The sequence below is a fragment of the Flavobacterium rhizosphaerae genome (genome assembly GCF_046000445.1).
In the GTDB taxonomy this organism is placed as follows: Bacteria; Bacteroidota; Bacteroidia; order Flavobacteriales; family Flavobacteriaceae; genus Flavobacterium; species Flavobacterium rhizosphaerae.
Genome location: NZ_JBELPZ010000010.1, coordinates 1 through 57,671, shown reverse-complemented (window position 1 = coordinate 57,671; position 57,671 = coordinate 1). Strand labels below are relative to the sequence as shown.

The following is a 57,671-nucleotide window of genomic DNA, read 5'->3' as shown; positions in this document are numbered from 1 at the left end:
GGAATGAAGAAAAAGAAAGCATTAAACATAAAGCCAGGCAGTTTTCGGGTCTTACCATGAAGCAAATGTTAAATGAATATTTTAAATAATTATGGATTCAAAATTATTTAAGGCGGCCAAAATTGGCAATATAAGTTTGTTTAGAAAGGGGCTGGAAGAGGAGGATATTAATGAAAAGAATGAGTTAGGAAATACACCACTAATGGAGGCCATAAAAAATGGGCATGTACAGCTTGTAAAGTTTATTTTGAGCCGAAATCCTGATACATCACCATCTTTAAAAAATGATGATGGCTATTCGGTTACAGATTTAGCTATGCAAACATCAGATCCGGATATGCTTGCCCTTTTCAATATAGATTATAAATCATCCGGAGGTAGCGGCACAAGTATATATAAAAAACTCCTTGAAGACTTAGTGCCAATAATACTAAACGTTCTGCCTGTTGCCAAAAAGCTTGAAGAGAATCATTTTCAATATATAATTGAAGACTTTACAAAAATAATGCTGCTGGCTACCAAGGGTGGAGAAATGAAAGAGATTTATAAATTCAGTTTCGGGCTTGTATGCACGATGATAGCACCATCTGATCTTAATTTTGAAAGCCTTAGTCAAATACCCGAAACAGAAGCAGTCAAAATTTTAATAGACATTTACAACAGTCAGGAAGAGTTTTTTAATAAACTTAAAACCTATAATTATGATTTTACACTAAACTCAATTGATGCTGTTGAAGATGATGATATAGCGCTATTAAAAAAGTCTTTTTATGAGTTTGCAGAGGTTGTAGTAAAAGCTGATGGTACTGTTACCCAAAGCGAAATTGAAAATCTTAAAAACATCAACGAAAAATATTTTAGCCTTAATAAACCGTACGACAATTTAAAGGAAGGTGTAAAAGCAATTTATACAACTGATAAAAACACCTTGCTTAGGGAAGCTCTGTCTGAGCTTAACGATTTGACGGGGCTTGATAATATTAAGCAAGACATTAAATCTCTGATAAATGTTATAAATGCAAATAAATTACGCCGTCAGGAAGGGTTACCAGAGTTTAAATCATCAATGCATGCTGTTTTTTTCGGTCCACCCGGCACCGGTAAAACTACAATAGCAAGGATACTTTCAAAAATTTATAGTGCACTTGGGGTATTAAGTGGTTCAGCTTTTGTTGAAACCGACAGGAGCGGCCTTGTAGCAGGGTATGTTGGACAAACTGCCATAAAAACAGACAAAGTAATTGATCAGGCAATTAACGGGCTGTTGTTTATTGACGAAGCATATACCCTCAGCAGGAGTTCATCTGGCAATGATTACGGACAGGAAGCTATTGATACGATTTTAAAACGGATGGAAGACAACCGGGATAAACTTATTGTTATTGTTGCCGGGTATGAAAATGAAATGGCTCAGTTTATTAATTCTAATCCGGGGCTAAAATCAAGGTTTAGCCGTTATTTTTATTTCAGGGATTATGATGCCACAGAATTGACGGTAATTTATAAAAATATGGCAAAAAAAGCTGGTTTTGTACTTACTGAAAGTGCAGTTCAAAAAGTAAGTGTATTATTTTCTGATTTGTATGATAACCGCGACAAACAATTTGGAAATGCAAGGCTTGCCAGAAATATTTTTGAAAAAAGTTTTGAACGGCATGCAAACCGCACTGCTGCGATAGCACCAATAACGCGCGAAATACTCACGACGCTCGAAGAGGAAGATATACCTTTTAAAGAATATGCGATAAACAGCGAAAATGTTTTATAAAGTTACACACACTTCAGCGCGCACTTTTCGCCATCTATGGCTGCTGAAATAATACCGCCGGCATAACCTGCGCCTTCACCACAGGGGTAAAGGCCTTTTATTTGTACATGCTCCAGGGTTTCAGGGTTGCGCGGTATGCGTACGGGGGAAGAAGTTCTTGACTCCGGCGCGTGTAATATAGCATCATTGGTTAAATAGCCTCGCATAGCTTTTCCAAATTCCGTAAAGCCCTCACGCATAACCTGTGTTAAAAATCCAGGAAAAACCTGTCCCAACTCTACAGGTGTTGTACCGGGAACATAAGATGTTTTTGGGATATCGGCAGATAATTTGTTTTGGGTAAAATCTACCATACGTTGGGCGGGTACCCGTTGCGTTTCTCCGGCCAGGTGCCAGGCTTTTTGCTCTATGGCTTTCTGAAATTCCATGCCTGCCAGTGCACCGTGTTTGGCAAAAGGTTTAAAATCTTCTAATTTCAGTTCTACCACAATACCTGAGTTTGCTGTTTCCTGGTCGCGCTTGCTGGGGCTCCAGCCATTGGTTACCACCTCTCCGGGGCTGGTGGCACAAGGTGCGATAACCCCGCCCGGACACATACAGAAGGAATACATACCCCGCCCGTTTACCTGCTTTACAATTGCATACGGTGCAGGTGGCAGAAACTCGCCCCTGCCTGAGTTAAAATCGCAACTGTATTGTATACTGTCAATTAATTTTTGCGGATGCTCGGCACGTACACCCAAAGCAAAGGGTTTTGCTTCAATATGTATTTTTTTACGGTCTAATAACTCAAAAATATCACGGGCAGAATGCCCTGTTGCTAAAATAACTTTATCAGCTTTTATGGTACTGCCGTTTTGAGTTGCCACACCTTCAACAGCATTGCTTTTAACCAAAATGTCGGTTACCCGCGTGTTAAAAAGCACTTCGCCCCCATGCTCAATAATTTTATCGCGCATGGCTTTAATTATTTTGGGGAGCTTGTTAGTGCCTATATGCGGATGAGCTTCTACCATTATTTCGGGTGACGCACCAAAACCTACAAATAGGCGTAAAATGCGGTCTACATCGCCACGCTTTTTAGAGCGGGTATACAGTTTGCCATCGCTATACGTTCCGGCACCGCCTTCGCCATAGCAATAATTGGAGTCTTCGTTTACAATATGGTCCCGGTTAATAGCTTTAAGGTCGCGACGGCGTTCCTGTACATCTTTTCCTCTTTCCAGTACTATGGGTTTAAGTCCAAGTTCTATAAGTTGTAATGCCGCAAAAAGCCCGGCAGGGCCCGCGCCTATTATAATAACTTCACGGCTGTTGCTTACTTCGCGGTATTCGGGAAGAAGAACAGCACTTTCATTATAAGCTTCATTCAGGTAAACCGCCACCTTAAGATTTATTTTTACAGCCTTCTGGCGTGCATCAACCGAGCGCTTTAGTATGGCAACATGCGTAATATCCGCGGGGCTTACGTGCATAAGCTTTGCAAGGTGCGGTATCAGCAAAGGCTGCTGCGCAGCTACTTCCGGCGGCACCTGTATTAGGAGTTCTCTTGGCATGGGGCAAAAATAGAGAATTTTTTATTGTTCTTTTTTAATGGGTCTTTCAGAAATTAAGTCATTCATTGAAAGATAACTCCTATTGCTTCTGCTTCTTTCATAAATTTTACAGCTAAATCGTTGTTATCAATTTCAACAACAATTTCTTTACCTTCTAAAAGTAAATCAACATTCTGCTTTGCCTCTCTTAGTGACATCCCAAGCATTTCGTGCTGCAATTTGGTAAGTGATACCTTTTGTAACCCTTCTTTCCAACCCACCATAATAACTTTGGCATATACTATTAATTTAAAACAATAAAATCATTTTTTCTCTTCAAACGCATGCAGCGCAAAAGTCGCAAGCCAGTGCTCGCCCTCATAATTGCCGTCCACAATAGCGGGCAGGGAATAATTAAGGTGTTTATCGGCTATGGCCTTCAGGTGGCCTAATTGTATCGGGTATTGTCTGGCCAGTTTATAAAAATTCCACGCACGGCTAAAGTTCAGCCCATCCAGGTGTACCAAATGCCCATCACTTCGGTCAGATACTTTGCCCGGCTCCCATGTGTACTTTTTATTAAAGAGGGCAGGGGCGAAATCCCTCAGCCAATTCATAAATTCTTTGGCGGGCATAACCCGTTCCATGATACCTATCTCCTCCAGGCAGGGCGAAAGGAAATCGGTGCCGCTGGGTTCCCAGGTAAAAGGGCAGTCGGCATCATTTTTAAAAAGTCGCATAGCATTAGTGCGTATGCTGTTTTGCAGGGACTGGTTTTTGGTATCTAAAGCATAATCCCAAGCGAAAGACATGCCGAAGGCTGTATTGGTATGGGTGCCCACACGTAGCGGGTAATTCAGTTTCGGTAAAAACTCAACATACCGCTCTGCAATAAGGCTGCTTAAAGGCCGCAGGTTTTGTGCCAACTGCTGGGCAAACGGCTCATTATACGTGTCGAGTTCCTGTTGTAGTTTTAGCAGCCATGCCCAACCGTAGGTACGCTCAAAAGATTTTTCGTGGTTTTTGCTCAGGTAGGCTACTTCACTGTCAATGTTTTCTTTGCTGAGGTTTATTGTAAGCTTGCTAATTATTTCTTCGCGGTTAGCAAGATTGGGGAAATGTTTTAGCAGGTACACCAGGCTCCAGTGCCCATGTACGGACGAATGCCAATCAAAACAGCCGTAAAAGGCAGGGTGCAGCGCTTTTGGGTTTTGCACCTCGGTAGAATCTATAAGCATCTGGCTTAGTTTATTGGGATATTCCTGCTGCATACATTTTAATGGCAGCGAAGCCAGGCCATTGGCACGCTCTATGGTGAGTTGCTGTGAAAAAGCGAGTGTAGAGGTTAAAACTAATGCGGCTACTATAAATTTCATGAAAATGATTTTTTCAAAAATAACAAAAAATACCAGAGGCTATTACTGATACTATTAGTTAAAACAAACTTTATAACTTTACAGTATTAAACTTTACAATAATGAGTCGACAAATAAAACTGATTTGGGATTTTCGTGGCCCGGCCGCTGAACATACGGCAAAACACCATGAAATACACCTGAAAGAATATATAGCTTTAGAAAAACTGCCACTAAACATAACAGGCTATGATGTGCTTAATGATATGCACACCATAGCCTGGATGGTGGTTACTGAAGATTATATGATACCTGTGCGCGATGCTTTAAAGCCGCACCGTGGTGAGGTGTATAGTTCTTAGTTGATGGTTGTTGTTGGTTCATGGTAGTTTCACCTGGCTTATTGAAGTTACTAATAACCGATAACCATCAACTGACAACTAATTGGCTACCTCGCTAATAAATTTAATGCGCATCAGGCGTAGTTCTTCAGTATCGTAATCGCCATCGAATTCTTTTAGTGCCTCTTTGATATTATCACTTTCAGATTCCATAAAGTAATCATGAATTTCTTCCTGCTGGTCATCGTCCAGTATTTCATCTATCCAGTAATTGATATTGAGCTTAGTGCCACTGTAAACAATCTGTTCCATTTCTTTCAGCAGGTCGTCCATTTCCAGCCCTTTTGCTTTGGCAATATCGTTTAAAGAAAGTTTGCGGTCTATATTTTGTATAATATATAATTTAAGCGCCGAGTTTGCGCCAGTAGTTTTTACCACCAGGTCGTCAGGCCTTATAATATCATTATCTTCAACATAACGGGCAATAAGGTCGGCAAATTCTTTTCCGTATTTTTTTGCCTTTCCTTCACCCACGCCATGTATGCTGCCAAGCTCCTGTGTAGTTACAGGGTACTTAAGTGCCATATCTTCTAAAGACGGATCCTGAAACACTACAAAAGGCGGAACACCAAGTTTTTTAGCCACTTTTTTACGCAGGTCTTTCAGCATGCTTATAAGTACCTCATCAGTTACCCCTGATGATTTTGCAGCAGTAACCGTAGCCTGATTGTCACTTTCATCATAATTATGGTCTTCCGTCATCATAAACGATTCAGGATTTTTTATAAAAGCCTCGCCTTTAGGTGTAAGTTTCAGTACGCCGTATGACTCGATGTCCTTAAGCAACATATCTTCAACAAGTACCTGGCGTATTAGCGCCATCCAGTGCTTTTCATCATACTCCTTACCGGCTCCAAAAAAGGGCTGTGTATCAGTTTTATGTGCCTTTATAGTAGAGTTAACCTTACCTGTAAGTGTAAAAATTATTTCTTTGGCTTTATATAGTTGGCGTGTATCGCGCACTGTTTTCAACAGGGTTACCACCTGGTCTTTTGCTTCGGTTTTCTTTTTCGGGTTGCGGATATTATCATCCATTTCGGCTCCTTCGCCATTTACCTCATCAAACTCCTCACCAAAATAATGCAGTAAAAACTTCCTTCGGCTCATAGAGGTCTCGGCATAGGCTACTACTTCCTGCAACAGGGCAAAACCTATTTCCTGTTCGGCAACCGGCTTGCCGCTCATAAATTTCTCTAATTTTTCTATATCTTTATAGGAGTAGTAAGCAAGGCAATGGCCTTCGCCACCGTCACGTCCGGCACGCCCGGTTTCCTGATAGTAGCTTTCAAGCGATTTGGGTATGTCATGGTGAATTACAAAACGCACATCGGGCTTATCTATACCCATACCAAAAGCAATAGTAGCCACTACCACATCTACATCTTCCATAAGGAACATATCCTGGTGTCTGGCACGTGTTTTGGCATCAAGGCCGGCATGGTATGGTACGGCACTAATGCCGTTTACCTGCAGTACCTGGGCAATTTCTTCTACTTTTTTACGGCTAAGGCAATATATTACACCGCTTTTGCCTTTGTATTGCCTTATAAATCGTATAATATCGCCCTCTACGGTTTTTTGCTTGGGTCGTACCTCATAAAACAGGTTAGGCCTGTTAAAAGATGCCTTAAATACATTAGCATTAGACATATCCAGGTTTTTAAGGATATCCTCCTGTACTTTTGGTGTGGCTGTAGCGGTAAGGCCAATTACAGGCACATCGCCCAAATTTCGTATTATATTGCGGAGGTTGCGGTATTCAGGACGGAAATCATGCCCCCATTCTGATATACAGTGTGCCTCATCAATTGCTACAAAAGAAATAGGTACCGATTTTAAAAATGCCGTATACTCTTCTTTAGTAAGCGATTCGGGGGCTACATACAATAATTTAGTAAGGCCCGAGGTAATATCTTTTTTAACCTGGTTTATTTCGGTCTTGGTAAGGGAAGAGTTAAGCACATGGGCTATTCCGTGTTCTGATGAGAGGCTGCGGATGGCATCTACCTGATTTTTCATCAGTGCTATCAGTGGCGACACTACTATGGCAGTGCCGTCAAGCACAAGGGCAGGTAACTGGTAACAAAGTGATTTACCCCCGCCTGTAGGCATTATTACAAATGTGTTGTTTCCTGATATTATACTTTTAACAACACCTTCCTGAAGACCTTTGAATTTATTAAAACCAAAATATTTTTTTAACTCTTTATGTAAGTCAATTTCGGTCGATTTCATTATATCTTTAATAGTAAATTACATAAATTTGCACAACCTAAATATACAAAAATCTTTAATACGCACAACTTTTTAAACTTTTCGCGAGATTGATTGATAACGAAGCAATACTGGCCTGCGCCAGGAAAACCATCCTTTCTGAAAGTGAGAGCGTTGCTGCCCTGGCGCAATATCTTGACCATGATTTTACCGAATCGGTACAAACAATATACAATACAAACGGGCGGGTAATAATTACAGGTATTGGCAAAAGTGCGCTTATTGCCGCTAAAATTGTTGCCACTTTAAACTCTACTGGTACGCCTTCGGCATTTTTACATGCTGCCGAAGCCATACATGGCGATTTGGGTATGATAAGGCCCGGCGATGTAGTAATTTGTATATCAAAAAGCGGCAACAGCCCGGAAATTAAAGCCCTTGCCCCGCTGCTTAAACGCGATGGCAATATACTTATTGGCATGACCGCAAATAAAGAATCTTACCTGGCAAAAGAATCCAATCTTATACTTCATGCGTATGTGGAGAAAGAAGCCTGCCCCAACAACCTTGCACCTACCAACAGTACCACGGTGCAACTGGTAATGGGAGATGCGCTGGCCATATGCCTTATGGAGATGCGTGGTTTTACACCTGAAGATTTTGCTAAATACCACCCCGGGGGCTCTTTAGGTAAAAAATTACTACTACGTGTGGGCGATATGCTGGATGAAAGCCATAAGCCTATGGTAAAACCGGATGACAGCGTAAAAGTGGCTATACACGAAATTTCTGAAAAAAGGCTTGGCGCCACTGCAGTTGTAACAGATAATACTGTAACAGGTATAATTACCGATGGCGATGTAAGGCGTATGCTGAATGACAGGGATAATATTTCAGGCGTAACGGCTGCTGATATTATGACACGCAACCCTAAAACAGTTGCCTCTTATGATATGGTAGTGGATGCCTTTAATACTATGGAAAATTATGCCATAACCCAGCTTGTGGTGGTTGATGGTAACGAATATAAAGGGATATTGCACCTGCACGACATTTTAAAAGAAGGAATAGTATAAATACATGGCGAAAACAAAAAATAAAACGGGCGAAATGTCTTTTCTTGACCACCTTGAAGAACTAAGGTGGCTGCTGGTAAGAAGTTGTATTGCTATTGTAATTGGCGCAAGTGTGGCTTTTGCTTTTAGCCGCTATATTTTTGATAATGTAATATTTGCGCCTTCTAAGCCCGATTTTGTTACCTACCGTTTTTTTTGTGACCTTGCTTTAAAGTATGACCTTGACAAAAGTTTTTGTGTAGATGAAATTCCGTTTAAAATACAGAGCCGTACTATGGACGGCCAGTTTAGTACCGATATCTGGATTTCTATACTTATAGGTTTTATAATAGCGTTTCCGGTTATATTAAGGGAATTCTGGAAGTTTATAAGCCCGGCTTTATATGACAATGAGCGTAAATATGCCGTATCGTTTATACTGGCATCTTCTTTACTGTTTTTTGCCGGGGTACTATTTGGGTATTATATAATAATGCCGCTTTCTATAAACTTTTTAAGTAATTACCGCATAAGTGATGTTATAGAGAATAACATTGACCTTGATTCTTACCTGAGCCTGGTTAAAACCACCGTTATTGCCTGTGGGCTGGTATTTGAGCTGCCTATTGTAATTTACTTTCTGGCCAAGGTAGGGTTGGTGTCGGCATCATTTTTGCGCAATTACAGGCGGTATGCCTACGTAATTATATTACTTTTGGCGGCTATTGTTACCCCACCGGATATTGTTAGCCAGATTATTGTTACCATACCGCTGGCAATATTATATGAGGCCAGTATACTTATAGCATCACGCATGAATAAATTACCCAGAAAGGCATAATTATGGCTGATATAGTAGAAGAGTTTAATGAGTACCGCCAGAAAATGAACGAAAAATTACTGGCAGACAATAATAAAGTTATAAAGCGTATATTTAACCTTGATACCAATGCCTATATGGAGGGCGCCCTTGATGTAAAAACCAAGGAGCTATTGGGGCTTGTAGCTTCGGCGGTATTGCGTTGCGATGATTGCGTAAAATACCATCTTGAAACTTCTTATAAGGAAGGTTTAAATAAAGTAGAAGTAATGGAGGCCTTAAGTATTGCAACCCTTGTAGGCGGTACCATTGTTATACCGCACCTGCGCCGCGCTTATGAATTTTGGGAAGCGCTGGAGGCGGGTTCCGATAAATAATACACTATGAAATTAAGGGCAGAAAATTTAGTTAAAACATATAAAGGACGTAGTGTTGTAAAAGGCATTTCGGTTGAGGTAAACCAAGGTGAAATTGTAGGGCTGCTTGGCCCTAATGGCGCCGGTAAAACCACATCTTTTTACATGATTGTAGGGCTGGTAAAGCCCAACACCGGTAAAATATACCTGGATAAAATGGAAATTACCAATTTCCCGATGTATAAACGTGCCCAGCATGGTATTGGTTACCTGGCGCAGGAGGCTTCGGTATTCCGTAAGCTGAGTATTGAAGATAACATTTTGAGCGTATTGCAGCTTACAAAGCTTTCTAAAAAAGAACAGGAAGCCAAAATGGAATCGCTTATTGATGAGTTTAGCCTGCAGCACATACGCACCAGCCGTGGTGATTTGCTTTCGGGTGGTGAGCGCCGCCGCACCGAAATTGCCCGTGCCCTGGCAACCGATCCTAAGTTTATATTGCTGGATGAGCCTTTTGCAGGGGTAGACCCCGTAGCAGTTGAAGATATACAGCGTATTGTAGCCCAGTTGAAAGACAAAAATATAGGCATACTTATAACCGACCACAATGTGCAGGAAACCCTTGCCATTACCGATAAAACCTACCTGATGTTTGAAGGAGGTATATTGAAGGCCGGCGTGCCTGAAGAACTGGCTAATGATGAGGTGGTACGTAAAGTTTACCTGGGGCAAAACTTTGAGTTACGTAAAAAGAAACTGGATTTCCAGATGCACCGCAATGCGCCTGAAGTGCCGGATCAGGAAAGTCTTTAATTTTTATCTCCTCTTTTTTAGATCTTTATAACTACCAATAGTACTTATAGCATTCATAAGCTTTTGCTTTTGCTTTTGATTGTTGCATGATAACACCATACAAAAAGCAAAGCCATTTTTTACAGTTGCATAGTATTGCTGGCTGATATTAATACCCTTATAATTATTATGTGCGTCCATAATATCAAAATCAAATCCGGCTATGGTTTCATGCCGATAGGTTGGGCTTATTTTTAAAGAGATATTTGACTGCGATAATATTTTTTTAGCATCATTAAGGTAATCGCTACCGCTTTTAATATGGTTAAAATTTTGCACGTTTTCTGCGAGAATCATTATACTGGGGTTGTACGTTTGTGTATTGGTTGCAGGGTCATACTCAAAAGCTGTTAAAAGATTAGCGGTGTTTATTTCAGATTTCTCTATAGACTCTTTTAATTTTTTGTTCTCTCCAGATACTATTTCTTTACCGCTTTCCATTAACACTGCTGTCTCATCTGCAGTTTGTATGTCCCATCCTTTGGGAATTTCGATACTAAAGTCAAAAAACTTATTTACATATATAGTACTGTCTTTTATGCTGCCGTAATCAAACTTTTCTGTATTAATTGCATTCTCTTTTTTGCACCCGGTGCAGCACGCACTCATTAAAACAACAGCTATTACTATCAACGATATTTTTTTCATAAAATGTAATTGGTTAGCCTGCAAAAATAAGAGTATTTTGGTTTCACTTAAAAAAATTAAAAGTATATCTTTCAAATTTTTTGAACGATAATTAACACATTTTCAAGATATGTTTATTGATTTGGTGGTTAAATTTGTTAAATAAATATGTAAAGTTATGGCAACAAAAAAAATACAGATATCTACAGCGCCATCAAAAAGCGATATAATAGACCTTTTTGCCGATTATTGCCTTATGCATGGCCATAAGCCTGCTTCGGTATATAAATTTGCTAAAGATAATGGTTTTGAAGAGGCAGAATTTTATAAGTATTTTAGTTCTTTTGAAACCCTTGAGCGTTTTTATTTTACAGAAATGTTTGCCCACACCATGGAAACCCTGGAAAAATCGCCAGCGTATGCCGATTTTAGTGGCCTTGAAAAACTTTCTGCTTTTTACTTCACCTTTTTTGAAATGGCTACTGCCAACAGGAGTTTTGTGGTATACAGCCTTACCAAAGGCAGCAGCAACATAAAAAATCTTTTGAAACTTAAAGAGTTGCGTAGAGAATTTACAGTATTTGCGCAATCGGTATTAGAAAAACCTTTTGAAACCAAACATCCACGGGCTGATAAATTGCAACAGGATACCCTGCGCGAAGGCGCCTGGATGCAGTTTTTAACGATATTAAAATTCTGGCTGAAAGATACTTCTCCCGGTTTTGAAAAAACCGATGTGTTTATAGAGAAATCAGTTAAAGCATCGGGCGACCTGGTGTATAACTCACCGCTGCAAAGCCTTTTTGACCTGGGTAAATTTGTCTGGAAAGAAAAGTTCACAGTATAGTCCACAAGTTACTGGTTATCGGTTAGTTGTTTGGAAATAGTAATAGCCATAACTAAGACCTGAAACCCAGTAACTAAATCTAAACAACATGAAACGATTAGACCATATACCCACCAATAAAATTGAACGGGTTACCAAACTTGTGCATACCGGTGTAAAAATAGGGGGCAATTACCTTAAATATTACGGGCAACGCATGGTGAACCCAGAAACCACCAAAGACCGCCTGCACGAAGATAATGCTGCCGATATTTATGATGGCCTTAAAGAACTTAAAGGCAGTGCGCTTAAAGTAGCACAAATGCTTAGCATGGAAAAAAACCTGCTGCCGCAAAGCTATGTAGAAAAGTTTTCATTAAGCCAGTTCTCGGTGCCGCCACTCTCTGCGCCATTGGTTATGAAAACATTTAAAAAATATTTTGGGGTAGAACCTAACGTACTCTTTGATGAGTTTAGCCCCGAAAGCATAAATGCTGCCAGTATTGGGCAGGTACACAAAGCCCGTAAAAACGGTAAAGACCTTGCGGTTAAAATTCAGTACCCCGGTGTGCGTGACAGTATTGGTACTGATATTGCACTGGTAAAGCCTATAGCCCTGAGAATGTTTAACCTGCAGGGCACAAGCGATGAGTACTTTCAGGAAGTGGAAGATAAACTGATGGAAGAAACCGATTATACGCTGGAGCTTGAACAAAGCGAGGCTGTACGCAAAGATTGTGCAGTGCTTGAAAATATACGCTTTCCACAATATTACCCTGAGTTATCCTGTGAAAAAATTATTACGATGGACTGGATGCAGGGCATGCATCTTAGCGAGTGGTGCAAACAGGAACATACACAGCAGGAACGTAATAAAGTGGGCCAGGCGCTATATGATTTTTATATGTACCAGATACACGGGCTACATAAATTTCATGCCGATCCGCACCCGGGCAATTTTTTAGTGGATGAAGAGGCCAACCTTATTGCTATTGATTTTGGTTGTATGAAGGCGCTTCCATTAGATTTTTATACCCCGTATTATGACCTGATACAGCCCGAAACATTAGATGATGACACCCTGTTTACTGAAAGGCTTATTACGCTTGATGTTTTAAAACCCGAAGATAAGCCTGAAGAGTTTGTATACTTTAAACAGCTATTTCATGAACTGCTTAATGTGTTTGTAGAGCCGTACCGCCATGAACGTTTTGATTTTTCGGGCGAAGCTTTTAATACGGCTATTGCCGGGCTTAGCGAGCGTTTTGCAAATGATAAAAACATACGTAAAATGAATACCAACCGGGGCAATAAGCATTTTATATATGTCAACCGCACCTTTTTTGGGTTGTTTAGCCTATTATATGATATAAAGGCAGAGATAGATATTTATGCCTTTAAAAAGTACCTTGACTAATTATTTCTGATAGATGTTATAAATATTATGTTAATGAGAAAGGGCTGAATTTTTTTAAATTCAGCCCTTTCTTAGTCGTAATTTCAAAATTATCCTTTTTGCTTTAAATGTATTAGCAGGTTCTTCCACACATGGTTAAAGCCGTAGTCCCTATTGATACTTGTATTTGTGCACAATCGCCAACAGCATTTAAATTTGTATTATAAAATGACTGTTGAGCATCACCCATACAGCTTGCAAAATCTGTTGCACTTAAGAAATTAGGGCAAACAGCAAGTGTTGACCAACCTGTTGGGCATTCTCCTAAATCACTATTGGGAGCAGTTTGATTGTAAACGGTATCATATCCATTTGTAGATGAATTATAAGTATAACTTTGTAAAATTACTCCAGCATTTTCATTTATAAAAGAAAATTTCTTAATTTGAACTTTACCGTTATAACTTTCAAATTGTGCTATAGCTCTTGTGCAACCAGAAATTGATTGCATATCTATACGAAGATCATCTACAAGTCTTTTTGTAAAAATACTACAAGAATCTCTTAATTCATTGAGCGTAGAATAATTGAAAATTACTGATTTATCACCAACTCTAGCAGAATTTTGAGGTCTAACTCCTTCCCACAACGATGGATAATCTAAGTTTTTTAAACCTTCTAAATTTTCCTGAACCTTTAAATCGGAAGTGCTTTCATCAGTACAAGCAATGAAAATAGTTACAGTACTTAATAAGAATAGAAACAAAAATTTTTTCATAATATTGATTGATTTGGTTATTTAGCAAAAATAAAAAAAAGAAACATAAACCTAGGAAAAACAGGTTTTTAACAGTTACAAAATATTTTATATTAAAAGCTTATTCAAAGTTGTATTTTTTGGTGCCTGGTTGCTTTACAATCTAAAAGCTTTAGATATATTTATGCCTTTAAAAAGTACCTGCAATACTGTTTTAATAGTTATATTGTTATTTAGAGGCAGCTTTCGGGCTGCCCTTTTGTGTTTGCAGGTAAAACTTTTTTTAATCTAAAGCGGAAAACAGTACTTTTATCAGCACAATAAAAATGCAGTTTTACAATGGATATAAAAAATGCCCAGCAAGAGGTTGATAATTGGATAAAAGAACACGGTGTGCGCTATTTTAATGAGCTTACAAATATGGCACAGCTTACTGAGGAGGTAGGCGAGGTAGCCCGTATAATTGCCCGCCGCTATGGTGAGCAAAGCGAGAAAGAAAGCGATAAGGCAAAAGACCTGGGCGAAGAGCTGGCTGATGTGGTTTTTGTAGTATTGTGCCTTGCTAACCAAACGGGGGTAGACCTGCAGGCTGCATTTGATAAAAAAATGGATATAAAAGCCAAGCGCGATCATGACCGCCACCATAATAACGAAAAGCTGAAATAATGAAACGTAAGTTAATTAACTTAGCTACTGCATTTGTTATTTATTTTGCTATAGCCTGGCTTATAGAGCTTACTTTCGGCTGGGGCAGCAGCAACCCTTGGTTTTTAATATGCTTTTGGTCAGTTGCTATGGCATTGGCAGAAGTATTTTTATTTCAGCCTATGCGAAACCGCGCGAAACTGAAAAGGGAAGAAAAAGAAAAGAATAAGTAATGGATGTAAAAATAGCTATTGATAAGCCCGTTGCATCAGCAGCAATAAAAATTACAGGAAGTAAAAGCGAAACCAATCGGCTTTTGCTGTTACAGGCATTATATCCGCAAATTCAGATAGAAAACCGTTCAGAATCAGACGATAGTGAAGCCATGCAAAAAGCACTGGCCAGCAATAGTGATGTGATTGATATTCACCATGCGGGTACGGCCATGCGCTTTTTAACGGCTTATTTTGCACAAAAAGAGGGTAGGAGCGTACTGCTAACCGGCAGCCAGCGTATGAAAGAGCGGCCCATTGGTGTGCTGGTAGAGGCCCTGCGCAGCCTGGGTGCCGATATATCCTATACAGAAAATGAGGGTTATCCCCCCCTGAAAATCAATGGCAAAAAATTGTCGGGCGGCAAAACAGCAATACAGGCTGATGTAAGTAGCCAATATATTACTGCCCTGCTGCTTATTGCGCCAAAACTCGAGAACGGCCTTGAGCTGATACTTGAAGGGGAGCTAACCTCGGTGCCGTATATTAAAATGACACTGGGGTTGCTGCAAGAAGCCGGCTTTGTAACAAGTTTTACAAATAATATAATAAAAATTCAGCCAACAGCCAATAACCAAAAACCAACCACTATTATAGTTGAGAGCGACTGGAGCTCAGCTTCATATTTCTATTCTATAGTAGCATTAAGCCCGGAAGGTACAGCCATTACGCTCTCATCTTATAAAAAAGATAGCCTGCAGGGCGACAGTGCATTAGCCGAGATTTATAAAGATTTTGGTGTGGTTAGCACTTATAAAGATGACACTATTACGCTGACAAAAATAAATACTGAATTGTCAACTGTCAATTGCCAGCTAAACAACACGCCTGATATTGCACAGACAATAGCTGTAACCTGTTTTGGACTTGGTATAGGCTGCCACCTGACCGGATTGCATACATTAAAAATTAAAGAGACTGACAGGCTGGAGGCTTTAAAAACAGAATTAAGTAAGTTTGGCGCAGAAATTGCCGTAACCGAAGACAGCTTATCACTCAAACCGCATAACCTGTTTTCTGAAGGATCTTATTGTGAAACAAAAATAGAAGTTGCCACGTATAACGACCATCGCATGGCAATGTCTTTCACACCACTGGCTATAAAAACGTGCCTAATTGTGAAAGATTCCGGTGTAGTCAGTAAGTCGTTTCCTACTTTTTGGAAAAATATGCATCAGCTTGGGTTTTCAGTAGATGAAGTTTAGGTTTTAAGTTGTAAAACATTGGTTTTCAATTTAAATTGTAAATAAATCCCAAAACACTTGACAACGCCTGTTTACAGGTAGTATATTTGCATCCAATTTAAAATAGAGAAATGAAATTATCTAACTTCAATTTCAACCTGCCTAAAGAACTTTTGGCAGAATTTCCTACAGAAAACAGGGATGAGTCAAGGTTAATGGTAGTAAACCGTAAAGAAAAAACCATTGAACACAAGCTGTTTAAGGATATTATTGATTATTTTGACGAGGGAGATGTAATGGTGCTTAACAACACTAAGGTATTTCCTGCACGCCTTTATGGCAATAAAGAAAAAACCGGCGCCCGTATTGAGGTATTCCTGCTTCGAGAACTTAATAGTGAGCAGCGCCTTTGGGATGTTTTGGTTGACCCCGCACGTAAAATACGTATAGGCAACAAGCTTTATTTTGGCGATGATGACAGCCTTGTGGCTGAGGTTATAGACAACACTACATCACGCGGGCGTACGCTGCGTTTTCTGTATGACGGTTCTTACGAAGAATTTCGTAAAAAGCTTACAGAGCTTGGCGAAACCCCAATACCAAAGTACATAAACCGTGAGGTAGTTCCTGAAGATGCAGAGCGTTACCAAACTATTTATGCTAAGGAAGAAGGTGCAGTGGCCGCGCCCACAGCAGGACTTCACTTTAGTAAGCATTTGCTAAAAAGGCTTGAAATTAAAGGTGTCGATTTTGCAGAAGTTACCCTGCATGTTGGCTTGGGTACATTTAACCCGGTTGAGGTAGAAGACCTTAGCAAACATAAAATGGATAGCGAAGAGCTTATTATTACCCAACAGGCTTGCGATGTTGTAAATAAAGCTAAGGTTGCCAAACACAAAGTATGTGCTATTGGTACTACCAGCATGCGCGCCATGGAAAGTTCGGTGTCTTCTAACAAAACACTTAACCCGTATGTGGGGTGGACCAATAAGTTCATTTTCCCTCCCTATGATTTTAGTGTGGCCGATTGTATGGTAACCAACTTCCATACCCCGAAAAGTACGCTTTTAATGATGATTTCTGCCTTTATGGGCCATGATTTAATGCGTAAAGCATATGATGAGGCTATTAAAGAAGGGTACCGTTTTTATACCTATGGTGATGCTATGCTTATTTTATAAAGATAGTTTGTATTATATATTATATTAGTAAAAGCAGCTTTAGGGCTGCTTTTTTTATATTTATTACAGAGCGTAAGCGGGTTATAAAAAATCAATTTTATTTTAGCATTTTTTTTGTAGCTTTCTGCACTTATTTAAGATTTAAAAAGTGTATTTCCTGTTAAAATCATTCTATGAGAAAAATTTTTACGCTTGGCTTATTTTTTCTGTTGCTTAAGGTCTTTGCTGTATCCGGCCCTCCTTCGGCATTTTCGGTAAACGCCTCAAACCCTAAATATACCACCCTGCCAGATAGCTGCTATAGTTTTCTGGACTTAGGTAAACGAAAATTTACACTTAAAGAAGTAATAGCTAGGGGCAATACTCCCTTCCCTGAATCGCAAGATGTATTTCATGTAAATATTTTTAATGAAAATTACTCCTGGACCTGGTACCGTTTAAAAAACACCTCTTCAGATGCCTATACTGTAGCCTTGCGTGCCAATAGCAGTAAATCTCATATATATGTTCTGGATAAAGGTAAATGGCATTCCTACAAAACAGGGGACAAAATTGCATGGAGCGAAAAAGACGGGGATAAAAACAAAGATTACATTCCGTATAAAATAGAGCCGGGAAAAGAAATACTGGTATATTCTTATGATAAAGGCTACTATTCTCCCCCGGCCATAGGCAACTTTTTAAAACTAACAGAAGAAAGCTACCTCAAGTCAAATGTTTTTAAAGAGGAGCATGTTATTGTATTTGGTTTTGCAGGCTTTATATTATTCGGTATGGTTTTTAACCTGCTGTTTTATTACGTTTCGAGGGAAAAGCTATACCTTGTCTATTCGCTTTTACTGTTTTTTTCGGCATTAACCATTGCCGATGATGCTATTGGGTTGCTGTTTTTTAAGGAAAATAAAACATGGTACGTATACTTTCAAATATTTGAGGCTATAGGTTTCATTATTATGTTTGTGTATACCGTGCGGTACTTTTTTAGTATGAAAGACTACTTTCCCCGTTGGGATAAGGTATTTATGTATGCTGCTCCCATATTTATAGTAGTAAGTTTTCTGTTTGCATTAATCTTATATCTTTTTAGAAATGACAGTGGCTCTATAGAATTAAAATTAATAGTATTGCTAATATGGGGCTTAACGGGAATAATTATGTTTCTGGTGGTAATAGCTTTTTTTATACTGCTTATCTGGATGCTTATTATTATTGCAAAACGTAAAGACAGGGAGGCTCGGTTGTTTACTATTGCCCTTATACCATTTTTTGCCAGCTTTATAGTAAATATATTTTTATCATGGCAATGGCTTACCCAAGCAGCCTGGATATGGACAATGATTGTGCTTTCGTGGGGGTTATTTGCGCGTTTTAAAAGGTTACAGGAAGAATATGCCAAACAAGCGCTTGAAAAAGAGCGTATAGCCCGTGAAAAAGAGGAAGAAAAAAATATAATTATTGCAGAGCAGAATGTACGCTTAGAAAAACTTGTTACAGAACGCACAGCCGACCTTGAAAAATCGCTTAATGAGCTTAAGCAAACCCAGGACCAGCTTATACAAAGTGAAAAGATGGCAAGCCTGGGCGAACTTACCGCCGGTATAGCCCACGAGATACAAAACCCGTTAAATTTTGTAAATAATTTTAGCGATGTTAGTATAGAGCTTCTTGATGAAATGGAAGAAGAACTTGATAAAGGCGATACCGAAGAGGTAAAAGCCCTGGCAGGTGATATAAAACAAAACCTTGAAAAAATAGCCCACCACGGGCGCCGTGCCGATGGTATAGTAAAAGGTATGCTCCAACACAGCCGTGCCTCTACCGGGCAAAAAGAGTTTACTGATATTAATGCATTGGCCGATGAATATTTTCGCCTGGCTTACCATGGCCTGCGTGCAAAAGATAAAAGCTTTAATGCCGACCTTGTAACGCATTTTGCAGAGAACCTGCCTAAAATAAGTGTTGTACCGCAGGATGTAGGCCGGGTATTGCTTAATTTATTTACCAATGCTTTTTATGCTACACAGCAAAAAGCAAAACAGGCAGATGCAGGCAGTTACAAACCGGTTGTAGAGGTTAGCACAAGCCAGCAGGGCAGTAGTATAGAAATAAAGGTTAAAGATAATGGTACAGGTATACCTGATGCGGTAAGGGACAAGATACTCCAGCCATTTTTTACTACTAAACCCACAGGTGAGGGCACCGGCCTGGGCTTATCATTAAGTTATGATATTATTGTAAAAGGGCATGGAGGTACCATTGAAATAAATTCGGAAGAAGGTGTTTTTTCTGAGTTTATAATAAAACTTAATGTAGGGTAATAAAAGATACTTAAACAGCATTTGCAGCCCTTTTAAAATAATTTTAAATTAGGCTGCTTTAAAGTATAGGTTTAAATAAAGTAAACAGCCAATAAATATAATATGAAGATACTGGTAGTAGATGATGAAGCTGATGTGCAGCCATTGTTCTTACAACGGTTCAGAAAAGAATTAAAGACCGGAGAGGTTGATTTTGATTTTGCCCTTTCGGGCGAAGATGCGCTAAAATACCTTGAAGAAAAACATAATGAAGTAGTACTGATACTTTCAGATATTAATATGCCGGGCATGAGCGGTATAGAGCTATTGGGTAGGATAAGACAGGATTATAACAGGCCACCCCCTGTTATTATGATGGTTACAGCGTATGGCGACCAGGAAAATTATAATCAGGCTATGCAAAACGGCGCAAATGATTTTTTAACCAAACCATTAGATTTTTCGGCATTAAAAGAAAAATTAAAAAATTTACCACACAATGACTAAGATACTTGTAGTAGATGATGAGGCAGATTTAGAGATTTTGGTAAAGCAAAAATTCCGTAAAAAAATTCGTGAAAATATCTATGAATTTGTTTTTGCACAAAATGGGGAAGAAGCACTCTTACGTGTAAATGAACACCCTGATCTTGCTGTAGTGTTAAGCGATATAAATATGCCCGTTATGGATGGGCTTACCTTATTGAGCCGCCTTGCAGAAGTTAGCCCGGTATTAAAGGCTGTAGTGGTTTCGGCCTACGGCGATATGCAAAATATACGCACAGCCATGAACCGCGGTGCGTTTGATTTTATAACCAAACCGGTAGATTTTGATGACCTGGAACTTACTATAGAAAAAACCGCACGCCATGTAAAACAAATACAGGATACTATTAAAGCCATAAAAGAAAACAATATCCTTAAAATGTATGTGGATGAAAATGTGCTCAATTTTATGACGCACAGGGAGGCAGAGCAAACATTACTTAAAAATGAAATAGTTGATGCCTCTGTAATGTTTATAGATGTATGTGGTTTTACATCAATTACAGAAAAAGCCCCTGCCAACCAGGTCATAGAGCTGCTTAACAGCCTTTTTGATAAAATTGTAAAAGAGATAATTGGGCAAAATGGGCATGTAGATAAATTTATGGGCGATGCTGTTATGGCTGTTTTTAGGGGAGAGTATCACCTGGACCGTGCTATTGATGCCGCCCTTGCTATACGTGAGCAGCTTAAGGATGTAGCAGAAATACAATTTGGAGACATATTGTACAAACCACAAATTTCTACAGGTATTAATAGTGGCGAGTTAGTATCAGGCAATATAGGGTCGGCATCATTAAAAAGGCTGGATTATACTGTAATTGGCGATGTAGTAAACCTGGCACAAAGGCTTCAGGGCGTTGCCAGGCCGGGACAGATATTAATAACCGCAGAGGTATATAACAAAGCGAAAGAATCGTTCAGCTGTACACAGGTGGGTGAGTTTACGCTTAAAAATAAAGCCAATCCGGTACTCATATATGAGGTTTTGGAATAGCATTACACAATTACGGTTATTATTTTGTGTGTGCTGTAAACTATAGGCATGAGTAGGTAATAACTATAAATAAATGAATATAAGGGCAGCCTTAGGGCTGTTTTTATTTCCGGTTATTTTGTAAATCCGTAATTTTACACCTTAGACAAACAAACAACACATGGAATTTAAAAATACACTTGAATTTGCCCGCTCTCTTGATGCTCAGGATAAACTGGCAAAATACAGGGATGAGTTTATTTTTCCGCATGTAAACGGAAAACAGGTTATTTATTTTACAGGTAATTCGCTTGGATTACAGCCAAAAAGCGCTCAGGCCTATGTAAATGAGGTAATGGGCGATTGGGGTAAACTGGCTGTAGAAGGCCATTTTTATGCCGATAAACCCTGGTGGGATTATCATGAACGTTTTGCAGTGCCACTTAGTAAGATAGTAGGCGCATTGCCTGCCGAAATTACTGTAATGAATACCCTTACGGTAAACCTGCACCTGCTAATGGTTAGTTTTTACCAGCCTACGGCAAAAAGGTTTAAAATAATTTGCGAGGAAAAAGCCTTTCCAAGCGACCAGTATATGATTCACAGCCAAGTGTGTTTTCACGGCTATGAGCCGGAAGATGCCATTGTAGAAATTAAGCGCAGGCCGGGTGAGCATAACATTCGCCTGGAAGATGTGCTGGCAAAAATAGAAGAAGTAGGAGATGAGCTGGCACTGGTGCTTATGGGAGGCGTAAACTACTATACAGGACAGGTTTTTGACATAAAAACCATTACCAAGGCCGGGCAGGATGCCGGGGCTTACGTTGGGTGGGACCTTGCCCACGCCGCGGGTAATATAGCCTTAGAGCTGCACGAATGGAATGTAGACTTTGCTGCATGGTGCAGCTATAAATATATGAACAGCGGCCCCGGTAATGCATCGGGTGCTTTTGTGCACGAAATGCACCATAATGACTTGGATTTGCCACGTTTTGCAGGGTGGTGGGGCCACAACAAAGAGCGCCGCTTTTTAATGGAACCTAAGTTTGACCCGGTACGCGGGGCAGATGGATGGCAGGTAAGCAACCTGCCGGTATTATCACTGGCACCCTATTTGGCATCTGTAGATATGTTTGATGAGGTTGGTATGCCCGCTCTAATTAAAAAGAGAGACTGCATTACGGCTTACCTTGAATTTATTTTGCATGAAATAGATAAAGAGGTAAAAAGTACGTTTGAAATTATTACACCATCAACGCCGGAAGAAAGAGCTTGCCAGCTATCGGTATTCCTGCATGGGGAGGGCAGGCAGTTGTTTGATTACCTTATGGAGCACGGTGTAATTACAGATTGGCGCGAACCTAATGTAATACGCCTTGCGCCCGTACCTTTATATTGCTCTTATGAAGATATGTATAATTTTGGGCAAATACTTAAAAGCGGGATTTTAAGCCACGGCTAATATAGTTACTGCGCTTTATAATAAATAAAAAACGGCTGCCTTATAATAAGAGCAGCCGTTTCTTTTGTATATCTAAATATATTCAGGGGCTTATTAAAATTTAAAACCTATACCCAATTGAAATACAGAGTTTTTAACGTCTGCATCATCAATAATATCAGTTAAACCCTGGGTATAACGTCCATAAGCAAATAGTCCCATAGAGGTTTGAAATGTTACCCCGGCGGCTACGCCAAAGTCAAAACTTTTCACCTCGTCACGGTTCCAGTCACCATCGTCGTCATTGGCATCAAAGTCAATTTCTTCATTTACTTTAAAGTTAAACTGTGGCCCGGCCTCAACGCTAAGTCCGTCGGTAAGGTAAAATTTACCTAAAACTGGTACATTAATATAATCAATCTGGTACTCTACCTTACGGTCTCCAAAAAAGCCGCCGCCGTCAACTTCAAACCCCTGTCCGGAGTAAAGTGCCTCAGCCTGGATAGATATAAAGCTGCCCACAGGCATTTCACCTACAACACCTACGTGAAAGCTGGTTCTTGAATCGGGGCTGTCAAAATCATCACCATTTACCGTGGCAAAATTTACACCACCTTTTACTCCAAAGCTTGGCGCCATAGAATCTCTGTTACTTGCATCCTCTTGTGCATTGATAGTTGCTACCGAGCCAAACATTAATGCGGCTGCTGGTAAAATTTTAAGTAATTTCATCATTTATTAGTTTTAGTTTTGCGATTCAAAAGTATCCCAATAAAAAGTGGTAAATCGTCAAAGAGTTCTTAATTCACATAACTTTAACCACAATGAATAAGTGGACAACATTTATTACAGATTATAAAAACTACCTTCGGATTGAGCGTGGGCTGGCAGCCAATTCTATAGAAAATTATGTTTATGATGTATATAAGTTGTCTGATTATTTGGAGGTTAACGGTATAGATGTGTCGCCATTAAAAGTTACAGAAGAAATAATACAGCAGTTTATTTACCAATCGGCGGCAGAATTAAATGCTTCTTCAAGGGCCAGGCTGATTTCGGGTCTTAAGAGTTTTTTTAACTTTTTATTATTTGAAGAATACCGCAATACTACCCCTATGGAACTGATTGAGGTGCCCAAAATTGGCCGTAAACTACCCGATATACTCTCTACTGAGGAAATTGACAGGCTTATTGGCGCTATAGATTTAAGTAAGCCGGAGGGTGAACGTAACCGTGCTATGTTGGAAACATTATACAGTTGTGGGCTTAGGGTAAGTGAACTTATTAATTTAAAAATTTCAGACCTTTTTTTTGAAGAAGGTTTTATAAAGGTAACAGGCAAGGGCAGTAAACAGCGTTTTGTACCTATAGGAGGTACTACACAAAAAATTATTAACGGCTATTGTAATACCATCCGTAACCATATTGCAGTACAAAAAGGACATGAAGACACGTTGTTTTTGAATAGGAGGGGCAAGGGGTTAACCAGGGCTATGGTATTTACAATTATAAAAAACCTTGCAAAGCATATAAACCTGAATAAAACCATAAGCCCCCATACATTAAGGCATTCTTTTGCTACCCACCTGCTAGAAAACGGCGCCGACCTCAGGTCTATCCAATTAATGATGGGACACGAATCTATAACCACAACCGAAATATATATGCATTTAGATCGTACATTTTTAAGCAATATTATAAGTGCTTATCACCCAAGGAAATAATTATATGTTAAAAGTAGATTTTTTTAAAAATAATCAATATATAAATTAATATATGTTATTTTTGTTTGTTTAACACACCCTCCTATCTATACAAATGCTGCAGGCAGACACAGAAAGTATTAGCGCTTTTTATAAAAAGCTTTTAGATGAAGTACCAGATATCATATTTAAAGCCGTTTTTAACGGTAATAAATTTTCTGTGGTTTTTTGTAGCGAGTCAGTAAAAGATATTTATGAACTTACACCCGAAGAATTCAAAAATAACCCCGACTTATTAATTTACGAGCGTATTATACCTGAAGACCGTTCCGGGTTTATAAAAAAAATGGAACTTTCTAAAAGAAGGTTAGTTAGGTATGACCATGAGTACCGTGTAATATTACCCCAGAAAGGTTTACGGTGGATGCGTATAACTGGCAAACCGGAACTACGGGCTGATAATACTATAGGGTTTTATACACGGGTAAGCGATATTACAGACCTAAAAGAAAAAGAACGGGAACTGAAGTTATCTGAAGAGCGTTTTCATTTTGCACTTAACGCCGCTTCAGAAGGTGTTTGGGACCTGGACCTGCAAACGCAAACCTGTTATTTTAGCGGCCAGGTAATGAAGATTTTAGGCCTTGAAGATAAAGAAGTTGTTGTGCCTATTAGCTTTTGGGAATCGCGCATACACCCTGAAGATATAGTAAACAGAGAAAAAGACCGAAAAAAAACATTTGATAATTTTAATGTGCCATACGAAAGCATTTTTCGTGTCCGTAAAGAAGATGAAAAATATAAATGGGTACTTAGCAGGGGGCAGATTGTAGATTTTAGTGGTAATAACCCAATACGCGCCATAGGTGTTGTAAAAGATATTACACAGTTAAAAGAAAAAGAAATTGAACTTGGCAATACTATAAATATAATTGGCAGCCAAAATAATAGGTTAAGCAACTTTGCACATATAGTATCACATAACCTGCGCTCTCATGCCAGTAACCTCAAAATGTTTCTTGACTTATTTAAAGATGCAGATGATAAAGAGCGCGAAGAAATGCTGCAACACCTTGAGGCTATTTCTAACGGGTTAAGCATTACTATTAGCCACCTTAAAGAACTGGTGGAAATACAAATGGAAGTTAAAACAATTAAAGAAAAACTTAATCTGAGGCATTATTTAAAAAATATTTTAAATATATTACATAGTGAAATTACAAAGCATGGCGTTACTATAGAGATAAATATACCGTTGGATGCCACAGTAGATTATAATCCTGCGTATCTTGAAAGTATTTTGCTTAATTTTACAACAAACGCAATAAAGTATTCAAGTTCGGAAAGAAAGCCTATGATTTCTTACGATTTCGAAATTGTAGAGGGTAGAAAGGCGCTTTTTATAACAGATAACGGATTAGGAATAGATCTCAGGAAACATAAAAATGCTTTATTCGGAATGTATAAAACATTTCATAAACATCGAAACTCCCGCGGTATTGGTTTATTTATAACCAAAAACCAGATAGAAGCCATGGGCGGTAAAGTTGAAGTGTTTAGCGAAGTGAATAAGGGCACTACATTTAAAATTTATTTTAATGAAGAAGTTTGAGAGCATGTATGTAATTGATGATGACAAAATCTATCATTTTTTACTTAAAAACTTAATGAAGCAAAACGGGATAGAAATTACTTCCAAATTTTTTTTAAATGGTTTAGATGCAATTGAATATATAAAAAATAACAATGCAGAGGAAGATATACCAGACGTGATATTATTGGACGTAAATATGCCTATAATGAACGGCTGGCAGTTTTTAGAAGAGTTTAAAAAATTAACTAACCTCACAAAAGTGCCAGTTGTATATATGATAAGCTCTTCTAACGATAACGTGGATATACAAAAATCTAAAGATTTTAATGAGGTTGTAAAAGACTATTTTTTGAAGCCTATTTGCAAAGAAGACCTATTTAAGATATTTGTAAAATAAAAAAAACTGCCCCAAAGTTAATAACCCGGGGCAGTTTTTTATTTAATTTGTTTTTTCTACTTTCACTTCTTTCTTAGAAACGGTAACATTACTGTTATCATCACCATTTTTACTTTTAAGGCTAAAACCATCTTCACCAATACTTACTGATGTGCCATCAGGATCTTCAGTTGTGGTTGTTGTAGTAGTGGTAGTGGTGCTGGTTTGTGGTGCCGGGGTGCTTGCCGGTGCCGGGTCTGATACAGGCGGTTGGGTAGGTGTGGGTTCATGCTTATCTTTACAGGAAGCCAACAGGCCCACAAACAGGGCAGACATTATTACCATCGTTCTCATATTTCTATACTTTATGGTTATTAATGTTGTAAAATTAAAATAATATAATTTTTTTAACCATATGCCTAACAAAAATTTAAGATATTAACCCAATCTGTTTAGAGTGTTCTATAGCTTCACTGCTGTTTTTAAAATAACATGTGGCCACCCCTATTTCTTCCATATTTTTTATGGCAGCCAGGGCCTTACTTTTTTTAGAACTTCCGGTTTGCCTTATATAAACGGCCTTTACCGTAAGTGGAAACATTTTACATATATTAAGGTAAAGAAATGGGTCATGTTGAGAGTCATCTCCCAAAAGTGTATACTGCAGGTGTGGGTAAAACTCCAGTATGTGTTTAATTTTTTCAAACTTATGCCCATGGCTACCGCGTCCGGTAACAAAAAAATCCAACAGGCTGGTTTTTATATCTTTTAATAAAAGCACCCCCCGCGGCAGTTCGTGTATACGTGTAAACTTTACAATAAAGCTGTAAAGGTTCCATTCACTGCTCGATACATAAAAAAAAGCATTTCGTTCGTCTTTATTATTACGCCCTGCGGTACTTAGTGCCCGGTAATGAGATACTACATCTTCAAATATCCTGCGGTCATTTATGTTCTTCCATAAAAGTATATAGAGCTTCTTGAAAAAATTACGTGTGTGCGATACCAGAAAAGTATCGTCAATATCCGATATAAACCCAAGGTTTCCCTCATAAGGGCGTATAAATGATCCATGTTCTTTTATTTCTTCCCCCTCATAAAAAGTGCTCACCTTATAATCGGTCCAGCCATGGCCAACTTCTTCCAGAAGCGGAATGCAAAATTTAAAATAACCGTCATCAAGAGATCTTGTATGTATGCGTTTGCCATTATGATCCAGATATACATCAGTATTTGCAATTGTTTTTGCCCGGTACATGCGTATTATTGACTTAGCGTTTTTAAAACGTTTTTTTTCAAACTCATAGTTGCTGGCGGGGTTGGGTTTAAAAACATGGCCAAATACTATAAGTTCATTTTCATTGGCATAACCACGGTACAATTTTAAAATTGGCTTCATTAAAATTTATCTTTATAATAAGAATTTCACATTCTAATTTAGTTATTTTTATTGAAAATTTAAAGCAAATGAGCCTTCAGGATAAATTTATATTGGTTGTTAATCCTATCTCAGGAGGGCATGACAAAACCGAACTACTCGAAAGCGTAAAGCAATATGCCCAGGATAAAGGAGTTACACTGATAGAATACGAAACTACAGGTGACAATGACGAGGAGGTAATAAAACAACTTTGCATAAAACACAACCCGCCCAGAATACTCGTGGCAGGGGGTGATGGGACCATAAAAATGGTGGCCGAAGCATTAGAGAAACGGGATATTATTATAGGGGTGTTGCCTGCCGGCAGCGCCAACGGGCTTTCGGTTGACCTTGAATTGCCTGAGGATGTTGATGAAATTATTGAAACAGCATTTAATGGCAAGCCTATGGCGATGGACATGGTGAGCATAAACAAAAAAATGAGTTTACACCTGAGTGACCTTGGCGCCAATGCCGAACTGATTAAAAATTATGAAGGAGGTAAGTTACGGGGTAAATTAGGTTATGCCTTACAGGCATTTAACACGTTGAAAGAACTGGGAGACCCTTTTGAGGCAGATATAAAAGCCAACGGGGAAACAATGCGCACCGAAGCCAGGATGATTGTTATAGCCAATACAAAGCGATATGGTACAGGTGTTACTATTAACCCGATAGGAAAAATGGATGATGGTAAATTTGAAATAGTAATTTTAAAAAGCCTGGATCCCATATTAATTGGTAAAATACTTACAGGCAATATGCCGGTTAAAGATGATGAAAATGTAGATATCATTTCAACACAGGAGGCTCTTATTGAAACCAACGCACCGGTGAGTTTTCAGATTGATGGTGAATATTGCGGACTTACCGATAAACTGGATATTAAAATACTGCACAAACAAATGAAGGTATCGGTGCCTAATTTTTAAAAGGGCTGCGCTCTTTCCATTCCACCACAGGGTCAAAATAAATAAAAAAACGTGCCATAAAGAGGTTTACTAGTGGATTGGTGTGTTTTATAAGGCCGTATACTTTTTCTGCCCGGGCACCTATAGAGCTTTTTATCTCCATTGCAGTACGGCCGTATATTATATGGCTAAATTGTTTCTTAATACCATATCCGGCCATATCATACAGCATATTCAGGTACAGCATTTTTTGTTTTTGTAAAGATGCATCATACCCTAAAAAATAAGTATCCATATCTTTGCCGTTTTTAATAAGAGTATTAAAACCGATTAGTTTCCCCTCAAGAAAATAGCCATAAAAGCGAAAGTTATCTTTAAGTTGTTGTTTAAAAATATAAAAATGGTTCTCCGGCAGGTGAAACGTATTGAAACCCGCATTGCCTGCAACAGTAAGGTACAGCCTTTGTATGCAAGGGTTGTTATCTTTTATTTCTTCGGCGTTTAGCTGGTATTTTTCTATGCCTTCTGCCTTTTTCCGGGCACGGTTATATTGGGTGCGGTATTTGGTAGTAAGGTCAGAAAGATAATTATCCATAGCCCGCCAGCTGCTGCGGATGTCAAATATCATATTTGGCTGGGTGCTAAAACGGTAATAGCCGTGGTACCCCGCAGCCTTAAAATCAGGGAACTCGTCTTCATTAAAATCTTTAACAGCTATCAGGTTTATTGTAATGCCTTTGCACCTGTATTGGCTTTTAATATCCAGTAAAGCGTTTTCAAAAGCCTTTAATACATCAGCTTCATTACTATTTCCATCAATTAAATAAGCATTTTGCCCGGTAAGCATATTATTGCCCAGGATAAGCACCCTTGAAGAAAATTTTTTAAAAAGGTATTCTTTTAAGCAAAAATCTTTTTGTTGTGGGGTAAACGTAGTTACATTATATAAATTAATGTATTGGGCCAGTGCAATAGCACAAAGGGTATCATTAGCAAATATTCCTATAAAATGGGCTTCAACATTATCAGGTGCTGACTGTTCTAATACAGAAAGGTATGCCCTTGAAAGAAAAATGTTTTTTAATGACAGGTTATCCCATTCAGGAGGTAGTGCCGCTGCCGAGTTAAAAATTTTGTAATGTAGCTGTTGTGCCAAGTTTTAATTATAAGCCAGCCCAAAGTGGGAGATAGGCAAAGTTACAAATTTATTGCCAGCTGCACAGTATACCTCCCATTAGTGTAAGGCATACCACCCAGTACCCGGAATTTATAAGTATGTATTTCCAGCTCTTTTTTTCAAAAAGTGCGCTGGTACCTGCTATAGGCAATCCCAAAAATATACCGGTAAGACAACCATGAAGCGCACCGTGTTTAAAAGTGCGGTATGCATCGGCATAATCGGCCATAAAGGCGGTATAGCTTGGTTTGGCGCTATCTGCTTTCATTGCCCCGCCAATAAGGCTCATGGCACCCATTTGGTGTACTACAATAGTTTGTAAAAGCATATTTGCCATAAAGGCAAAAAGCAGTGTGAGCGCAAATATTTTTAGCATGTTGCCTTTTTGGGCGGGATCTGGTATAATACCTGCCTCACGCATCCATATGGTGCCAAAAACTTTAGGGTTGTACCATATAAAGCCAATAGGCAACATAATAATGGTGGCTACAACAAAAGCCCAGGGATTTACTAACATATTTTAATTGTTTTGGTGTTATGTCAAACAAATATAATATTTTAATTTATTTGTAAATCAGTGTTTTATGTATTTTAAAAAACGCCATGGCTGTCGGTGTTTTAGGTATGCCGGGTTGCCTTCACAGGCGTATGCTTCCCGTTCAAAACAGATGTTTCTATAAGCCTTCTGTTTGTTTTTATAATAGATGAGGCGTATAAGATATTCTATACTGTACCAAATATAAAACGGTATAATTAAAAGCTCAGCCTGCTGTCGCAGGTGAATGCGTTCATGGTTCAGCAATTCAGGGTTATTAAATTGCTTATCCCTAAGCAAAATAAATGGGAAAAGCGTTATGGCGGTATAGCCTTTAGGTACTAAATATTTAGAGGTAACAACTATCATTCCCTGTAAAGTTCCTAAATTTGCGAATATGAGCAGCGAAATTTTTGGAAATAAATTAACAGAGGGTGAAGATTATTACCTGTCGCCCGAAGGTTATAAAGTATTTACCGAAGCTTATCATTTAAAACGGGGTTACTGCTGTAAAAGCGGCTGCCGCCACTGCCCATACGGGTATGATAAAAAAACGGGAGACTTTAAGAAATAGTTATTGGTTGCCGGTTGTCAGTTGCTGGTTACAGAGCTGAACTCTGAATACTAAACACTAAATACTATAATAAATGACATTTCAACAACAAATATTAGAAGGCATACCATCCGTTTTACCGCAACCAAAGCCGTATGATACTGCTATAAACCATGCACCAAAGCGAAAAGATATATTATCTGCCGAAGAAAAAAAACTGGCATTACGCAATGCCTTGAGATATTTTGAGCCACAACACCATGAGGTACTGGTAAAAGAGTTTGCAGAAGAGCTTGATAAATACGGCCGCATTTACATGTACCGCCTCAGGCCTGATTACAAAATGTATGCCCGCCCTATAGATGAATACCCGGGTAATTGCCAGCAGGCAAAGGCCATAATGCTGATGATACAAAATAACCTTGACTATGCCGTGGCACAACACCCGCATGAACTGATTACTTATGGCGGTAACGGGGCGGTGTTTCAAAACTGGGCGCAATACCGGCTTACCATGAAATATCTTGCCGAAATGACTGATGGGCAAACACTGGTAATGTATAGCGGACACCCTATGGGCCTGTTCCCGTCTCATAAAGAGGCGCCAAGGGTAGTAGTTACTAATGGCATGGTAATACCAAACTACAGTAAACCCGATGACTGGGAAAAATTTAATGCTCTTGGGGTATCTCAATACGGACAAATGACTGCTGGTAGTTATATGTACATAGGGCCTCAGGGTATTGTTCATGGCACTACTATTACAGTACTTAACGGCGGGCGTAAAATAGCGAAAAACGGTGAAGGGCTTGCTGGTAAATTATTTGTAACCTCAGGACTTGGTGGCATGAGTGGCGCACAGCCTAAAGCCGGTAATATTGCTGGTTGTATTACAGTTTGTGCCGAAGTAAACCCCAAAGCAGTATATACCCGCCACAGCCAGGGCTGGGTAGATGAAGTAATTTCTAATCTGGATGACCTTGTAACACGGGTAAGAAAAGCTAAAGAAAACAAAGAAGTAGTTTCTATAGCATATCAGGGTAATGTGGTGGAGGTATGGGAGAAGTTTGACAAAGAGAATATATATATAGACCTGGGTAGCGACCAAACCTCGTTGCATAATCCCTGGGCAGGGGGCTATTATCCTGTGGGGCTTTCTTTTGAAGATGCCAACGTGTATATGGCTAATGACCCTGTAACTTTTAAAGAAAAAGTACAGGAGTCATTACGCAGGCAGGCAGCGGCTATAAACAGGCATACTGCAAAGGGTACGTATTTCTTTGACTATGGTAATGCTTTCCTTTTAGAGGCCTCCCGTGCCGGAGCCGATATTATGGCAGATAATGGTATTGACTTTAAATATCCAAGTTATGTGCAGGATATTATGGGGCCTATGTGTTTTGACTATGGTTTTGGACCGTTCCGTTGGGTATGCGCTTCTGGTAAGCCGGAAGATTTGCAATTTACAGATGATTTGGCGGCTTCGGTACTGGAAGAAATGGCTATAACTGCCCCTGGTGAAATACGCCAGCAAATGGAAGATAACATTCGCTGGATAAAAGGCGCGCAGCAAAATAAACTGGTAGTAGGGTCTCAGGCGCGCATTTTATATGCCGATGCCGATGGGCGTATAAATATTGCAAGGGCTTTTAATAAAGCTATTGCCGAAGGTAAAATAGGCCCGGTGGTATTGGGGCGCGACCATCATGATGTAAGTGGTACTGATTCCCCTTACAGGGAAACGAGCAATATTTATGACGGATCACGCTTTACGGCCGATATGGCCATACAAAATGTAATAGGCGATAGCTTTCGCGGGGCTACATGGGTAAGCATACACAACGGTGGCGGTGTAGGTTGGGGAGAGGTTATAAATGGTGGCTTCGGCATGGTTCTTGATGGTTCTCAGGAAGCGTCAAGACGCTTGGAATCAATGCTTTTCTGGGATGTTAACAATGGTATTGCAAGGCGAGGCTGGGCACGTAATGAGGGGGCTGTTTTTGCTATAAAACGCGCTATGGAGCATGAGCCTCTTTTAAAAGTTACCCTGCCCAATAATGTTAGTGATACAGTATTTGATTTGTAATTCCTGTTAAAGAGTTGATTGCTGGTGTTGCGGTGTTTTTGTTGCTATGAAAAAACGATTAACTTTTATTACCAGAATTATGAGAACAATTAAATATCTCCCGTTATTATTTATCGCTGCCTTTGCAGTGGGCTGTGCCTCTATTAATGTACGTTCAGATTATGACGATACCGTTAATTTTACCGCTTATAAAACCTATGGGTTTTTGAAAGATGGTATTGATAAGGCCGAAATAAATGACCTTGACAAAAAGCGTATTATGAACGCGCTTGAAGCAGAGTTAGCATCAAAAGGTTTTACTAAAAGCGATAAGCCCGATCTGTATGTGAATTTTTTTACCAAAGCCACCCAAAATGTTAATGTAAATAACTGGGGAGGCTACGGTATGGGCTGGGGCTGGGGCCCTTACTGGGGTTGGGGAGGTCCTTGGGGATGGGGTGGTTACACCTCTGTTAATACCCAGACAGAAGGCACCCTGTATGTAGATATGATTGATGCCAGTAAAAAAGAACTGGTTTGGCAGGGTGTGGGAAATGGGGTATTAACCCAAAACCGCGATAAAAAAACAGAAAGAATTAAAGAGTTTGTACAAAAAATTATAGCTGAGTTCCCTCCGCAAAAAGATTAAGTAAATAGGACATATAAAAAAGGGTCGGCTTCATATGAAACCGACCCTTTTGTGTTAATACAAATGTGTATTTATATTATTTATTTCTTTTAGCAAGAACTTGTGCTTTAGCTTGTGCTATTTGTGCCTGAGTTGCATTTTTAACGGCTGCATTATTTGTTGTCCTTGCGGCAAACCTTCCGGTAGTAGTATCATAAAAGCCCCATTGGCCGTCATAATTTCCACTAACTACATCACCATTCGCTAAAGTGATAGTGTAGTCATAAGTCCATGTTTGTGATTCTACTGTATTACCAGCTTCAAAAGCGCTTATATTCATAGAAGCATCGGTAGCTACTTCAGTATCGTCAGCATAAGTATTAGAATCAAGATATACTTCAACATTAAAAATACTGTTTACTGTAGCATCATCACCAAAAGTATAAGAACCTGTAGTTGGTAAATCAAGAGATTCACTTAACTGTGCTGTTGTAAAGTAAATATAAACATCATTAGGATAAGAGGCATCATCACCTTCACCAACCTGATTGTATGGGTTTGCTACCCAGTAGCTTAATCCTGCTTCAAGATCACTTCCAAGATAGTAAAGAGTAGATTTATCAGTAGTGTACTCAGTACCATTTAGTAAGGCAATATTTGTACCTTCCAAAGTAGCGGTAAACATAACATCTTCACTCGTTAGTTCCTGATAAACAGCATGAACACTATAACTTCCTGATGCATCAGGAGTAAAAGCATTACCTTCTATAGCTACATCATTTACATAAAATACAGCATCTTCTGTAACATCAACAGATGTATTTGTAGTTGCAGTAAAAGTTACCTCATCGCCTACATTTACTTCGGTTGCAGAAACCGCAACACTTACAGATGTAGCAGGGTTAGCAGCTACAACAACAGTAATATCATTACTGGTCAGGTCATCTTTTGTTGCATGCACGGTAAAGCTACCCACTTGTGTTGCTTCAAAAGTATTTCCTGATTGTGCTACATTGTTCACATAGATTGTTGCGTCAGAAGTTACATTTTCATCAAGGTTATTTTTTACTGTAAAAGTAAAAGTTTCACCTACAGTTACTGTCTGTGCATCTGCAGTTAATACAATAGCAGTTTCCTTATTTGAACCAGAATCATCATCGTTACTACATGATGTAAATAAAGCTGTTCCGGCAACAGCTAAAAAGCAAAATAATTTTTTCATAACAATTAAGTAATGTTAGATTAGTGTAATATTTAAAAACCCGAAATTACGCATGTTATTTCAAGGTAAATAGTTAAATATTTGTTAAATAATGCTTATTTTCTAATATTCAGTTACTTATAGGGTTTTAAAATGCAAAAAAAAAGCTAAAATGTTCTTTTTGTTGAATTTTTTTCAAAATTTCCAAGTAAGTTAACTTTTGTAAAAACAATTAATTAGCTATAAAAGATAATGGTAAGCATTATTTTGCCTAATACAGATTATTAAAAGGCAGAAGTAAACATTACAACTGTTCTATGCTTATGTTATTTTTGTGAAAGGGGTATCCTGATATAATTTCCGGGTATTACCTCCAGTCAACATCAGATGAGTTGCTGCCAAAATAAAAGGTAAGTCCAACCGAAATATTCGCAAGAGATCCTGTAAAGCCTTTAATAGGGTCTTCCTGGTTATGCCAGTTCCCATCATAATCCCTGTTTTGCGAAAAATTCACGATGTAGGAAAAATCCGCATGCAGTGCAAGGTTTTTAATAATATGGTATTGTGGGGTAATACCAATAATAAAATTACCCATACTATCTGTTTTATCCTGCTTTCCGGTAACAATGTTAATAGTGGTCATATAAGAGTAGCCAAAGCCCGCATGCGCAAGCATATTAGTATTGGCAATACTCTCCCGCAAATTTAAGGTACGTCCCAGGTTATGTACTGCCTGTACCGATATCCTTTTGTAATCTGTTCCTGTTTCTTTATCAGCGCCTTCTGCGGTAGTTGTAAATTTATCAGCGCCAAAATCAAATTTCATCCCCCAAAATTCATCTACCATATACCTAAAGCCTACCTCAAAGTGATTAAGCTGCGTAATGCCCGGCTTACCCGAAATACCTAAACCATAACCTGCTTCAATAGAATACTGGTCATTCTTGTTTTGTGAAAAAACACTGGCTGAAAATAATAATACGAGTAAAAAAAGGTTTCTTTTTAGGTTCATGTTGAAGAATTTTTAAAAAAGTACCGCAAATATATCCCGTAAAAATTTAACATTCAAAACAAAAACCTATTATGTATTATGTGCGTATGTATAATTAGGAGAAATTGCTATGAGGGCTTTTTTTCATGTAAGTGTGTTTTATTTATTGGTTAGTGAAATAAGGGTATGCTTTAAACTAAGCATACCCTTATTATTTTATAACATTTAGCATATTTTTGCATCAAACATTTTATACATGCTCCAGATTAAAAACCTCACTTTTGGCTATAGCGATATCCCTGTCCTGCGCAATATATCTTTTTCAGTAAAAAAAGGGCGTCATATTGCAGTAATAGGAGAGAGTGGTTGTGGCAAAAGTACACTGCTAAAACTTATATACGGTTTGCATGATGCTAACGAAGGTGAAATAAGTTATAAAGGCAAGCCCGTTACAGGGCCAAAATTTAATCTGGTTCCCGGTATGCCTTATATGAAATACCTTGCACAGGATTTTGACCTTATGCCTTACACTACTGTGGCAGAAAATGTAGGTACATTTTTATCTAATATTTATCCGGAAGAAAAGCAAAACCGCATATTGGAGCTACTACAGATTGTAGAAATGGAAGGTTTTGCAAATACAAAGGCACAAAACCTTAGCGGGGGGCAGCAGCAGCGTATTGCTTTGGCAAAAGTACTGGCGCTGGAGCCGGAAGTACTCCTGCTGGATGAACCATTTAGCCATATTGATAACTTCAGGAAAAATGCACTCCGCAGAAATTTATTTGCCTATTTAAAGCAAAAAGGTATTACGGTTATTGTCGCCACGCACGATAGTACCGATGCTCTTTCTTTTGCAGATGAAACAGTGGTAATACGCCAGGGGGTGCTTGTTGATATAGCCCCTTCTAAAGAAATATACTATAATCCTAAAGATAAGTATACGGCGTCGTTATTTGGTGAGGTAAATGAAATTAAGCTGGAATTGCTTACACTTACCCAAAATGCTGATGACACTGTATTTATATATCCGCACCAGCTTAAAATAGCGCCCGAAGGCCCGCTAAAGGTTGTGGTAAAACAATCTTTTTTTAAAGGCAGCCGCTATCTTGTTAAAGGGGCGCTGGGCAGGCAGGTTATTTTTTTTGAACATAATAAAGAGCTTGCTGCAAATACCGAAGTACAGCTTGCGGTAGACAGGGATGCTTTTGGTTAAATATTTGTGATAAATTAAAAAAATCACATCGTAAAGCCTTATATTTAATGATTGTATAATTTTGTAATCTTATTTTTAAAAATAAATAAATGTATCATTCAAAAATTTCCGGCTTGGGCTATTATGTTCCCGAAAATGTTGTTACTAATAGCGACCTTTCTAAAATAATGGAGACCAATGATGCCTGGATACAGGAACGTACCGGTATAAAAGAGCGCAGGCATGTAGTAAAGGGCGATGGAAACACTACCACTACCATGGGCGTTAAAGCCGCAAAAAAAGCCATAGAGCGTGCCAGCATCCATAAAGATGATATAGACTTTATAATATTTGCCACACTAAGCCCGGATTATTATTTTCCAGGGCCGGGGGTACTGGTGCAGAGGGATCTTGAACTTAGTAAAACTATTGGGGCGCTGGATGTGCGCAACCAGTGTTCCGGATTTATATATGCACTCTCGGTAGCCGACCAGTTTATAAAAACCGGTATGTATAAAAACATCCTGATAATAGGATCTGAATTGCACAGCACGGGTCTTGATATGACTACCCGGGGCAGGGGCGTATCGGTAATATTTGGTGATGGGGCAGGTGCAGCCGTATTAACAAGGGAAGAAGATACCGCAAAAGGTATTTTAAGTACCCACCTGCACAGCGAGGGGCAATATGCAGAAGAACTGAGTCTTATTGCACCAGGCATGGGTAAACGCTGGGTTACTGATATACTGGCAGATGATAATCCGGAAGATACTTCATATTATCCGCACATGAATGGGCAGTTTGTATTTAAAAATGCTGTGCAGCGCTTTAGTGAAGTTATTATGGAAGCATTAAAAGCCAACAACCTGCAGGTGAGTGATATTGACATGTTAATACCCCATCAGGCCAATTTAAGGATATCACAATTTATCCAGCATCAGTTTAAACTAAACGATGATCAGGTATATAACAACATTATGAAATACGGTAATACTACTGCAGCATCTGTGCCAATTGCTTTAACTGAGGCATGGGGAGAAGGTAAAATTAAAGAGGGAGACACAGTAGTGCTTGCCGCTTTTGGTAGTGGTTTTACCTGGGGGAGTGCTATTATTAAATGGTAATTTATTTTGCTGCACTACTATAGCCTGCAACAAGCAGGCTTTTTTTATATTTATAATTCAAATAGTAAGTAGTATGTGGAAATATATAGTGTATACTTTGCTGGTTTTGGTTGTTGTTTTGGCAGTATATTATTTTTATCCCTCCCATAAGCTTGCCCCGGGCACGGTGATAGATAAACTAGTTGTAAACAAATCTAAACGTGTCATGCAAGCCTATAATGGCAACACATTGGTTAAAACATATAAAATAGCATTAGGTAAAAACCCCGTAGGGCATAAACAATTTGAAGGTGATGGTAAAACGCCCGAGGGTACATATACCATAAATGAAAGAAACCCTAATAGCGGTTACCATAAAAATTTAGGCATTTCATATCCTAATGCGGAGGATATTGCCTATGCAAGAAGGTTGGGCAAGTTGCCCGGTGGACTGATTAAAATTCACGGATTGAGAAACGGCCGGGGATATATTGGTAAATTCCATAGATGGAAAAACTGGACAGCGGGCTGTATTGCAGTAACAGATGAAGAAATTGATGAACTGTATAAAACGGTTATTCCTAATGCCGTTATACAGATAGAGCCATAAAAAAACCCACCCCGGTACTAACTCAAACCGGAGCGGGCGGACCTAAATTAAAATATGAAAAACATAAAATCTGCTATTTATAATAAATAGGGCTAAAACATGCCTCCACTGTTCTGTTTGGTATTGTCATCACGTTGTTTGCGCTGCATTGCCCTGTTTTTACCCTGGCCAAACATATAATTTATCCCTACATATACTGTGCGGCTTTCCCAGCGGAATTCACCAGTTTGAGGGAAAGGATTTTGGCTGTCAAACGCATAACGCATAGTGTGGAACATATCATTAAAGCGTATGCTTGCCGTAAGCCTGTTATCTAACATGCTGTAGCGGGCGCCGCTGTCTACCTTATACATTTCGTGGCTGTTGTTTTGTACCCCGTTTACCCCGCCACGGTAAAACCCAAATAAAAGAAAACTTAGTTTTTTAGTTACCTTAAAGTTGCTGTTCATACGTGCATTAAAAGAGTTGGCTGTAATTTTTTTGTTTACATACTCAAATTCAGTATCACTGCCCTCGGTAAACTCAGCCACAAGACCCTGCTGGTTAATACTGTTAAAATCTATAGCCGGTTGTATATCCCACCATGTGTTTATTTTATAATTTGCCGATACCTCAAAACCATAGGCGTTATTATGGCTAAAGTTGGCAAAGCTCATTATCTGGTCCTGTGTATTTGGGGTAGTTTCATCAGGATAAAGCACCCGGTTAATTTCGTCGTTAATAAATCTGTAATACACACCTCCTGTAATGCTGGAGCGTTCTCCAAACATGCGGGTATAATTGGCCTCAATAGAGTTGGTAAACTGTGGCCTTAGTTCAGGGTTACCTAATGATGTAATAAGGGGTGTGCTAAACTCACGTATCGGTTTAGTCTGGTCAAGGCTTGGCCTGTCTACACGGCGGCCATAACTCATTTGTACCGTGTTTTTATCATTTATAGTATAAGAGATAAAAGTGGTAGGGTAAACAGTAATATAATCATTCTCAAAAGTACTGTCGCCATTGTTAAAGTTGGCATTGGCTTTATAGCTTTCGGCACGTAACCCTACTTGGTAACTAAACTTGCCCAGCTTTTGCCCAAAGGTTACATAGGCAGAATAAATATCGTTATCATAACTATATACAGAGTTTTGAAGCGCCGGGTTATCAAAAATACGGGTGGTATTATAGGTGTTGTCATTACGTATTATGCGTGCTTCGGCGCCAGCTTCAAAAGTAGTTTTTTCATTTAGCGGGTTAACATAATCCAGGTTCGCAACAACGGTCTGGCGTCTATCATCTGTATCATCATTATAAAATACAGGGTCTGCTGCGCCGGTAATGGTTTTATAATCGGCAGCCTGATTGCCCTTGGTGTCGTTGTAATTGGCTTCAAAATCAAGGGTATGGCCTTCTTTTTCAAATTTATGTTTATAGGCAATGTCATAGGTGTTATTATGGTTGTCAGCATCAATATCAGAATATTGAGCTATATTATCATACATACTGCCTTCAGGGTATTTAATGGTATTATCTATTGTAGCTGTACCAGAACCGTAATTTTGGTTGGTATACACCGAAAAAGTGTTGTAATCATCAATATAATAATCCATCCCAATTTTACCTAAAAAGCCTTTGTTACGGTTTACAATATCAAACGTGTTAAGCTGTTGGGTATCTAAACGCTCAATGCGTCCCTCATTATAGTAATTACCGCCATTGGTACCAATGTTTCCAAAAAAATTAACTTTTCCGGTACGGTAGTTTAAGTCTACAGAGCCATTATATTTTGGGGTTTGTCCAAAAGTTACCCCAGTATTTACACTACCGTTAAACCCGCGGTTTACATTTTTTTGAAGTATTATATTTATAATACCACTCATACCCTCTGGGTTATATTTAGCACTGGGGTTGGTAATCAGTTCAATCTTTTTTATAGAGGTACTGGGTATTTGTTTTAAAAGGGTAGCGGCATCCATAGTGGTAGGGCGTCCGTCTATCAGTATCCTTACATTCTGGTTACCTCTTAGCGAAATATTTCCATCCTGGTCTACATTTACTGATGGAATATTGCCCATAATATCACTTGCCGTTGCCCCGGCTGTGGTAAGGTCACGCCCAACGGTAATCACCTTACGGTCTATCTTCTGTTCAATAGTGCTTACTTCTTTAACTATTTCAAGTTCATCAAGCTGCGTGGCATCTTCAGCCAGTATTATGTTGCCCAGGTTAACAGCCTTGTTCTCTGCAGAGAGATTGGCCATAACAGTAGTAGTTTTATAACCTATAAATTGTATTTCTACAGTATAATTTTTTAAAGGAAGGTTTTTAACATCAAAGGCCCCGTTATCATCAGTTATGCCGCCATTAATTACCTGGTCACCGTCCTTAACCACAATGCTTACATAAGGTAGTGGTTGGGTGGTGGCTTTATCGGTAACTTTTCCGGAGATGCTGCCTTGTGTCTGGGCAGTAAGAGATACTATGCTCCCTATTAGGAGCACTATTAGCATTTTAAGCTTCATTGCGCGTTTTTTGATTAATGATTGATACCTGATAAGACAACCATGGCTCAAAAATGTTACACAAAATTCTAAAAAAAATATGCTTTTTAATAATGAGGCATTTCCCGTAAATAAAAAGCGTGAAATAACATTCTTGTAATCAAAGGGGTATAGCGCTTTTTGTTGGGTGGTTTTAACAAATTATTCCGTCCTCAGCATTTGAAAGTGTTGTTTAATATTACTTATCTTTGCACGCTAAAAATCAAATACACTATGGCATTATCAAACTTTATAACATCCCATATCCAACAGGCGGTAAAAGACCTTTTTGACATCACTTTAGATAAAGTGGAGTTACAGGCTACCCGCAAGGATTTTGAAGGTGATATAACCATGGTTATTTTTCCGTTGCTTAAAATTATCAAAGGCAACCCGGTAGCACTTGGTAACAAAATAGGGCAGTACCTACAGGATAATGTTGCCGTTGTATCAGGCTATAATGTAGTGTCCGGTTTCTTAAATATTGTTATAAGCGATAGCTACTATGTAGATTTTTTTAACCAGATAAAAGACGACGAAAATTTCGGTATAGTAACACCAGATGCCCAAGGCAAAGCCATAATGGTAGAGTATGCCTCGCCCAATACAAACAAGCCCCTGCACTTAGGCCATGTGCGTAATGTATTGCTGGGTTATTCGGTTGCAGAAATTTTAAAGGCATCAGGCACTAAAGTATATAAAACCCAGGTGATAAATGACAGGGGCATACACATTTGTAAAAGTATGCTGGCCTGGGAAAAATTTGGTAACGGCGAAACCCCCGAAACAAGCGGGCTGAAAGGCGATAAGCTTGTGGGCAAATATTATGTAGAGTTTGATAAAGCTTATAAAGAGCAGGTAAATACCCTTGTAGCCGAGGGGACTACTGAAGAGGAAGCAAAGAAGAAAGCGCCATTATTACAGGAAGCCCAGGATATGCTGCGCAAATGGGAAGCCGGCGATGCAGCCGTTGTAGCCCTTTGGGAGAAAATGAACGGCTGGGTGTATACCGGTTTTGACGAGAGCTTTAAAAATATAGGTGTTGATTTTGATAAAAATTATTACGAAAGCAATACCTACCTGTTAGGTAAAGATATTGTTGAAGACGGCCTGCAAAAAGGCGTTTTCTATAAAAAAGAAGACGGTAGTGTATGGATAGACCTTACCCCGGATGGCCTTGATGAAAAACTGGTACTGCGTAGTGATGGTACATCAGTATATATTACGCAGGATTTAGGTACAGCGGTACAGCGTGTTAAAGATTTTCCTGATGTGGGCGGTATGGTATATACTGTGGGCAATGAGCAGGACTATCATTTTAAGGTACTGTTTCTTATACTTAAAAAACTGGGTTATGACTGGGCAGAGCACCTGTTCCACCTGTCTTACGGTATGGTAGATTTGCCTTCGGGTAAAATGAAAAGCCGTGAGGGTACTGTTGTTGATGCGGATGACCTGATGACCGAAATGACTGATACTGCGCAAAAAATATCTGAAGAGTTAGGTAAGCTTGATGGCTATACAGACCAGGAGAAAGCAAACTTATACAGGATAATTGGCCTTGGCGCATTAAAATATTATATACTAAAGGTAGATCCTAAAAAGCGTATATTGTTTGACCCTAAAGAATCGGTAGATTTTGCGGGTAATACAGGGCCTTTTATACAATATACCTATGCCCGTATACAGAGCCTGTTACGCCGCGCAGACTTTGATTACACTGCCCCATTAAACGGTGTAAACCTGCATGAAAAAGAAAAAGAACTTTTAAAACAAGTAAACCAGTTTCCTGATGTAGTGCAAAACGCTGCTGCAACCCACAGCCCCGCGTTAGTGGCCAATTATGTGTATGACCTTGTAAAAGGATATAACTCGTTTTACCAGAGCGTGCCGGTGCTTGGCGCAGAAGCAGCAAACGATAAAATTTTCCGTATACAGCTTAGTAAAAAAGTGGGCGATACCATAAAAACTGCATTTGCGTTATTAGGCATAGAGGTGCCGGAGCGTATGTAAGCTTAGTTACAACAAAATTCAACTGCTAAACCTGTGAAGCCAACTAAAAACTACTTTTTTCAGTCGTTTGCTATTGTGGTAATATCCATTGCTGCCCTTATTGGCTTTAAGCAGGTTTTACCTTCAAAGATATTTACTGAAACGGCTACAGCAACCAAAAATGTTGTAGTGGATAGCCTTATGCTCGAAGCAGTTCAGGAAGAGGCTGTCAAGCAAAAGGATAGTGTTGCGCCTGAGGAAAAAATAGTTAAAGAAGATAAACAAAAGGTGTTTTTTCAGCCGGAAGAAGGTATTGCATTTCCACCGGAAACATATTCCAATTATAAGGGCTTTCAGTACCTGATGCCTTTTTACCAAAAATTGGTACAGCTTGAAAAATCTGGTGAGGGTAATGTGAGGATTGCCTATTTTGGCGACTCTATGACTGATGGTGACCTGATAGTGAAAGACCTGCGTGCTGCCCTGCAGGCACGTTTTGGCGGGCAGGGTGTAGGTTTTGTAAACATCACATCAGAGTCAGCTGCCTCCCGCAGTACGCTAACACACCAATTTTCTAATAACTGGAAAACCCAGTCTTACCTTAACGTAAAACATCCTGAAAAGCCTTTTGGAGTAAGTGGCTACGTGTTTTTTACAAAGCACGATACATTAAATCCAGTATGGGTTAAATATAAGTCGGTTAAATTTAATAATATATCACAACTTAATGACCCTGTACTGTTTTACGGCCATTCTGAAAATACAACGGCAAGTGTGCATTATATCACAGGTAACGATACGGTGATTAAAAAACTAAACCCGGTAAACCGCCTTAATACCCTTCGCCTTGGCAATAGTGCAACTTCTTTCAGGGCAGAGTTTTTTGCGGCTGATTCTATACCGCTTTACGGATTTAATTTTGACGATGGGCGCGGTGTGCATGTGGATAATTTTAGTAACAGGGGTAACTCCGGCCTGCCAATTTCTATATTAAACAAGCCTTTGATGAAGGCCTTTAATGAAAAGCTGGGATATGATCTTATAATACTGCACTATGGTACCAATGTGCTTAACTACGGTACGTATGATTATTATTGGTATGAAAAGAAGATGGGTGTTGTGGTAAACCATTTAAAGGAATGTTTTCCCGGGGTTTCTATACTTATTATTTCCACTGCCGATAAGTCTACCAAATACGGTACAGAAATGCAGACAGACTCTGCCGTGGTACCTTTAACCCGTGCACAAAAACGCTACGCCCTTAATAATAAAGCAGGTTATATAAATCTGTATATGCTTATGGGAGGTAATGGTTCCATGGTGAAATGGGCAGATACCATTCCTGCTCTTGCCAATAAAGACTATACGCACTTTAACTATCGCGGTGCAAAAAAGGTTGCCGGCATTATTTACAATGAACTGAATAAAGGCTATGAAGATTATAAAAAACTGGGTGGTGACAAAGTAGTTGTAAAATTACCAAAAGATACTATTAGGAAAAATGGTTTACCAAAAGATACCGTAAGAAAAAAGGGTGTGAATAAAGATACACTACATAAAAACATACCGTATAACCCGCCAAAAAAAGATTCCCTGCATGCAAATACTAATTAAAAGGCAATTTTTTACCTGTATTAGCCTTTTGTGTTTTGTATTGGGCTATTCACAAACAGACTCTACAGAAGTAAGTATTGATAGTGTGGCCATAAATGAAATTGTGGCAGATACTATTGTAACAGATACTATAACAGCGCATGAAGATATTATTACAAATACCTCTGTGCTTAGCCTGTTGTTTGAAAAGATGCTTTTAATGCAAGACCAAAAAGCAGGGCATATAAATATTGTGCATATAGGCGATTCTCACATTCAGGCAGATCTTATGACCAATAGCATACGTAAACGCCTGCAACAACGTTTTGGTAATGGCGGTGCGGGATTCAGCTTTCCACACCAGTTGGCAAAAACTAATGGCAGTTACAATACACGTTATAAAAGCAATATCAGCTGGGCCAGCCGGCGCAATATTTATCCGGTAGACACCATGGAGGTAGGGTTAAGTGGTATTGCACTTACCGCTTATGAAGATTTTGCTGTAGAACTTTCGGTTAAATACACCGCTTATAATTTTAATACTATAAAGATTATCACCCCGGGCAACATACCCGCATTTGACGTGGCTACTTCCATACGCGAGATAGTAATTGAAAGTGTGGAGCCTAAAAAAATATACCATACCATAAAAAGTGGTGAAGTTTTGGGTAGCATAGCCAGAAAATATGGTGTAACGGTAACTCAGATAAAAAAAGCGAACGGTATGAAATCGGATCATATCCGTGCCGGTAAAACATTGCTGATACCAACTAATGAAAAAGAGAAAAAGCAATTAAAGCGTTCAGAATTTATTCCACTGGAATTAGAAGCTGATTCGCTTTATCACTATTACCACAGCGATGCAGATTTAAATAAGATTTATTTATTACCTGCCCCTGGCAAAAATAAGTTTACCCTTAGTGGACTGGTGCTGGAAAATGATACCCCCGGGCTTATATATCACAGTATAGGTGTAAATGGAGCCAAAGCTTCAGATTATAATAAATATCCTTTGTTTTTTGAACAACTGCCAGCGCTTAAGCCTGATCTGGTTATTATTTCATTAGGTACTAATGAGTCTTTTGATAAACTTTCGGCAGAAGACTATACAATACAAATTAACCTTTTCATCCAAAATGTAAAATCCCTGAATCCGGATACGGCTATACTGGTTATTACACCCCCGCCATCATTGTTTAAACGTAAATATCCAAATACCATTGTAGCATCCTATGCAAGAGAAATACTGATGCACGAAACCGAAAAAGAGTATGCTTCATGGGATCTCTTTACCCAAATGGGCGGGTTATACAGTGTGCCCGATAACGCCAAAAAAGGGCTAATGAGTAAAGATAGGGTGCATTATAGCGTAGACGGATATGAAAAGCAGGGGGCAATGTTTGCCGAAGCCTTTATTAAAGCATATGATAACTTTAAAATCAACCGGGAGTAATGTATTTCTTTGATATTTTACAAAGCATAACCTGGGACGAAGTGGTGTCATGGTTTGTATATGACCCTAAAAAGCCATTACTTTTTAATACCCCTTTATTTTTGGGGCTTTTTCTTGTGTTTTATGGTATTTATATACTAACACGCAATACCTTTAGGTTACGTTTGGTATATGTAACCGCGTTTTCGGTATTCTTTTATTATAAATCCAGCGGTATCTATTTTTTACTGCTGCTCATGACAGTAAGTATAGATTATACCCTGAGTTACTTTTTATACCGCGAAACCGATACCCTGCGGCGGAAGATATACCTTTACTTTAGTGTAATTACAAATCTTACCTTTTTAGGCTATTTTAAATATACCAATTTTGTAATAGGTAATTATAATCAGTTTTTTAACGGGCATTATTCATTTTACGAAATCATACTCCCGGTAGGGATATCATTTTATACTTTTCAGTCAATAAGCTATACTATAGAGATTTACAGGAAAGAAATAACCCCTGCTAAAAGTTATATAGACTATCTGTTTTTTGTTTCGTTTTTTCCGCAGCTTGTAGCAGGGCCCATTGTGCGGGCAAAAGATTTTATACCACAAATATATGCCAAGCTAAAGCTTACCCGGGAAGATGTTAATAATGCATTGTTTCTTATTATAGGTGGACTTATTAAAAAAACGGTGATATCAGATTATATATCGGTAAATTTTGTTGACCGGGTTTTTGATGCGCCAAACAGTTATACTGCATTTGAAAACCTTATGGCAACGTATGGTTATACTATACAGATATATTGCGACTTTTCAGGGTATAGCGATATGGCCATTGGTATTGCATTGTTATTAGGTTTTACGTTGCCCGAAAACTTCCGTACGCCTTATAAATCAATTAATATTACTGAGTTTTGGCGCCGCTGGCATATATCCCTGTCTACCTGGCTTAAAGATTTTCTGTACATATCTGTAGGGGGTAACAGGCGTGGCACGGTTGCCGGGTTTCTTTTTCCGGGATTGTTTTTTCTGGGTGCCATATTATGGAGTATCAGTTATGCTGCGGTAAGTAGTGTGCCCCTTGTTATTAGTGTTAGTGCAGCGATGCTGTTTATGCTAACATTTTTGTTGTCTAAAAACAAAGAAAAATCTATGGTAACCAATGTAAACCTGCTTACCACTATGCTGCTTGGTGGGCTTTGGCACGGGCCAAGTTTAAGGTTTGTGGTTTGGGGGGCACTGCATGGCATGGCACTGGCAATACATAAATTATGGATAGAATACTTTCCTTATAAAAAAGATAAAAAACCATCTGCTCCGGGAGTTTTATGGAATGTTATATCGTTACTCATAACGTTTCATTTTGTAGTGTTCTGCTGGATTTTCTTCCGTGCGAAAGATTTTAGCCTGGCATTGGATCTTATAAATAACATAGGCCGTATTACTTTTGAGCCCCGGCAATGGCAGGCTATTATTTTAGGATATCAAAATGTATTCCTGCTGATGGCTATAGGATATTCATGGCATTTTTTACCTGGAAAAGTTATTGGTGTAATGAAAAAAGCTTTTGATATTACCCCTCTTTTTATAAAAGGTATAATAATGGGGCTTGTATTTTGGTTGGTATATGCAATGGCCTCTTCAGAAACCCAGCCGTTCATTTATTTTCAGTTTTAAATATAACATTCTGTAAAGAAATAGTGTTTTTAAGTAATAGCACCTTGTTATTGATAAATATTTCTTTGTTTTATTATATTTATTTGTAAATTTCCAGCTTCAAATATCTATTTTATGAAAAAAACAATACTTTTATTTTCTTTATTTGCTTCGGTTTTTGGGTTTCATGCCCAGGCACAGGATCCATACACAGTAGAACTTTTTGATGATGCTGTTTTTTACAGCATGTATGAAGGTGCTGTTGATCAGCCACTTCCGCCAAATGCTATACGAAACAATAATTCATCATACGGAATTAAACTTACCGACGAGGTAATAGCTAATTTTGGTAGCTCCTTAACCCTGAATGTTCAGGCGGCTTCTCTTTGTGATAATTATGACAGGATAGGTAACGTAAACCTTGCATTTGTTCCTAAAGGGGCTACATCGTATGAATATAATCAGGTAACACGTATAGAACTAGGCCGTTTTATTACGCCATTTATGATTCCTGATGGAGATGTTGAGGTTCCATATACTTATGACATTAGCCATGTAGTTGATATACTTCACCATCCTATACTAACAGATAATTATGATTTCTGGATTGAACTTGAAATTTATGGTTATCAGGGTTCGGCAACACAGGGTGGTGCTGCAGCTGAATATCCTTCTATATGCCCTTCAACCAGAAATGATGTATACAGAGGATCTTTACAATTAGTATCTGAAGGGACTTACACTGAGAAGTTTATCTATTTTCAGCCTCTGTGTTTTAAGTATGAACTTAAAGATTATACCCTAAATGGTACAGATGTACTTGGTGAAACTGTGAGGACACTTGGTTTTCATGCACCGGCTGAGGTAACTGATACTAAATATTATTTTATTAATTCAAACCATGGATCTAATTCCGGGGGGGAAGAATATGTAAGAAGATGGCATTATATTTATTATGATAACGAATTGAAGCTGCAATACAAACCAGGTGGTGTATCATGTATTCCATTTCTGCAGTACAATACACAGCCGAGTTGTATATTTTATGATTGCTCTCAAAATCCGTCTCCTCTTTTACCGGATAATGATGCATATTGGTACTGGAACAACTGGTGCCCTGGTGATAAAATACCTACACGTGTGGTTGAATTAGGCGTTGTGCCAGAAGGCGACCATGAATTTAAAGTAGATGTTCCAGATGCTACATTTAATGGAGATCAGGGATATTTCCCAATGTCAGTATATGTAATGGGTACTACAGCCACATTAAGTAATGACGAATTTGCTGTAAACTCATTTGCAGTATATCCTAATCCGGTTAATGATATAGCTACTATTAATACCGGAAATAATATTACAGCAAAAAGTTTTACAGTACTAAATACATTAGGCCAGTCTGTAATGAACGGAACGGGCAATAACATTAATATGGGCCAGCTGCAAAATGGTGTTTATATTATTAAAGCTGAGTTTGATAACGGCCAGGTGTTAACACAAAAGGTAGTTAAAAAATAATCTTTTTATATTTTTATCACTTATTAGGAAAAGGAATCCGCTACACTGTAGCGGATTCCTTTGTTTTTATTAGGTATTTAGAAAAGAAGTTTAATTAATGCATTTGGTGTGCGCTGCAGCCCATAGGTATTAACTTCTTCTATAACATTGTTGTCTTCGCTGGATATACGGTAGTAGCGATTTAATATATTAGAGCGGTTAAAAATATTAATTATAGACAGGCCTATTTGCAGGCGTGCATTTTGCGGCAGCTGCCAGGTATAAACGGTGGAAAAATTTACTTCAAAAAAATTGCCTACCGTATCAGTATTCGGGTAATTATATACTATGGTAGGCGTGCCTATATTACTATATGTTGGCACACTTATTAACGGATTTGTAGTGGGGCGCCCGCTATACCATTTTGAACCTAATGCCACTTTAAATTTTTGCCACTCATAGCTTGCTCCTGTGGTAACAGCGTGGCTAATATTAAAATTACTGGTAAAGGTGCGGGGTGTAAAGCCGTCAAAATGATATTTGTTATTATTCCACCCATAACTTAACCAGGCATTAAAGTCTTTAAATTGTTTTTGTAGTAATAGTTCGGTTCCCGTTACATCATAGCTACCCGTAGCTAACTCCAGTTCAAACTGGTTTTGAAAAGCTTGTCCATATGTGGTAATGCCATCTACACGTTTATAAAAACAATCTAATGATGCTAACCATCCCTTATCTTTATAGGTAACCCCGGCAGATATCTGGTTACTGCGCTGTATGGGTATGTCTTCTTCATTAGCAAGTATCCAACGCCTGTTTTCGATACCCAAAAAATCATTTTGGAGCGCTACAATCTGGCTAACAGACTGGCTTTTCTGTTCAGCAAGTATTTCCAGTTGCCACAATGCGTTAAATTCATAATTAAACTGTAGCCTCGGCTCAAAATAAAGCAACCCAAATTGCTCAATATAATTGGCGCGTAATCCTGCCCTTATATAAAGAGTCTGGTCATCAGGGTTATGCTCCAGCTCACCTATTACAGAGTGCGTTCGCAAAACCCTTTTTACATTGCGGTTATAACTTGGCTGGTTTACCCTGTCTCTGTTATCAATGCCTATTTCATTAAACTGGTAACCACTATGCAATATAAATACCGGTGTTAGTTTATTAGAGTTTTCCAGATGCACCCCTGTATCAACAATAGTATTTTCCTGTATTACCTGTTGGTCGGTTTCCAGTTGGGAGTTGGTTCCGTTTACATCATAGTAAGAGCCATAAATACCAATTTCACTGCTGTGGGTATCAGTCCACTGTGCTTTCCAGGTTGCCGTACCGCCGAGGGTATTTTGCGTAAGGCTGCTTTGTTTGGTTACTACGTTTGTAGATGTTATGGTTCCTTGGGTAAAATCTAGCCGGTTGTTTATGTTAATTACATCCACATACAGGTTGTGTTTGTTGTTTATTTTTTGGTGAAATTGTGCGGTTAGGTCATAAAAAAAGAACTCTTTATCACTTTTATAATTTACATCAGTACTGTTATCCAATTGGGTTACCACTGTATTTTGAAAAATACGTTTGGAATATTTAGTATATGTAGGAAAATCTAATATGTCTGTAAACGACCGCCTGCCTGAAAGTTCTATATTAGTATTTTCAGAAGTTTTTATTTTGGTATACATATCGGCGCTTATCATATTACTGCTAATGCTGGTAGTCTCTGTACCAATAGTTTTAGTGTGGCTGGAAATATCAATAGCGCTTGACACGCTTTCTCCATAAAAGGCCGATGTACCGTTTTTAAATATTTTAATTTCATGCGCAAGGTTAGGGTTAAGCGCAGAAATAAGGCCAAAGAAATGTCCGGTTTGAAAAAGCCGTATGCCATTCCACATAAAAAGGTTCTGGTCATGCGTGCCGCCCCTCACATTAATGTTAGATACTGTCTGGTCTATACTGTTAATGCCCGGTAGTTGCTGCATAGCCTGCAATACATCAGGCTCTGTAAGGCCGGGTAAAATGCCAAATTCATTAGGGGTAATAATAAAGCTTCCGTCTTTCTTTTTTGCAATACCAGTTGTAAGATAGCGCTCGGCAATAATTTCTTCTAATTCTGTTGATTTGAGAGGAAGTGTTATGGCAAGGCAGTCGCGTTTAAATGTATCTGTTTTAACGCTTACTGATACATACCCGGTCTGTGTAACATTAAGGCTCTCCCTCAAAATAGATTTTGGGAGTTCAAAATATCCATCTGGCCCGGTTACTATTGTATGTATATCATCATACTGCACTATAGCTTTATCTACAGGATAGCCGTACTCATCAATAACATAGGCACAAAAGTAGCTTACTGATAACACGTTATCGGTAAAAACTACTATATAATCTTTAACATTTTTAAAGCTGAGGCCCGTTCGGTTCTTTATATAAATGAGCTTGGCCTTTAGCGGTAGGTCAGGGTCAGGGGGTATTAGTGTAAAATGCCTTACATCTTCCTCAGCGTAGCTGAATTCTACACCGTGTTGTATAGTAATGTCTTCCAGAATTTTTTTTAATCTCGTATCTTGGTTTACGTCCTGTGCATATACAGGCCGGATTGCTATTATAAAAACCGAAATTGTAAAAAAAAACCGAAAATGTTTTATCATTCACCCGATAGTATAATTTTGCTGCCTTGCTTTTTAGCCCTTACATGATAGATAGGTTCAATAGTTTCAATAGCACTATCAAGGTCATCCATAGGTATTTGCCCTGTGTAAGATCTGTTAAGGTCAGCTTTACTTATATTATCCATAAGTACAATCTCAATATTATACTGGCGTTCCATCTCCTTAACTATATTCTTAATATTCTCGCTATTGAAATATGTTTTATAATTAATCCAGCCCGGTTGCTTTATTTCTTCCCTGGCAGGCAGGTCTGTTTTTTTACCGTTTTCAAATACAACGCTTTTACCGGGTGTAAGTAATACCTCCTGATTGTTGCTGGTTACTTTAACTTTACCTTCAAAGCAGGTAACTTCAAAACGCCCTTCACGCTCTTTTACATTAAATTGGGTACCCACTACAGTTACGGTTCCCTGTGGTGTTACCACATCAAAAGTTTTTCCTTTTGCTACCTTAAACCAGGCTTCTCCTTCAAGTTCAACCCGTCTGTTGTCATCCCAGTTCCAGGTTTTATAATCAGCTTCAGAAGCTGCATTTAGTACTACTTTAGAGTTGTCTGGCAACATAAATGTAGTACGTTTTCCTGCATTTGCTACTTGTGTAGTAGTGTGTGAAGTGTAAAAAAACCATGCCAGCCCAAATGCAATTATAAATAGTGCCGCAATACGGGGCAGCCAGGCGCTTAATTTTCTAACAGGTACTTGTTTAACTGGGCGTTGCCTTTGTTCTTTTATTTTTTGATAAATAGAATCAATATTCCCTTCGGGCGCGGTTAGTTGCGCCGAAAATTCTTTTATCCTGCTATAAGTGGCATATTCTGGTGACGACATGAATTCCTCCAATTCCTTCTCATCCATTTCGTCATTCAGCCACTTTGCTAACCTTACATCATCTTTCATTTTTTATCGCTCTTTTAAGCTATAACAGTTATAGGTATCAATACCCTACTATAACTAAGGTAAATTATCAATTTGTTTGCGTAACTGTAATAAAGCGCCATGCAGGCGTTTTTCTACAGCTTTAACGCTAATGTTTAATATTTCTGCTATTTCGTGGTATTTTTTTCCATCAATACGGTGCAATAAAAAGGCAGTACGCTGTGCTTCGCTAAGGCTGTTAATAGCATTTTGCAGCTTTATTTTAAACTGTTCCTCTTCCATCAGGTATTGCGGATCCTGAGAGTCGGTAACCCTGGCAGGGCTTTTTTTGTTATATTCCAGTACTACTTTTTGGTGTGCAATCTGGTTTAGGGTAGCATTATTGGCTACAGTATACAAAAATGATTTTGCCTTTTCGGGCGATACCTTTTCGCAATTTTCCCAAAGCTTTATAAATGCTTCCTGAGTAATGTCATCTGCCTGGTCTTCATTCCCGAATTTATAGTACAGGTAATTGCGCAAAGCGGCAGCATGCTTTTTAAAAAAGCCCGAGAAAATATTTTCTGCGCAAATGCCCTGTGTGGTTTCTTTTTTCATGGATAGTTATAAAAACGGTGTTAAATTATAAAAAAAACTATCGGGGCAATAATTTCTATGAGAAAAATAAAAAAAAACCTTTTAAGGTAGGGTATTTTATTTTATAACTGTTTTAATTCTTATAAGTGATATCAGGCTACTTAAAAACAAGACCCTTTTAGTACTGTTTTTATTATATATGAAAAAGAAAATGCTTTAAAATTGTTATGAAAAAAACCGGCTTTTTTAAAGGGCTGGTTTTTTTTATAAAAAAAATTAAAATAGAGGTAGGGTATTTATGCTTTTAGCTGTTAAACTTTATTAAGAGCCTAAATATAAAAGCTATGAAAAAGGCGTTTCTGTATATCATTTTCGTTTTTGGTATTGCCGCAGTCTGTGTATCCTGCCAGGGTGATACCATTAGCGAAAATGATTCTGAGGCGCTTGGTTCTCTTTCAGGCCTCACCGGTTTACTATCTTCAATAACAGTTGACAATACCTTTACCGGAACTACTATAGACAGTACCGATTGTTTTAATATAGTATTGCCCGTTGCTGTTATTGTAAACGGGCAACAACTTACTGTAAATACACCCTCTGATTACGAAACTGTTGCAGGTATTTTTAACCAAAGCAGTACAGATGAAGACACATTACAACTCACTTTTCCATTAACGGTTGTTTTTGCCGATTATACACAGCAGATGGTAACTTCTAAAAGTGAATATGACTCCCTGGTAGCAGCCTGCAATACACAGCAGGAAAATGTTGCACAATGCATTGCTATAAACTATCCGGTTAGCGTTTTTGGTTATAACAGCAATTTTCAGGTTGAAAATACCTATACGCTAAACAGTAACCAGGACATTTACCAGTTTTTACAAAACTTGGGCTCTAATGAATATTATTCAATAGATTATCCGGTTACCGTAAATTATGCGGGCAATACACAGGTTATTGTAAATAACAATGACGAGTTTATGCAGGTTATACAAACAGCAATTCAAAATTGCGTACTGGAGGATGCCGTCGCTGAATGCACAAATCCCGGTATACTAACTGATGATTTAGTATTGTATATGCCCTTTTCTAATAATGTAGCTGATTTAATGGGAAGTATAGTTGTAGGGCCAACCGATACTGCATTTGTGACAGACAGGAGTGGAAGTGGGCATTGCGCCATTGCCTTTAACGGAAACCAGCAATTGCAGATAACATCTTCTGCAGATAATGCCCTAATTGATGGAAATGAGATTAGTATAAGCCTTTGGTTTAAAATGCAAAACACCAATATAGGCAATTATGAAGTGCTTTTTGGTAAAGGCGCAGGCGATAGCACAGGTTTTGAACTTGCTTTATATGATTTGAATAAACCGGTTTTTGTAGCGGGGAATAATAATATCTGGGATGATTCTGCCGATTTTTTGGCTGAAGACACCCAAAACTGGCACCATCTGGTACTTACATTAAATAGCAATTATGAGGCCCAATTGTATCGGGACGGAGAGCTACAGCAAAGCCAGCCTTTTGTAAATGCTTCTGTTGGCGGTACAGCTGCAGATTATTTTGTAGGTTCGGGCTTTACAGGCTACCTTGATGACCTTAGGGTTTACAAAAAGGTGCTGACTGCTCAGGAGGTACAAACCCTTTATGAGTTAGAGGGCGATTGCAGTATTTGTTTAGGATAGTTGTGTTTTTTTTTAAATATTCAAGTTTTTTTCCAATTGGAACCAGCCTTTGAGTGAGGCTGGTTCTTTTTTTATACAGAATGTTTTTTTAAATACTAAATCCTCTAACTTCTAAATCAAATCCTTAAATTTGCACTTCTGTAAAAGATTGACTGACTATGTTTGAGAATTTAACTGATAAATTAGACAAGGCATTACACGTATTAAAAGGCCACGGTAAAATTACCGATGTGAATGTGGCTGATACCCTTAAAGAGGTGCGCCGCGCCCTTATTGATGCCGATGTTAACTTTAAAATTGCCAAAGAATTTACCAATACCGTAAAAGAAAAAGCCCTGGGGCAAAATGTACTTACTACATTGCAGCCCGGCCAGCTTATAGTAAAACTGGTAAAAGATGAGCTTACTGAACTTATGGGGGGCGATGCCGAAGGCATTAACCTCTCGGGCAACCCATCAGTAATATTAATGTCTGGTTTGCAGGGTTCGGGTAAAACCACGTTTTCGGGTAAGCTGGCAAATTTTCTTAAAACCAAAAAAAATAAAAAACCGCTATTGGTAGCGTGTGATATTTACCGTCCGGCTGCTATAAACCAGCTACATGTAGTAGGAGAGCAGATAGGGGTAGAGGTGTATAGTGAAGAAGGAAACCGTAATCCGGTAGAAATTGCACAAAATGCCATTAAGCATGCCAAATCCAACGGCTTTAATGTAGTAATTGTAGATACTGCAGGGCGCCTTGCCGTAGATGAAGAAATGATGACCGAAATAGCCAATGTACATAAAGCCATACAGCCACAGGAAACCCTTTTTGTTGTAGACTCTATGACAGGGCAGGATGCTGTAAATACGGCCAAAGCATTTAACGACAGGTTAGATTTTGACGGTGTAATACTAACCAAACTGGATGGTGATACCCGTGGCGGTGCCGCTATTTCAATTAAGTCGGTTGTTAATAAGCCCATCAAATTTATAGGTACGGGAGAGAAAATGGAAGCGATAGATGTTTTCTATCCTTCGCGTATGGCCGACCGTATTTTGGGCATGGGAGACGTTGTATCGCTTGTGGAGCGTGCGCAGGAACAATATGATGAAGAAGAAGCGCGTAAATTACAAAAGAAGATTGCCAAAAATGAATTTGGTTTTGACGACTTTTTAAGCCAAATACAGCAGGTTAAAAAAATGGGTAACATGAAAGACCTTGTTGGTATGATACCCGGCGCCGGAAAAGCCCTTAAAGATGTAGAAATTGAAGATGATGCCTTTAAACATATAGAGGCTATTATACATAGTATGACCCCAAGCGAGCGCAGCAAGCCCTCTATATTAGATGCTAAACGCAAAAACCGCGTAGCTAAAGGCAGTGGTACCAGCATACAGCAGGTAAACCAGTTACTGAAACAGTTTGACCAAATGAGCAAAATGATGAAGATGATGCAGGGTGGTGCAGGTAAAAACCTGATGCGTATGATGGGGGGCATGAAGGGAATGCAGCCATAGCCGCAAACCTTCGTTTAGGCCCGAACTTATTGCTGTACACTTCTTTGATGGATTTACAAATGACAACAACACAACAATGTGGTTTTAGGTAGAAAGTGAAGCTTTAAACCTTGAACTTTTAAACTTTAAACAAATGCAAATACTCGACGGGAAGAAAATTTCTGAAGACATAAAAAATGAAATTGCGGCTGAAGTTGCCAAAATGAAGCAGAATGGTGAGAAAGTACCCCATCTTGCAGCGGTACTTGTAGGCAATGATGGCGCAAGCCTTACGTATGTAGGCAGCAAGGTAAAGTCCTGCGAAAAAGTGGGTTTTGAAAGTACTTTAATAAAACTGCCCAGTACTATAAGTGAAATAGAACTGCTTAAAAAAATTGAAGAACTTAACCAGGATGATAATATAGACGGGTTTATAGTGCAGCTACCTTTACCAAGTCAGATAGACGAGCAGAAAGTGCTCATGGCTATAGACCCAAGTAAAGATGTGGATGGTTTTCACCCGGAAAATTTTGGCAAAATGGCGCTGGATATGACAACGTTTATTCCTGCCACCCCTTTTGGTATCCTCACCCTTTTAGAACGTTATAACGTGCAAACAGCGGGTAAGCATACTGTAGTTATAGGGCGTAGCCATATTGTGGGCCGCCCAATGAGCATACTTATGGGCCGCAAGGGTTTTCCGGGCAACAGTACTGTAACCCTAACACATAGCCACACCAAAAACATCAGCCAGATTACTACCCAGGCTGATATTATTATTACAGCACTTGGGGTACCCAATTACCTGAAAGCCGAAATGGTAAAAGATGATGTAGTGGTTATTGATGTAGGCATTACCCGCGTACCCGATGAAAATTCTGAAAAAGGATACAAAATTACTGGCGATGTGGATTTTGAAAATGTAAGCAAAAAAGCCAGTTACATTACCCCGGTACCGGGCGGTGTTGGCCCTATGACTATTGCCATGCTGCTTAAAAATACCCTGTTGGCAAGGGAAATGAGAAGAGCAAAAGAACAAGCATAATTAAAGGGGCTGTCTCAAAAGTGAGTCAGCCCTATTTTTTTTAAACAAATAAGGGAGCCCGCGGGTTCCCTTTATTC

General features: G+C 38.8%; 53 protein-coding genes (1 of these 53 running past the window's edge). 35 read left to right on the top strand and 18 right to left on the bottom strand.

The window, feature by feature from the left end; translation table 11 throughout:
• Together ABS766_RS10910 and ABS766_RS10905 are read left to right on the top strand one after the other, a co-directional pair.
• A protein-coding gene (locus tag ABS766_RS10910; RefSeq protein WP_408085189.1) for a hypothetical protein crosses the window boundary here: on the top strand, positions 1–89 show its end. 1,363 nt of this gene lie to the left of the window's left edge; the window shows 89 of its 1,452 coding nt (coding positions 1,364–1,452); its start codon lies beyond the left edge, outside the window; the stop codon is at positions 87–89.
• Between the two features lie 2 nt (positions 90–91).
• Positions 92–1,768: an AAA family ATPase gene (locus ABS766_RS10905; RefSeq protein ID WP_408085188.1), complete on the top strand. Its 1,677-nt coding sequence runs from the start codon at positions 92–94 to the stop codon at positions 1,766–1,768.
• A 2-nt stretch (positions 1,769–1,770) separates the two neighbouring features.
• Here ABS766_RS10905 and ABS766_RS10900 read toward each other — a convergent pair whose 3' ends face one another.
• The 3 genes from ABS766_RS10900 to ABS766_RS10890 all read right to left on the bottom strand — a co-directional run bounded on the left by ABS766_RS10900 (position 1,771) and on the right by ABS766_RS10890 (position 4,679).
• Entirely contained in the window at positions 1,771–3,324 is a 1,554-nt protein-coding gene (locus ABS766_RS10900) for an NAD(P)/FAD-dependent oxidoreductase (RefSeq protein WP_408085187.1), read from the bottom strand.
• A gap of 62 nt (positions 3,325–3,386) precedes the next feature.
• Positions 3,387–3,587, bottom strand: coding sequence for a hypothetical protein (locus ABS766_RS10895; RefSeq protein WP_408085186.1), 201 nt, complete (start codon positions 3,585–3,587; stop codon positions 3,387–3,389).
• 39 nt (positions 3,588–3,626) lie between these two features.
• Positions 3,627–4,679, bottom strand: a complete 1,053-nt coding sequence (locus ABS766_RS10890) for a DUF2891 domain-containing protein (protein ID WP_408085185.1) — start codon at positions 4,677–4,679, stop codon at positions 3,627–3,629.
• Positions 4,680–4,780: 101 nt separating this feature from the next.
• On the opposite strand from ABS766_RS10890, the gene ABS766_RS10885 reads away from it, so the two are divergent.
• Entirely contained in the window at positions 4,781–5,020 is a 240-nt protein-coding gene (locus tag ABS766_RS10885) for a hypothetical protein (RefSeq protein ID WP_408085184.1), read from the top strand.
• A gap of 78 nt (positions 5,021–5,098) precedes the next feature.
• Here ABS766_RS10885 and recQ read toward each other — a convergent pair whose 3' ends face one another.
• A complete protein-coding gene (gene recQ, locus ABS766_RS10880; protein WP_408085183.1) occupies positions 5,099–7,294 on the bottom strand; it encodes a DNA helicase RecQ in 2,196 nt (731 codons plus the stop codon).
• Between the two features lie 89 nt (positions 7,295–7,383).
• Between recQ and ABS766_RS10875 the strand changes: the two genes are divergently transcribed.
• From ABS766_RS10875 to lptB, 4 genes are read left to right on the top strand one after another with little or no spacing between them, the layout of a single operon-like run.
• The gene (locus ABS766_RS10875; protein ID WP_408085182.1) at positions 7,384–8,349 is read left to right on the top strand and encodes a KpsF/GutQ family sugar-phosphate isomerase; all 966 of its coding nucleotides are present in this window, start codon (positions 7,384–7,386) and stop codon (positions 8,347–8,349) included.
• A 4-nt stretch (positions 8,350–8,353) separates the two neighbouring features.
• The gene (gene tatC / locus ABS766_RS10870) at positions 8,354–9,169 is read left to right on the top strand and encodes a twin-arginine translocase subunit TatC (protein ID WP_408085181.1); all 816 of its coding nucleotides are present in this window, start codon (positions 8,354–8,356) and stop codon (positions 9,167–9,169) included.
• Between the two features lie 2 nt (positions 9,170–9,171).
• Positions 9,172–9,525 carry a carboxymuconolactone decarboxylase family protein gene (locus ABS766_RS10865; RefSeq protein WP_408085180.1) on the top strand — a complete coding sequence of 118 codons (354 nt, stop codon included), beginning with the start codon at positions 9,172–9,174 and terminating at the stop codon, positions 9,523–9,525.
• Positions 9,526–9,531: 6 nt separating this feature from the next.
• Positions 9,532–10,317, top strand: a complete 786-nt coding sequence (gene lptB, locus ABS766_RS10860) for an LPS export ABC transporter ATP-binding protein (RefSeq protein WP_408085178.1) — start codon at positions 9,532–9,534, stop codon at positions 10,315–10,317.
• A gap of 3 nt (positions 10,318–10,320) precedes the next feature.
• Here lptB and ABS766_RS10855 read toward each other — a convergent pair whose 3' ends face one another.
• Positions 10,321–11,004 carry a hypothetical protein gene (locus ABS766_RS10855; RefSeq protein ID WP_408085177.1) on the bottom strand — a complete coding sequence of 228 codons (684 nt, stop codon included), beginning with the start codon at positions 11,002–11,004 and terminating at the stop codon, positions 10,321–10,323.
• A 157-nt stretch (positions 11,005–11,161) separates the two neighbouring features.
• Between ABS766_RS10855 and ABS766_RS10850 the strand changes: the two genes are divergently transcribed.
• Together ABS766_RS10850 and ABS766_RS10845 are read left to right on the top strand one after the other, a co-directional pair.
• A complete protein-coding gene (locus tag ABS766_RS10850; protein WP_408085176.1) occupies positions 11,162–11,830 on the top strand; it encodes a TetR/AcrR family transcriptional regulator in 669 nt (222 codons plus the stop codon).
• An 88-nt stretch (positions 11,831–11,918) separates the two neighbouring features.
• Positions 11,919–13,226, top strand: a complete 1,308-nt coding sequence (locus ABS766_RS10845) for an ABC1 kinase family protein (RefSeq protein WP_408085175.1) — start codon at positions 11,919–11,921, stop codon at positions 13,224–13,226.
• A gap of 112 nt (positions 13,227–13,338) precedes the next feature.
• Here ABS766_RS10845 and ABS766_RS10840 read toward each other — a convergent pair whose 3' ends face one another.
• Positions 13,339–13,983 (bottom strand): hypothetical protein, encoded by a 645-nt coding sequence (locus ABS766_RS10840; protein WP_408085174.1) that lies wholly within the window; start codon positions 13,981–13,983, stop codon positions 13,339–13,341.
• A 318-nt stretch (positions 13,984–14,301) separates the two neighbouring features.
• On the opposite strand from ABS766_RS10840, the gene ABS766_RS10835 reads away from it, so the two are divergent.
• The 8 genes from ABS766_RS10835 (at position 14,302) to kynU (ending at position 22,525) form a co-directional block, all read left to right on the top strand.
• Positions 14,302–14,628 carry a nucleotide pyrophosphohydrolase gene (locus ABS766_RS10835; RefSeq protein WP_408085173.1) on the top strand — a complete coding sequence of 109 codons (327 nt, stop codon included), beginning with the start codon at positions 14,302–14,304 and terminating at the stop codon, positions 14,626–14,628.
• Positions 14,628–14,840, top strand: coding sequence for a hypothetical protein (locus tag ABS766_RS10830; RefSeq protein ID WP_408085172.1), 213 nt, complete (start codon positions 14,628–14,630; stop codon positions 14,838–14,840). The genes ABS766_RS10835 and ABS766_RS10830 overlap by 1 nt, the downstream gene beginning before the upstream one ends.
• On the top strand, positions 14,840–16,084 hold the full coding sequence (locus ABS766_RS10825) for a 3-phosphoshikimate 1-carboxyvinyltransferase (RefSeq protein ID WP_408085171.1): 1,245 nt from the start codon (positions 14,840–14,842) through the stop codon (positions 16,082–16,084). The genes ABS766_RS10830 and ABS766_RS10825 overlap by 1 nt, the downstream gene beginning before the upstream one ends.
• Before the next feature lie 110 nt (positions 16,085–16,194).
• Positions 16,195–17,244 carry a tRNA preQ1(34) S-adenosylmethionine ribosyltransferase-isomerase QueA gene (gene queA / locus ABS766_RS10820; RefSeq protein WP_408085170.1) on the top strand — a complete coding sequence of 350 codons (1,050 nt, stop codon included), beginning with the start codon at positions 16,195–16,197 and terminating at the stop codon, positions 17,242–17,244.
• Between the two features lie 173 nt (positions 17,245–17,417).
• Entirely contained in the window at positions 17,418–19,562 is a 2,145-nt protein-coding gene (locus ABS766_RS10815) for an ATP-binding protein (protein ID WP_408085169.1), read from the top strand.
• Between the two features lie 102 nt (positions 19,563–19,664).
• On the top strand, positions 19,665–20,048 hold the full coding sequence (locus tag ABS766_RS10810; protein WP_408085168.1) for a response regulator: 384 nt from the start codon (positions 19,665–19,667) through the stop codon (positions 20,046–20,048).
• Complete coding sequence (locus ABS766_RS10805; RefSeq protein WP_408085167.1) at positions 20,041–21,084, top strand: adenylate/guanylate cyclase domain-containing protein; 1,044 nt, start codon at positions 20,041–20,043, stop codon at positions 21,082–21,084. The genes ABS766_RS10810 and ABS766_RS10805 overlap by 8 nt, the downstream gene beginning before the upstream one ends.
• A gap of 160 nt (positions 21,085–21,244) precedes the next feature.
• On the top strand, positions 21,245–22,525 hold the full coding sequence (gene kynU / locus ABS766_RS10800; RefSeq protein ID WP_408085166.1) for a kynureninase: 1,281 nt from the start codon (positions 21,245–21,247) through the stop codon (positions 22,523–22,525).
• Between the two features lie 93 nt (positions 22,526–22,618).
• Here kynU and ABS766_RS10795 read toward each other — a convergent pair whose 3' ends face one another.
• Entirely contained in the window at positions 22,619–23,236 is a 618-nt protein-coding gene (locus ABS766_RS10795; RefSeq protein ID WP_457809845.1) for a porin family protein, read from the bottom strand.
• A 92-nt stretch (positions 23,237–23,328) separates the two neighbouring features.
• On the opposite strand from ABS766_RS10795, the gene xerD reads away from it, so the two are divergent.
• From xerD to ABS766_RS10780, 3 genes are all read left to right on the top strand, one after another.
• Positions 23,329–24,228 (top strand): site-specific tyrosine recombinase XerD, encoded by a 900-nt coding sequence (gene xerD, locus ABS766_RS10790; protein WP_408085163.1) that lies wholly within the window; start codon positions 23,329–23,331, stop codon positions 24,226–24,228.
• 94 nt (positions 24,229–24,322) lie between these two features.
• The gene (locus tag ABS766_RS10785; RefSeq protein ID WP_408085162.1) at positions 24,323–25,819 is read left to right on the top strand and encodes a PAS domain-containing sensor histidine kinase; all 1,497 of its coding nucleotides are present in this window, start codon (positions 24,323–24,325) and stop codon (positions 25,817–25,819) included.
• A complete protein-coding gene (locus ABS766_RS10780; protein WP_408085161.1) occupies positions 25,806–26,198 on the top strand; it encodes a response regulator in 393 nt (130 codons plus the stop codon). The genes ABS766_RS10785 and ABS766_RS10780 overlap by 14 nt, the downstream gene beginning before the upstream one ends.
• Positions 26,199–26,240: 42 nt before the next feature.
• On the opposite strand, the gene ABS766_RS10775 is transcribed toward ABS766_RS10780, so the two are convergent.
• Both ABS766_RS10775 and ABS766_RS10770 read right to left on the bottom strand, forming a co-directional pair.
• Positions 26,241–26,531, bottom strand: coding sequence for a hypothetical protein (locus ABS766_RS10775; protein ID WP_408085160.1), 291 nt, complete (start codon positions 26,529–26,531; stop codon positions 26,241–26,243).
• A gap of 76 nt (positions 26,532–26,607) precedes the next feature.
• Positions 26,608–27,576 carry an App1 family protein gene (locus ABS766_RS10770; RefSeq protein WP_408085159.1) on the bottom strand — a complete coding sequence of 323 codons (969 nt, stop codon included), beginning with the start codon at positions 27,574–27,576 and terminating at the stop codon, positions 26,608–26,610.
• A 68-nt stretch (positions 27,577–27,644) separates the two neighbouring features.
• On the opposite strand from ABS766_RS10770, the gene ABS766_RS10765 reads away from it, so the two are divergent.
• Positions 27,645–28,529 (top strand): diacylglycerol/lipid kinase family protein, encoded by an 885-nt coding sequence (locus ABS766_RS10765; RefSeq protein WP_408085158.1) that lies wholly within the window; start codon positions 27,645–27,647, stop codon positions 28,527–28,529.
• Here the strand turns inward: ABS766_RS10765 and ABS766_RS10760 are convergent.
• The 3 genes from ABS766_RS10760 to ABS766_RS10750 are packed head-to-tail and all read right to left on the bottom strand — an operon-like array spanning position 28,519 to position 30,586.
• Positions 28,519–29,664 carry an 8-amino-7-oxononanoate synthase gene (locus tag ABS766_RS10760; protein ID WP_408085157.1) on the bottom strand — a complete coding sequence of 382 codons (1,146 nt, stop codon included), beginning with the start codon at positions 29,662–29,664 and terminating at the stop codon, positions 28,519–28,521. The two genes, ABS766_RS10765 and ABS766_RS10760, sit on opposite strands and share 11 nt — an antisense overlap.
• Positions 29,665–29,713: 49 nt before the next feature.
• The gene (locus ABS766_RS10755; RefSeq protein ID WP_408085156.1) at positions 29,714–30,202 is read right to left on the bottom strand and encodes a DUF1761 domain-containing protein; all 489 of its coding nucleotides are present in this window, start codon (positions 30,200–30,202) and stop codon (positions 29,714–29,716) included.
• A gap of 57 nt (positions 30,203–30,259) precedes the next feature.
• Complete coding sequence (locus tag ABS766_RS10750) at positions 30,260–30,586, bottom strand: hypothetical protein (RefSeq protein WP_408085244.1); 327 nt, start codon at positions 30,584–30,586, stop codon at positions 30,260–30,262.
• 31 nt (positions 30,587–30,617) lie between these two features.
• Between ABS766_RS10750 and ABS766_RS10745 the strand changes: the two genes are divergently transcribed.
• The 3 genes from ABS766_RS10745 (at position 30,618) to ABS766_RS10735 (ending at position 33,487) form a co-directional block, all read left to right on the top strand.
• Positions 30,618–30,794 carry a DUF5522 domain-containing protein gene (locus ABS766_RS10745; protein ID WP_408085155.1) on the top strand — a complete coding sequence of 59 codons (177 nt, stop codon included), beginning with the start codon at positions 30,618–30,620 and terminating at the stop codon, positions 30,792–30,794.
• 73 nt (positions 30,795–30,867) lie between these two features.
• Entirely contained in the window at positions 30,868–32,859 is a 1,992-nt protein-coding gene (locus ABS766_RS10740) for a urocanate hydratase (RefSeq protein ID WP_408085154.1), read from the top strand.
• 79 nt (positions 32,860–32,938) lie between these two features.
• A complete protein-coding gene (locus tag ABS766_RS10735) occupies positions 32,939–33,487 on the top strand; it encodes a DUF4136 domain-containing protein (RefSeq protein WP_408085153.1) in 549 nt (182 codons plus the stop codon).
• 76 nt (positions 33,488–33,563) lie between these two features.
• On the opposite strand, the gene ABS766_RS10730 is transcribed toward ABS766_RS10735, so the two are convergent.
• Both ABS766_RS10730 and ABS766_RS10725 read right to left on the bottom strand, forming a co-directional pair.
• The gene (locus ABS766_RS10730; RefSeq protein WP_408085152.1) at positions 33,564–34,688 is read right to left on the bottom strand and encodes a hypothetical protein; all 1,125 of its coding nucleotides are present in this window, start codon (positions 34,686–34,688) and stop codon (positions 33,564–33,566) included.
• Positions 34,689–35,034: 346 nt separating this feature from the next.
• Complete coding sequence (locus ABS766_RS10725; RefSeq protein ID WP_408085151.1) at positions 35,035–35,679, bottom strand: outer membrane beta-barrel protein; 645 nt, start codon at positions 35,677–35,679, stop codon at positions 35,035–35,037.
• A gap of 235 nt (positions 35,680–35,914) precedes the next feature.
• Here ABS766_RS10725 and ABS766_RS10720 point away from each other — a divergent pair, with 235 nt between their 5' ends.
• From ABS766_RS10720 to ABS766_RS10710, 3 genes are all read left to right on the top strand, one after another.
• Complete coding sequence (locus ABS766_RS10720; RefSeq protein ID WP_408085150.1) at positions 35,915–36,874, top strand: ABC transporter ATP-binding protein; 960 nt, start codon at positions 35,915–35,917, stop codon at positions 36,872–36,874.
• 89 nt (positions 36,875–36,963) lie between these two features.
• Positions 36,964–37,977 carry a 3-oxoacyl-ACP synthase III family protein gene (locus ABS766_RS10715; protein ID WP_408085149.1) on the top strand — a complete coding sequence of 338 codons (1,014 nt, stop codon included), beginning with the start codon at positions 36,964–36,966 and terminating at the stop codon, positions 37,975–37,977.
• Positions 37,978–38,050: 73 nt separating this feature from the next.
• Positions 38,051–38,566 (top strand): L,D-transpeptidase family protein, encoded by a 516-nt coding sequence (locus tag ABS766_RS10710; protein WP_408085148.1) that lies wholly within the window; start codon positions 38,051–38,053, stop codon positions 38,564–38,566.
• Between the two features lie 92 nt (positions 38,567–38,658).
• On the opposite strand, the gene ABS766_RS10705 is transcribed toward ABS766_RS10710, so the two are convergent.
• Positions 38,659–41,070 carry a TonB-dependent receptor domain-containing protein gene (locus ABS766_RS10705; RefSeq protein ID WP_408085147.1) on the bottom strand — a complete coding sequence of 804 codons (2,412 nt, stop codon included), beginning with the start codon at positions 41,068–41,070 and terminating at the stop codon, positions 38,659–38,661.
• A 252-nt stretch (positions 41,071–41,322) separates the two neighbouring features.
• On the opposite strand from ABS766_RS10705, the gene argS reads away from it, so the two are divergent.
• From argS to ABS766_RS10680, 5 genes are all read left to right on the top strand, one after another.
• Positions 41,323–43,101, top strand: coding sequence for an arginine--tRNA ligase (argS, locus tag ABS766_RS10700; protein ID WP_408085146.1), 1,779 nt, complete (start codon positions 41,323–41,325; stop codon positions 43,099–43,101).
• 33 nt (positions 43,102–43,134) lie between these two features.
• Positions 43,135–44,694 carry an SGNH/GDSL hydrolase family protein gene (locus ABS766_RS10695; protein WP_408085145.1) on the top strand — a complete coding sequence of 520 codons (1,560 nt, stop codon included), beginning with the start codon at positions 43,135–43,137 and terminating at the stop codon, positions 44,692–44,694.
• The gene (locus ABS766_RS10690) at positions 44,678–46,126 is read left to right on the top strand and encodes a LysM peptidoglycan-binding domain-containing protein (protein ID WP_408085144.1); all 1,449 of its coding nucleotides are present in this window, start codon (positions 44,678–44,680) and stop codon (positions 46,124–46,126) included. Before ABS766_RS10695 ends, ABS766_RS10690 begins: the two co-directional genes overlap by 17 nt.
• A complete protein-coding gene (locus ABS766_RS10685; protein WP_408085143.1) occupies positions 46,126–47,793 on the top strand; it encodes an MBOAT family O-acyltransferase in 1,668 nt (555 codons plus the stop codon). The genes ABS766_RS10690 and ABS766_RS10685 overlap by 1 nt, the downstream gene beginning before the upstream one ends.
• Before the next feature lie 114 nt (positions 47,794–47,907).
• Complete coding sequence (locus ABS766_RS10680) at positions 47,908–49,287, top strand: peptide-N-glycosidase F-related protein (RefSeq protein WP_408085142.1); 1,380 nt, start codon at positions 47,908–47,910, stop codon at positions 49,285–49,287.
• Between the two features lie 77 nt (positions 49,288–49,364).
• On the opposite strand, the gene ABS766_RS10675 is transcribed toward ABS766_RS10680, so the two are convergent.
• Genes ABS766_RS10675 through ABS766_RS10665 form a run of 3 tightly spaced genes read right to left on the bottom strand, consistent with a single transcriptional unit; the run spans position 49,365 to position 53,404 of the window.
• Positions 49,365–51,911: a TonB-dependent receptor plug domain-containing protein gene (locus ABS766_RS10675; RefSeq protein WP_408085141.1), complete on the bottom strand. Its 2,547-nt coding sequence runs from the start codon at positions 51,909–51,911 to the stop codon at positions 49,365–49,367.
• Positions 51,908–52,828, bottom strand: coding sequence for a FecR family protein (locus tag ABS766_RS10670; RefSeq protein WP_408085140.1), 921 nt, complete (start codon positions 52,826–52,828; stop codon positions 51,908–51,910). Before ABS766_RS10670 ends, ABS766_RS10675 begins: the two co-directional genes overlap by 4 nt.
• A 54-nt stretch (positions 52,829–52,882) precedes the next feature.
• Positions 52,883–53,404 (bottom strand): RNA polymerase sigma factor, encoded by a 522-nt coding sequence (locus tag ABS766_RS10665; RefSeq protein ID WP_408085139.1) that lies wholly within the window; start codon positions 53,402–53,404, stop codon positions 52,883–52,885.
• Between the two features lie 323 nt (positions 53,405–53,727).
• Between ABS766_RS10665 and ABS766_RS10660 the strand changes: the two genes are divergently transcribed.
• The 3 genes from ABS766_RS10660 to ABS766_RS10650 all read left to right on the top strand — a co-directional run bounded on the left by ABS766_RS10660 (position 53,728) and on the right by ABS766_RS10650 (position 57,594).
• On the top strand, positions 53,728–55,071 hold the full coding sequence (locus ABS766_RS10660; protein ID WP_408085138.1) for a LamG domain-containing protein: 1,344 nt from the start codon (positions 53,728–53,730) through the stop codon (positions 55,069–55,071).
• A gap of 158 nt (positions 55,072–55,229) precedes the next feature.
• Positions 55,230–56,570: a signal recognition particle protein gene (gene ffh, locus ABS766_RS10655; RefSeq protein ID WP_408085137.1), complete on the top strand. Its 1,341-nt coding sequence runs from the start codon at positions 55,230–55,232 to the stop codon at positions 56,568–56,570.
• Between the two features lie 133 nt (positions 56,571–56,703).
• Positions 56,704–57,594 (top strand): bifunctional 5,10-methylenetetrahydrofolate dehydrogenase/5,10-methenyltetrahydrofolate cyclohydrolase, encoded by an 891-nt coding sequence (locus ABS766_RS10650; protein ID WP_408085135.1) that lies wholly within the window; start codon positions 56,704–56,706, stop codon positions 57,592–57,594.
• The last annotated feature ends 77 nt before the right edge of the window (positions 57,595–57,671 follow it).

Excerpts from the sequence above, each read along its gene's own strand:
- lptB (WP_408085178.1), top strand. The coding sequence starts at position 9,532 with ATGAAATTAAGGGCAGAAAATTTAGTTAAAACATATAAAGGACGTAGT.
- xerD (WP_408085163.1), top strand. The coding sequence starts at position 23,329 with ATGAATAAGTGGACAACATTTATTACAGATTATAAAAACTACCTTCGG.
- ABS766_RS10805 (WP_408085167.1), top strand. The coding sequence starts at position 20,041 with ATGACTAAGATACTTGTAGTAGATGATGAGGCAGATTTAGAGATTTTG.
- ABS766_RS10740 (WP_408085154.1), top strand. The coding sequence starts at position 30,868 with ATGACATTTCAACAACAAATATTAGAAGGCATACCATCCGTTTTACCG.
- ABS766_RS10665 (WP_408085139.1), bottom strand. The coding sequence starts at position 53,404 with ATGAAAAAAGAAACCACACAGGGCATTTGCGCAGAAAATATTTTCTCG.
- ABS766_RS10885 (WP_408085184.1), top strand. The coding sequence starts at position 4,781 with ATGAGTCGACAAATAAAACTGATTTGGGATTTTCGTGGCCCGGCCGCT.
- ABS766_RS10650 (WP_408085135.1), top strand. The coding sequence starts at position 56,704 with ATGCAAATACTCGACGGGAAGAAAATTTCTGAAGACATAAAAAATGAA.
- ABS766_RS10720 (WP_408085150.1), top strand. The coding sequence starts at position 35,915 with ATGCTCCAGATTAAAAACCTCACTTTTGGCTATAGCGATATCCCTGTC.
- ABS766_RS10690 (WP_408085144.1), top strand. The coding sequence starts at position 44,678 with ATGCAAATACTAATTAAAAGGCAATTTTTTACCTGTATTAGCCTTTTG.
- ABS766_RS10745 (WP_408085155.1), top strand. The coding sequence starts at position 30,618 with ATGAGCAGCGAAATTTTTGGAAATAAATTAACAGAGGGTGAAGATTAT.
- ABS766_RS10865 (WP_408085180.1), top strand. The coding sequence starts at position 9,172 with ATGGCTGATATAGTAGAAGAGTTTAATGAGTACCGCCAGAAAATGAAC.
- ABS766_RS10670 (WP_408085140.1), bottom strand. The coding sequence starts at position 52,828 with ATGAAAGATGATGTAAGGTTAGCAAAGTGGCTGAATGACGAAATGGAT.
- ABS766_RS10675 (WP_408085141.1), bottom strand. The coding sequence starts at position 51,911 with ATGATAAAACATTTTCGGTTTTTTTTTACAATTTCGGTTTTTATAATA.
- ABS766_RS10855 (WP_408085177.1), bottom strand. The coding sequence starts at position 11,004 with ATGAAAAAAATATCGTTGATAGTAATAGCTGTTGTTTTAATGAGTGCG.
- ABS766_RS10825 (WP_408085171.1), top strand. The coding sequence starts at position 14,840 with ATGGATGTAAAAATAGCTATTGATAAGCCCGTTGCATCAGCAGCAATA.
- ABS766_RS10795 (WP_457809845.1), bottom strand. The coding sequence starts at position 23,236 with ATGAAATTACTTAAAATTTTACCAGCAGCCGCATTAATGTTTGGCTCG.
- ABS766_RS10685 (WP_408085143.1), top strand. The coding sequence starts at position 46,126 with ATGTATTTCTTTGATATTTTACAAAGCATAACCTGGGACGAAGTGGTG.
- ABS766_RS10780 (WP_408085161.1), top strand. The coding sequence starts at position 25,806 with ATGAAGAAGTTTGAGAGCATGTATGTAATTGATGATGACAAAATCTAT.
- ABS766_RS10900 (WP_408085187.1), bottom strand. The coding sequence starts at position 3,324 with ATGCCAAGAGAACTCCTAATACAGGTGCCGCCGGAAGTAGCTGCGCAG.
- ABS766_RS10735 (WP_408085153.1), top strand. The coding sequence starts at position 32,939 with ATGAGAACAATTAAATATCTCCCGTTATTATTTATCGCTGCCTTTGCA.
- recQ (WP_408085183.1), bottom strand. The coding sequence starts at position 7,294 with ATGAAATCGACCGAAATTGACTTACATAAAGAGTTAAAAAAATATTTT.
- ABS766_RS10770 (WP_408085159.1), bottom strand. The coding sequence starts at position 27,576 with ATGAAGCCAATTTTAAAATTGTACCGTGGTTATGCCAATGAAAATGAA.
- ABS766_RS10835 (WP_408085173.1), top strand. The coding sequence starts at position 14,302 with ATGGATATAAAAAATGCCCAGCAAGAGGTTGATAATTGGATAAAAGAA.
- ABS766_RS10715 (WP_408085149.1), top strand. The coding sequence starts at position 36,964 with ATGTATCATTCAAAAATTTCCGGCTTGGGCTATTATGTTCCCGAAAAT.
- ABS766_RS10830 (WP_408085172.1), top strand. The coding sequence starts at position 14,628 with ATGAAACGTAAGTTAATTAACTTAGCTACTGCATTTGTTATTTATTTT.
- ABS766_RS10765 (WP_408085158.1), top strand. The coding sequence starts at position 27,645 with ATGAGCCTTCAGGATAAATTTATATTGGTTGTTAATCCTATCTCAGGA.
- ABS766_RS10680 (WP_408085142.1), top strand. The coding sequence starts at position 47,908 with ATGAAAAAAACAATACTTTTATTTTCTTTATTTGCTTCGGTTTTTGGG.
- ABS766_RS10905 (WP_408085188.1), top strand. The coding sequence starts at position 92 with ATGGATTCAAAATTATTTAAGGCGGCCAAAATTGGCAATATAAGTTTG.
- ABS766_RS10775 (WP_408085160.1), bottom strand. The coding sequence starts at position 26,531 with ATGAGAACGATGGTAATAATGTCTGCCCTGTTTGTGGGCCTGTTGGCT.
- ABS766_RS10815 (WP_408085169.1), top strand. The coding sequence starts at position 17,418 with ATGAGAAAAATTTTTACGCTTGGCTTATTTTTTCTGTTGCTTAAGGTC.
- ffh (WP_408085137.1), top strand. The coding sequence starts at position 55,230 with ATGTTTGAGAATTTAACTGATAAATTAGACAAGGCATTACACGTATTA.
- ABS766_RS10845 (WP_408085175.1), top strand. The coding sequence starts at position 11,919 with ATGAAACGATTAGACCATATACCCACCAATAAAATTGAACGGGTTACC.
- kynU (WP_408085166.1), top strand. The coding sequence starts at position 21,245 with ATGGAATTTAAAAATACACTTGAATTTGCCCGCTCTCTTGATGCTCAG.
- ABS766_RS10725 (WP_408085151.1), bottom strand. The coding sequence starts at position 35,679 with ATGAACCTAAAAAGAAACCTTTTTTTACTCGTATTATTATTTTCAGCC.
- tatC (WP_408085181.1), top strand. The coding sequence starts at position 8,354 with ATGGCGAAAACAAAAAATAAAACGGGCGAAATGTCTTTTCTTGACCAC.
- ABS766_RS10755 (WP_408085156.1), bottom strand. The coding sequence starts at position 30,202 with ATGTTAGTAAATCCCTGGGCTTTTGTTGTAGCCACCATTATTATGTTG.
- ABS766_RS10660 (WP_408085138.1), top strand. The coding sequence starts at position 53,728 with ATGAAAAAGGCGTTTCTGTATATCATTTTCGTTTTTGGTATTGCCGCA.
- ABS766_RS10785 (WP_408085162.1), top strand. The coding sequence starts at position 24,323 with ATGCTGCAGGCAGACACAGAAAGTATTAGCGCTTTTTATAAAAAGCTT.
- ABS766_RS10705 (WP_408085147.1), bottom strand. The coding sequence starts at position 41,070 with ATGAAGCTTAAAATGCTAATAGTGCTCCTAATAGGGAGCATAGTATCT.
- ABS766_RS10710 (WP_408085148.1), top strand. The coding sequence starts at position 38,051 with ATGTGGAAATATATAGTGTATACTTTGCTGGTTTTGGTTGTTGTTTTG.
- ABS766_RS10730 (WP_408085152.1), bottom strand. The coding sequence starts at position 34,688 with ATGAAAAAATTATTTTGCTTTTTAGCTGTTGCCGGAACAGCTTTATTT.
- ABS766_RS10840 (WP_408085174.1), bottom strand. The coding sequence starts at position 13,983 with ATGAAAAAATTTTTGTTTCTATTCTTATTAAGTACTGTAACTATTTTC.
- ABS766_RS10850 (WP_408085176.1), top strand. The coding sequence starts at position 11,162 with ATGGCAACAAAAAAAATACAGATATCTACAGCGCCATCAAAAAGCGAT.
- ABS766_RS10810 (WP_408085168.1), top strand. The coding sequence starts at position 19,665 with ATGAAGATACTGGTAGTAGATGATGAAGCTGATGTGCAGCCATTGTTC.
- queA (WP_408085170.1), top strand. The coding sequence starts at position 16,195 with ATGAAATTATCTAACTTCAATTTCAACCTGCCTAAAGAACTTTTGGCA.
- ABS766_RS10890 (WP_408085185.1), bottom strand. The coding sequence starts at position 4,679 with ATGAAATTTATAGTAGCCGCATTAGTTTTAACCTCTACACTCGCTTTT.
- argS (WP_408085146.1), top strand. The coding sequence starts at position 41,323 with ATGGCATTATCAAACTTTATAACATCCCATATCCAACAGGCGGTAAAA.
- ABS766_RS10895 (WP_408085186.1), bottom strand. The coding sequence starts at position 3,587 with ATGGTGGGTTGGAAAGAAGGGTTACAAAAGGTATCACTTACCAAATTG.